The 57209-nt window shown below is 47.5% G+C and carries 57 protein-coding genes (2 of these 57 running past the window's edge); 35 read left to right on the top strand and 22 right to left on the bottom strand.

What is annotated here, in order from left to right; genetic code table 11:
• A protein-coding gene (locus KNP03_RS09615; protein ID WP_214828784.1) for a 2-hydroxyacid dehydrogenase crosses the window boundary here: on the top strand, nt 1–119 show its 3' end. 844 nt of this gene lie to the left of the window's left edge; 119 of the gene's 963 nt are visible here — the last part of the coding sequence; its start codon lies beyond the left edge, outside the window; it ends in the stop codon at nt 117–119.
• Between the two features lie 40 nt (nt 120–159).
• On the opposite strand, the gene KNP03_RS09610 is transcribed toward KNP03_RS09615, so the two are convergent.
• From KNP03_RS09610 to mgsA, 3 genes are all read right to left on the bottom strand, one after another.
• Nucleotides 160–927 carry a YflT domain-containing protein gene (locus KNP03_RS09610; protein WP_214828782.1) on the bottom strand — a complete coding sequence of 256 codons (768 nt, stop codon included), beginning with the start codon at nt 925–927 and terminating at the stop codon, nt 160–162.
• A gap of 212 nt (nt 928–1139) precedes the next feature.
• Nucleotides 1140–2000, bottom strand: coding sequence for a hypothetical protein (locus KNP03_RS09605; protein WP_214828780.1), 861 nt, complete (start codon nt 1998–2000; stop codon nt 1140–1142).
• Between the two features lie 44 nt (nt 2001–2044).
• Entirely contained in the window at nt 2045–2458 is a 414-nt protein-coding gene (mgsA, locus tag KNP03_RS09600; protein ID WP_214828778.1) for a methylglyoxal synthase, read from the bottom strand.
• 226 nt (nt 2459–2684) lie between these two features.
• Between mgsA and KNP03_RS09595 the strand changes: the two genes are divergently transcribed.
• From KNP03_RS09595 to KNP03_RS09585, 3 genes are all read left to right on the top strand, one after another.
• On the top strand, nt 2685–4427 hold the full coding sequence (locus KNP03_RS09595; RefSeq protein ID WP_214828776.1) for a mechanosensitive ion channel: 1743 nt from the start codon (nt 2685–2687) through the stop codon (nt 4425–4427).
• A 114-nt stretch (nt 4428–4541) separates the two neighbouring features.
• The gene (locus KNP03_RS09590) at nt 4542–6020 is read left to right on the top strand and encodes an HD-GYP domain-containing protein (RefSeq protein ID WP_214828774.1); all 1479 of its coding nucleotides are present in this window, start codon (nt 4542–4544) and stop codon (nt 6018–6020) included.
• A 73-nt stretch (nt 6021–6093) separates the two neighbouring features.
• On the top strand, nt 6094–6795 hold the full coding sequence (locus KNP03_RS09585) for a CBS domain-containing protein (protein WP_214828772.1): 702 nt from the start codon (nt 6094–6096) through the stop codon (nt 6793–6795).
• Here the strand turns inward: KNP03_RS09585 and KNP03_RS09580 are convergent.
• Both KNP03_RS09580 and KNP03_RS09575 read right to left on the bottom strand, forming a co-directional pair.
• Nucleotides 6778–7113 carry an antibiotic biosynthesis monooxygenase gene (locus KNP03_RS09580; RefSeq protein ID WP_214828770.1) on the bottom strand — a complete coding sequence of 112 codons (336 nt, stop codon included), beginning with the start codon at nt 7111–7113 and terminating at the stop codon, nt 6778–6780. The two genes, KNP03_RS09585 and KNP03_RS09580, sit on opposite strands and share 18 nt — an antisense overlap.
• 82 nt (nt 7114–7195) lie before the next feature.
• The gene (locus tag KNP03_RS09575; protein ID WP_214828767.1) at nt 7196–8035 is read right to left on the bottom strand and encodes a M15 family metallopeptidase; all 840 of its coding nucleotides are present in this window, start codon (nt 8033–8035) and stop codon (nt 7196–7198) included.
• Between the two features lie 174 nt (nt 8036–8209).
• Here KNP03_RS09575 and KNP03_RS09570 point away from each other — a divergent pair, with 174 nt between their 5' ends.
• The 7 genes from KNP03_RS09570 to KNP03_RS09540 all read left to right on the top strand — a co-directional run bounded on the left by KNP03_RS09570 (nt 8210) and on the right by KNP03_RS09540 (nt 13016).
• Nucleotides 8210–8428, top strand: a complete 219-nt coding sequence (locus KNP03_RS09570; RefSeq protein ID WP_214828764.1) for a hypothetical protein — start codon at nt 8210–8212, stop codon at nt 8426–8428.
• A gap of 55 nt (nt 8429–8483) precedes the next feature.
• On the top strand, nt 8484–8942 hold the full coding sequence (locus KNP03_RS09565) for a hypothetical protein (protein WP_214828761.1): 459 nt from the start codon (nt 8484–8486) through the stop codon (nt 8940–8942).
• A 292-nt stretch (nt 8943–9234) separates the two neighbouring features.
• On the top strand, nt 9235–9894 hold the full coding sequence (locus KNP03_RS09560; protein WP_214828758.1) for a type 1 glutamine amidotransferase domain-containing protein: 660 nt from the start codon (nt 9235–9237) through the stop codon (nt 9892–9894).
• A 110-nt stretch (nt 9895–10004) separates the two neighbouring features.
• Complete coding sequence (locus tag KNP03_RS09555; protein ID WP_214828754.1) at nt 10005–10430, top strand: DMT family transporter; 426 nt, start codon at nt 10005–10007, stop codon at nt 10428–10430.
• A gap of 11 nt (nt 10431–10441) precedes the next feature.
• Nucleotides 10442–11113, top strand: a complete 672-nt coding sequence (locus tag KNP03_RS09550; RefSeq protein WP_214828751.1) for a Crp/Fnr family transcriptional regulator — start codon at nt 10442–10444, stop codon at nt 11111–11113.
• Nucleotides 11114–11125: 12 nt separating this feature from the next.
• A complete protein-coding gene (locus KNP03_RS09545; protein ID WP_214828748.1) occupies nt 11126–11602 on the top strand; it encodes a DMT family transporter in 477 nt (158 codons plus the stop codon).
• An 88-nt stretch (nt 11603–11690) separates the two neighbouring features.
• The gene (locus tag KNP03_RS09540; RefSeq protein WP_214828966.1) at nt 11691–13016 is read left to right on the top strand and encodes a hemolysin family protein; all 1326 of its coding nucleotides are present in this window, start codon (nt 11691–11693) and stop codon (nt 13014–13016) included.
• A gap of 4 nt (nt 13017–13020) precedes the next feature.
• Here the strand turns inward: KNP03_RS09540 and KNP03_RS09535 are convergent, their stop codons facing one another.
• On the bottom strand, nt 13021–14205 hold the full coding sequence (locus KNP03_RS09535) for an amidohydrolase (protein WP_214828745.1): 1185 nt from the start codon (nt 14203–14205) through the stop codon (nt 13021–13023).
• Between the two features lie 179 nt (nt 14206–14384).
• Here KNP03_RS09535 and KNP03_RS09530 point away from each other — a divergent pair, with 179 nt between their 5' ends.
• Together KNP03_RS09530 and htpX are read left to right on the top strand one after the other, a co-directional pair.
• Entirely contained in the window at nt 14385–14933 is a 549-nt protein-coding gene (locus KNP03_RS09530) for a LemA family protein (RefSeq protein ID WP_214828742.1), read from the top strand.
• Between the two features lie 18 nt (nt 14934–14951).
• Nucleotides 14952–15836 carry a zinc metalloprotease HtpX gene (htpX, locus tag KNP03_RS09525; RefSeq protein WP_214828739.1) on the top strand — a complete coding sequence of 295 codons (885 nt, stop codon included), beginning with the start codon at nt 14952–14954 and terminating at the stop codon, nt 15834–15836.
• Nucleotides 15837–15948: 112 nt separating this feature from the next.
• On the opposite strand, the gene nagE is transcribed toward htpX, so the two are convergent.
• From nagE to KNP03_RS09510, 3 genes are read right to left on the bottom strand one after another with little or no spacing between them, the layout of a single operon-like run.
• The gene (gene nagE, locus KNP03_RS09520; protein WP_214828736.1) at nt 15949–17433 is read right to left on the bottom strand and encodes an N-acetylglucosamine-specific PTS transporter subunit IIBC; all 1485 of its coding nucleotides are present in this window, start codon (nt 17431–17433) and stop codon (nt 15949–15951) included.
• Nucleotides 17430–18278 carry a PRD domain-containing protein gene (locus KNP03_RS09515; protein WP_240544554.1) on the bottom strand — a complete coding sequence of 283 codons (849 nt, stop codon included), beginning with the start codon at nt 18276–18278 and terminating at the stop codon, nt 17430–17432. Before KNP03_RS09515 ends, nagE begins: the two co-directional genes overlap by 4 nt.
• 19 nt (nt 18279–18297) lie before the next feature.
• Complete coding sequence (locus tag KNP03_RS09510; protein WP_214828733.1) at nt 18298–18786, bottom strand: PTS sugar transporter subunit IIA; 489 nt, start codon at nt 18784–18786, stop codon at nt 18298–18300.
• Between the two features lie 457 nt (nt 18787–19243).
• Here KNP03_RS09510 and KNP03_RS09505 point away from each other — a divergent pair, with 457 nt between their 5' ends.
• From KNP03_RS09505 to KNP03_RS09495, 3 genes are read left to right on the top strand one after another with little or no spacing between them, the layout of a single operon-like run.
• Nucleotides 19244–21160, top strand: coding sequence for an endonuclease MutS2 (locus KNP03_RS09505; RefSeq protein ID WP_214828730.1), 1917 nt, complete (start codon nt 19244–19246; stop codon nt 21158–21160).
• Nucleotides 21157–21639: a GNAT family N-acetyltransferase gene (locus KNP03_RS09500; protein ID WP_214828727.1), complete on the top strand. Its 483-nt coding sequence runs from the start codon at nt 21157–21159 to the stop codon at nt 21637–21639. The genes KNP03_RS09505 and KNP03_RS09500 overlap by 4 nt, the downstream gene beginning before the upstream one ends.
• Nucleotides 21640–21663: 24 nt before the next feature.
• Complete coding sequence (locus tag KNP03_RS09495) at nt 21664–22371, top strand: hypothetical protein (RefSeq protein ID WP_214828724.1); 708 nt, start codon at nt 21664–21666, stop codon at nt 22369–22371.
• Between the two features lie 30 nt (nt 22372–22401).
• Here the strand turns inward: KNP03_RS09495 and KNP03_RS09490 are convergent, their stop codons facing one another.
• Nucleotides 22402–22989: a hypothetical protein gene (locus KNP03_RS09490; RefSeq protein WP_214828721.1), complete on the bottom strand. Its 588-nt coding sequence runs from the start codon at nt 22987–22989 to the stop codon at nt 22402–22404.
• A 144-nt stretch (nt 22990–23133) separates the two neighbouring features.
• Here KNP03_RS09490 and KNP03_RS09485 point away from each other — a divergent pair, with 144 nt between their 5' ends.
• The 8 genes from KNP03_RS09485 to KNP03_RS09450 all read left to right on the top strand — a co-directional run bounded on the left by KNP03_RS09485 (nt 23134) and on the right by KNP03_RS09450 (nt 32072).
• Nucleotides 23134–23784, top strand: a complete 651-nt coding sequence (locus tag KNP03_RS09485; RefSeq protein WP_214828718.1) for a response regulator transcription factor — start codon at nt 23134–23136, stop codon at nt 23782–23784.
• Nucleotides 23781–25049 (top strand): HAMP domain-containing sensor histidine kinase, encoded by a 1269-nt coding sequence (locus KNP03_RS09480; protein WP_214828715.1) that lies wholly within the window; start codon nt 23781–23783, stop codon nt 25047–25049. The genes KNP03_RS09485 and KNP03_RS09480 overlap by 4 nt, the downstream gene beginning before the upstream one ends.
• Nucleotides 25050–25339: 290 nt before the next feature.
• Complete coding sequence (licT, locus tag KNP03_RS09475) at nt 25340–26191, top strand: BglG family transcription antiterminator LicT (protein WP_214828712.1); 852 nt, start codon at nt 25340–25342, stop codon at nt 26189–26191.
• A 101-nt stretch (nt 26192–26292) separates the two neighbouring features.
• Nucleotides 26293–28143 carry a beta-glucoside-specific PTS transporter subunit IIABC gene (locus KNP03_RS09470; protein WP_214828709.1) on the top strand — a complete coding sequence of 617 codons (1851 nt, stop codon included), beginning with the start codon at nt 26293–26295 and terminating at the stop codon, nt 28141–28143.
• A 16-nt stretch (nt 28144–28159) separates the two neighbouring features.
• Nucleotides 28160–29605, top strand: a complete 1446-nt coding sequence (locus tag KNP03_RS09465; protein ID WP_214828707.1) for a glycoside hydrolase family 1 protein — start codon at nt 28160–28162, stop codon at nt 29603–29605.
• 361 nt (nt 29606–29966) lie between these two features.
• Entirely contained in the window at nt 29967–30686 is a 720-nt protein-coding gene (locus tag KNP03_RS09460; protein ID WP_214828704.1) for an ABC transporter permease, read from the top strand.
• Between the two features lie 95 nt (nt 30687–30781).
• Nucleotides 30782–31393 (top strand): class I SAM-dependent methyltransferase, encoded by a 612-nt coding sequence (locus KNP03_RS09455; protein ID WP_214828701.1) that lies wholly within the window; start codon nt 30782–30784, stop codon nt 31391–31393.
• A 16-nt stretch (nt 31394–31409) separates the two neighbouring features.
• Nucleotides 31410–32072, top strand: a complete 663-nt coding sequence (locus KNP03_RS09450; RefSeq protein WP_214828698.1) for an NAD(P)H-dependent oxidoreductase — start codon at nt 31410–31412, stop codon at nt 32070–32072.
• A 38-nt stretch (nt 32073–32110) separates the two neighbouring features.
• Here KNP03_RS09450 and KNP03_RS09445 read toward each other — a convergent pair whose 3' ends face one another.
• Together KNP03_RS09445 and KNP03_RS09440 are read right to left on the bottom strand one after the other, a co-directional pair.
• Nucleotides 32111–32746, bottom strand: a complete 636-nt coding sequence (locus KNP03_RS09445) for a nitroreductase family protein (RefSeq protein WP_214828695.1) — start codon at nt 32744–32746, stop codon at nt 32111–32113.
• A complete protein-coding gene (locus KNP03_RS09440; protein ID WP_214828692.1) occupies nt 32743–33189 on the bottom strand; it encodes a MarR family winged helix-turn-helix transcriptional regulator in 447 nt (148 codons plus the stop codon). The genes KNP03_RS09445 and KNP03_RS09440 overlap by 4 nt, the downstream gene beginning before the upstream one ends.
• Nucleotides 33190–33370: 181 nt before the next feature.
• Here KNP03_RS09440 and KNP03_RS09435 point away from each other — a divergent pair, with 181 nt between their 5' ends.
• The 3 genes from KNP03_RS09435 to aceA all read left to right on the top strand — a co-directional run bounded on the left by KNP03_RS09435 (nt 33371) and on the right by aceA (nt 37193).
• Nucleotides 33371–35560 carry a malate synthase G gene (locus tag KNP03_RS09435; protein WP_214828689.1) on the top strand — a complete coding sequence of 730 codons (2190 nt, stop codon included), beginning with the start codon at nt 33371–33373 and terminating at the stop codon, nt 35558–35560.
• A complete protein-coding gene (locus tag KNP03_RS09430; RefSeq protein ID WP_214828686.1) occupies nt 35557–35853 on the top strand; it encodes a hypothetical protein in 297 nt (98 codons plus the stop codon). Before KNP03_RS09435 ends, KNP03_RS09430 begins: the two co-directional genes overlap by 4 nt.
• A 68-nt stretch (nt 35854–35921) precedes the next feature.
• Complete coding sequence (gene aceA, locus KNP03_RS09425; RefSeq protein WP_214828683.1) at nt 35922–37193, top strand: isocitrate lyase; 1272 nt, start codon at nt 35922–35924, stop codon at nt 37191–37193.
• A gap of 42 nt (nt 37194–37235) precedes the next feature.
• On the opposite strand, the gene KNP03_RS09420 is transcribed toward aceA, so the two are convergent.
• Nucleotides 37236–38420 carry a LysM peptidoglycan-binding domain-containing protein gene (locus KNP03_RS09420; RefSeq protein ID WP_214828680.1) on the bottom strand — a complete coding sequence of 395 codons (1185 nt, stop codon included), beginning with the start codon at nt 38418–38420 and terminating at the stop codon, nt 37236–37238.
• Nucleotides 38421–38674: 254 nt separating this feature from the next.
• Here KNP03_RS09420 and KNP03_RS09415 point away from each other — a divergent pair, with 254 nt between their 5' ends.
• Nucleotides 38675–39412, top strand: coding sequence for a FixH family protein (locus tag KNP03_RS09415; RefSeq protein WP_214828677.1), 738 nt, complete (start codon nt 38675–38677; stop codon nt 39410–39412).
• A gap of 31 nt (nt 39413–39443) precedes the next feature.
• Here the strand turns inward: KNP03_RS09415 and KNP03_RS09410 are convergent, their stop codons facing one another.
• Entirely contained in the window at nt 39444–41069 is a 1626-nt protein-coding gene (locus KNP03_RS09410) for an ABC-F family ATP-binding cassette domain-containing protein (protein WP_214828673.1), read from the bottom strand.
• A gap of 198 nt (nt 41070–41267) precedes the next feature.
• Here KNP03_RS09410 and KNP03_RS09405 point away from each other — a divergent pair, with 198 nt between their 5' ends.
• Nucleotides 41268–41855, top strand: a complete 588-nt coding sequence (locus KNP03_RS09405; protein ID WP_214828670.1) for a hypothetical protein — start codon at nt 41268–41270, stop codon at nt 41853–41855.
• 42 nt (nt 41856–41897) lie between these two features.
• Here KNP03_RS09405 and KNP03_RS09400 read toward each other — a convergent pair whose 3' ends face one another.
• The 4 genes from KNP03_RS09400 to KNP03_RS09385 all read right to left on the bottom strand — a co-directional run bounded on the left by KNP03_RS09400 (nt 41898) and on the right by KNP03_RS09385 (nt 44775).
• Nucleotides 41898–42344, bottom strand: a complete 447-nt coding sequence (locus KNP03_RS09400) for an SACOL1771 family peroxiredoxin (RefSeq protein ID WP_214828667.1) — start codon at nt 42342–42344, stop codon at nt 41898–41900.
• Nucleotides 42345–42400: 56 nt separating this feature from the next.
• Entirely contained in the window at nt 42401–43639 is a 1239-nt protein-coding gene (gene pepT / locus KNP03_RS09395; RefSeq protein ID WP_214828664.1) for a peptidase T, read from the bottom strand.
• Between the two features lie 111 nt (nt 43640–43750).
• On the bottom strand, nt 43751–44425 hold the full coding sequence (locus tag KNP03_RS09390) for an LrgB family protein (RefSeq protein WP_214828661.1): 675 nt from the start codon (nt 44423–44425) through the stop codon (nt 43751–43753).
• Complete coding sequence (locus KNP03_RS09385; RefSeq protein WP_214828658.1) at nt 44422–44775, bottom strand: CidA/LrgA family protein; 354 nt, start codon at nt 44773–44775, stop codon at nt 44422–44424. The genes KNP03_RS09390 and KNP03_RS09385 overlap by 4 nt, the downstream gene beginning before the upstream one ends.
• 150 nt (nt 44776–44925) lie before the next feature.
• On the opposite strand from KNP03_RS09385, the gene KNP03_RS09380 reads away from it, so the two are divergent.
• Nucleotides 44926–45663 (top strand): YwqG family protein, encoded by a 738-nt coding sequence (locus tag KNP03_RS09380; RefSeq protein ID WP_214828656.1) that lies wholly within the window; start codon nt 44926–44928, stop codon nt 45661–45663.
• A 43-nt stretch (nt 45664–45706) separates the two neighbouring features.
• Here KNP03_RS09380 and KNP03_RS09375 read toward each other — a convergent pair whose 3' ends face one another.
• Complete coding sequence (locus KNP03_RS09375; protein WP_214828654.1) at nt 45707–48838, bottom strand: efflux RND transporter permease subunit; 3132 nt, start codon at nt 48836–48838, stop codon at nt 45707–45709.
• Between the two features lie 26 nt (nt 48839–48864).
• Entirely contained in the window at nt 48865–49431 is a 567-nt protein-coding gene (locus KNP03_RS09370) for a TetR/AcrR family transcriptional regulator (protein ID WP_214828652.1), read from the bottom strand.
• Between the two features lie 224 nt (nt 49432–49655).
• On the opposite strand from KNP03_RS09370, the gene KNP03_RS09365 reads away from it, so the two are divergent.
• The 3 genes from KNP03_RS09365 to KNP03_RS09355 all read left to right on the top strand — a co-directional run bounded on the left by KNP03_RS09365 (nt 49656) and on the right by KNP03_RS09355 (nt 53193).
• On the top strand, nt 49656–50717 hold the full coding sequence (locus KNP03_RS09365; RefSeq protein ID WP_214828650.1) for a Fe(3+) ABC transporter substrate-binding protein: 1062 nt from the start codon (nt 49656–49658) through the stop codon (nt 50715–50717).
• Between the two features lie 131 nt (nt 50718–50848).
• Entirely contained in the window at nt 50849–52486 is a 1638-nt protein-coding gene (locus KNP03_RS09360) for an ABC transporter permease (protein WP_214828648.1), read from the top strand.
• Nucleotides 52486–53193 (top strand): ABC transporter ATP-binding protein, encoded by a 708-nt coding sequence (locus KNP03_RS09355; protein ID WP_214828646.1) that lies wholly within the window; start codon nt 52486–52488, stop codon nt 53191–53193. The genes KNP03_RS09360 and KNP03_RS09355 overlap by 1 nt, the downstream gene beginning before the upstream one ends.
• A 40-nt stretch (nt 53194–53233) precedes the next feature.
• Here KNP03_RS09355 and KNP03_RS09350 read toward each other — a convergent pair whose 3' ends face one another.
• On the bottom strand, nt 53234–54010 hold the full coding sequence (locus KNP03_RS09350; protein WP_214828643.1) for an AraC family transcriptional regulator: 777 nt from the start codon (nt 54008–54010) through the stop codon (nt 53234–53236).
• A gap of 124 nt (nt 54011–54134) precedes the next feature.
• On the opposite strand from KNP03_RS09350, the gene KNP03_RS09345 reads away from it, so the two are divergent.
• Together KNP03_RS09345 and KNP03_RS09340 are read left to right on the top strand one after the other, a co-directional pair.
• Entirely contained in the window at nt 54135–55784 is a 1650-nt protein-coding gene (locus KNP03_RS09345; protein WP_214828640.1) for a glycoside hydrolase family 13 protein, read from the top strand.
• Between the two features lie 106 nt (nt 55785–55890).
• Nucleotides 55891–56403 carry a flavodoxin domain-containing protein gene (locus tag KNP03_RS09340; RefSeq protein ID WP_214828637.1) on the top strand — a complete coding sequence of 171 codons (513 nt, stop codon included), beginning with the start codon at nt 55891–55893 and terminating at the stop codon, nt 56401–56403.
• Here KNP03_RS09340 and KNP03_RS09335 read toward each other — a convergent pair.
• A protein-coding gene (locus KNP03_RS09335) for a glycoside hydrolase family 55 protein (protein ID WP_214828634.1) crosses the window boundary here: on the bottom strand, nt 56367–57209 show its 3' portion. It continues 756 nt past the right edge of the window; only the last 843 of its 1599 coding nucleotides appear in the window; the start codon falls outside the window, past its right edge; the stop codon is at nt 56367–56369. The two genes, KNP03_RS09340 and KNP03_RS09335, sit on opposite strands and share 37 nt — an antisense overlap.

Raw genomic sequence — 57209 nt, 5'->3', positions numbered from 1 at the left:
CGACGCTACCGCATATCGGCAGCGCGTCGATTCAAACACGTCTTGCGATGATGGCGATGAATCGAGAGGCGATTGCGAACGTGCTGGAAGGAAGAGAACCGAAAAATCGAGTTACCTAATAAAAATGCACCGGGTCAAGTTAGACCTGGTGCATCTTTATTAAAAGCGTCGTACGTTGTCCGGGTCCTCTACATCATTGCGGTAGGCTCTGTCATCCAACCCTCGAAGTTTCTTCTCTCGTTCATTCCGTGCTGTTTCTTCATCTAATTTTTCCTGCTCGGGGTCGACAGGACGATTCGGGTCAATCGGCTTCGACTCCTGATAGGGTTTTGAATCTACTTCCAACCCATCCGCTGTATGATGTCCCGGATGACTGGAGTCCTTGGACTTCGGTTCATTATTAGGTTCTCCATCAATTTCCACGTCACCTGTCGAATGACTTCCTGGATAGTCAGTACCCGTTGTTTTTGGCTTGTTAAAAGGTTCAGAATCAACCTCTAACCCGTCAGATGTTTGGGAGTCAACATAACTTCCGTCAGGATTGTAGTCTTGATAAGGTTTTGAATCGACAGCCAGGCCTTCATTATGACGATGTTCAAACTCTTCATCGACATAAATCAGGATTTTGCCGTTCTCGACATCTTCGTAATGTCGCTTGACCTCATCCTCGCTTAGTCCCATGCTTTTTAATCCGGCATGGACGTCCTCATGTCCACTCAAGAAGGCGCGAACTTTATCGAACCAATTCCCGTGGTAAGTGGCTTCGGTGTGCACATCGGTATCCCGTCGTAAAATAGAAACGTTGTCCTCGTGTTTGGTCACGACATAAATGTGTGAGTCGTGATAGCCTTTTGCCCGTAACTCTTCGATTTTCCCCATTGCGGCACTTTCTGTGTCATGCATACTAATAAATCGCTTCTCATTCATTACGAACATTCCTCCTTATATCGATCACGATGCTACGTTTTGAACCTTAAAGTTTCTCTAGTTGTGTAGCCTGTCCTCACTTGGATCCGTGTTCACACTCATTCCATTCCCCCTTTATCAAATGTGATGAAAACGAATCGTCACGCTATAAGTAATTTCCGTTATTGAATCGATTGAAACAAAAAACGCCATCTCCGAAAGGGAGAGGCGTCTTAATAATAGAGCTTGAGGGGTTCATCTCCGAGCGCACACCGTGTACTTTTCCATACGAATTCAATTAACGTCCACATTGCCATAAACCCACTGATTGCGAGCAGGATGAGCCCGTAAACCGGCGTCAATTGAATCACAAAGGACCATTGAAGTGCGTATAAAAGGGGATGAGTGCCCAGGACGAACAGCGTATAGACGGCAATGATGAGAAGTACAAATCCAATTCGCCGTCCGATTGTGTGGACGTGATGACGGAATCGACTCAGCCATCCGAAGACCGCACCTGTCAACAAGACGGGTAGCAGGAATCCTAAGTAGTCTACCGGGTATGTGGTCGTCGGGGCGCTGAACAATCGGCCACTGAATAAATCGTCCACCACGAGCAACAAATTTGCATAGGCGAACGCTAAAACCATACCAAGGAGCCAGCCGAATCGGTTCCAAATCGTGCGTGACGACTTCATCGCCTCAATCTTCGTATAGGCCAAAAATGCCACATCCCGAACTTCGATTTCCTGCAACGACAAATTGGCCTCATCGAGTTGATTGACCGCCCAATCGAATTCGCGATTCGCTTGCGTTTTCTCCTGTGCGTTCAAATCGTCTGATGCGTCGATGAGAACGTGATAACGGCGACGGTATTCTTCATTCGTTGTCGGTTGTTCGATTAAAAAACGCGCATATTCATTCGGGTCTTGGCTAAGAAGCCCCTCCAATGATTGTCCGCTCTTTTCAGCCTGTCTGATGTATCCGGCGAGTGCCAGTAGAAGGCGATCTGCTTCTGCCTCGTCATCGAGCAGTTCGATCAATCGTGTACGAACTTGGTTAAAAAACTGTTGTAAATGAGGGTCGTGAATCATTTTCGGTTCCAGAAGGAGTCCCCTCCTTTCGTTTTAGTTGTCATTCAAGCAGGAGGCTCGTCGTTATGAGATAGCTTGAGAGAATCAAAATCGCCTTGTTCAATACTACGGATTAAAATCTCGCTGCCTCCCATATTGGTCGAGAGCGGGATGGAGTAGACGTCACATAAGCGCATTAATGCACTCACATCAGGTTCATGGGGCTGAGCGGTCAATGGATCACGGAAAAAGATGATCATATCCATCTCGCCTCGAGCCACAGCCGCACCAATTTCCTGGTCGCCTCCTAAAGGACCGGAACGAAAACAATGGACGGGTAAACCGGTCGCATCCGCTATTTTTTTACCGGTCGTCCCGGTGGCGAACAATTGATGTTTCTCCAAAATGTGGACGTACGTCTTGATGAGAACAATCAAATCATCTTTCTTTTGGTCGTGCGCGATCAAAGCGATGTTCATTTCGATTCCTCCTAAAATGACGATTAGTGTATTCGTAACATATTTTAATCGGTTTGACACGATTTCTTTCTCTACTATCGTACCCGTTTCCTTGTAATCATAAAAATGAATTCGAACAATCGCGGACAAAAGGTGCCTTAGGTTTGATGGTTTTGAAATATAGGTATTTAACTTATAGACACTGTCACTGCATGATGCCAATAAAAAAATAAAGGAGGACAAGTGGATGAACAATACGACGTATAGTTGGGATGGTTTTATGTCGTGGTTGCCGGAACTTTTGCTAGCAATCGTTATTCTTGTAGTCGGTTATATTTTGGCAAAAGTTTTGGAGAACTTCACGCGAAAAGTAATGAAGAAAGCGCGACTGGATGAGCGCGCGGGGATTAAAAAGGAAGAAGGGAAAGGGACGAAGTGGACGCCTGAACGCATTATAGGAAAAGTCGTCTTCTTTGGCGTATTACTGCTCGCTTTCCTCATTATTTTTGAATTTATGAACGTTCCGGCAATCACGGAGCCGTTCAGTCAAATTTATGAAGGGTTCTCTGGTTTGATCATTGGTGTGATTAAAGCAGGTCTGATTTTGCTCGTAGCCTGGATTATCGCAACGTTACTGAAAAAAGGAATTCAGATGGCGGGTCACCGCTTGAATTTGAGCAAGTTAATGGAGAAGACGGGACAAGACTCAACAAGTGTGAATCAGACGAAATGGGTTGATACGGTCGCGAATATCGTCTTCTACCTCGTGTTATTGTTGGCACTTCCGGCTGTTTTGGATGCACTTGGACTTCGGGGCGTAAGTGGTCCTTTTGAGGACTTGTTGAACAGCTTCCTCGCATTTATTCCAAAACTTGTGGCGGCAGCCCTCATCTTTGCAATCGGGTATGTCGTAGCGAAAATCGTTCGGGATATTTTAACGAAATTCCTGGAAGCAGCCGGGCTGAATCAACTGGCTGAGAAGTTTCATTTAGCAGATTACGTGAAAGGGTCGAGCCTGGCAAAAGCGATTGGAACGATCGTCTTTATTTTGATCATGATTCCGGTCACCATTTCAGCGCTCGAAGCACTTGATATTCGAGGGATTTCAGAGCCGGCGATTGCGATGCTGAACGATGTCTTGGCGATGATACCAAACATTCTGGTCGCGATTGTCTTGATCTTAGTCGGGGTGTTTGTAGCGAAATGGCTAAAAGGTGTGGTCGTGTCGCTACTTGAAAACCTTGGTATCAATTCACTTGCACACAAAATGGGCTTCGGGGAGCGGGCTTCTTCGATGTCGATTGCACAAGTGATTGGTGTAATCGTTCAAGTCATCGTCATCCTGTTGTTCGTCTCAGAAGCGCTTCAAGTCGCGAATCTTGATTTCATGGCGTCACTTGCGACAGCCATCTTCGCGTACTTGCCGATGGTCATCGCGGCCATCCTCATCCTGGCGGTCGGCTTCTGGCTTGCCAACATGGCAGAACGCCTTGTCGGAAGCGTTCTCGTGGATGGTGCTGGACAACCGAGTATCCTCCGATACGTCGCAAAATATGCCATCCTAGGTCTCGCATTCTTCATGGCAATCAGCCAACTTGGTGTGGCACCGATGATTGTAAATACGGCGTTCCTTCTTATTCTTGGGGCTGTGGCGCTTGCCTTCGGTCTCGCCTTCGGACTCGGAGGTCGTGAAACAGCCGCTCGTTACTTGAAAAAAGCGGAGGAGCGGATCGATCAGACGGAAGTCTCGAAAGAGGGACTTGAGCAAGAGAAGCAACAAATGAATCGAGAAGCAGAAGCTGCGAAACGTCAGGCCAAACAAGGCGTTGAACAATCGAAGCAGGATGCTGAACAAGCAAAACAAGACATGAAACAGTCTGGACATGATTCGAATGTGGAAGGACCGGAGCCAAACCCGTTCCACGAAAACATTACACCGGATCCGGACAACCGTTCGATGGATGATTCAGACGATTCCTCACGACGATAAAAGGTTGAATAAAAACGGGTTTCCTATACGGAAATCCGTTTTTATTAAGGCTTGATCTGGAATGGTCGATATTAAAAGTAAGACGAAAGGTCATCGAAGGTCGGGAGTGAGTATATGTTTCAGCAATTCCAGCGTACGCTTGTTATCAATTATATTGTAGGATCCACACTTGCTGTATTTGGCGTAGGTGGTGTTTTTATTTTCCAGACGCTCAATTTATCGCAACGGGAAGTGATTTCGCTATTTGGAATCATGTTATGTTCAGGTATGGTGATGATTACTGCCGAATTAATCATGTATCGTCACCATGTACGTCCAATTCACCTTGCATTTCTTGAAAGCAAGCCATCAAATCAAACTTTACAAAGAGCATACGATCAAGCAAGTCGATTTCCGATTCTGACCGTGAGACGAATTCTTGGTCCCCACTTGTTAGGGTTGTCTGTTCCTGCTATCAGTTTGACAGTCCTGTTTATTCAAAACGGCTGGCTCGATCTTTCGTACCGTCTCATCGGACTCGCATCTATTGGTGCGGTTATGATTGCGATTTTACATGCGTTGATTGAATTCTTTTTGACGGTACGTTCAGTCGAACCGCTAATGATCCATTTACAAAAAATGAAGTCATCCTCACCCCAACAAACCATGCACCCCACTTATCAATCGCTAAGTGTCCGGACAAAGTTATTGATTAGCCTGTTAATTACAGGAGTCTTTCCCGTCATGCTTTTCATGTTGGCGTCCAGTGTACAACTTTCTTCGGTTAGTCAAACAGACGACTATTGGAAATGGGCACTTGTGATTTTAATCGTGATTGTCGGCATTGCGGTTTTTTGTAGCTTCTTGCTGTATGACAACATCAAACGTCCGATCGGGATATTGTCCGAGGGAGTATCCCGAATCGATTCCGGACAATTACAGACAATCGACAACCCTTATTCCGACGAGTTTTCTCAACTGATTCATGGGTTCAATCAAATGGTGCAGAATGTAAACGAGAGAGAGCGTGAGAACGAGGCGTTATTAAACAGTTTATTTATTCTCTTTGCCGCGACATTGGATGCACGTGATTCTTACACAGCAGGTCACTCTGAGCGGGTAGCGACATATTCTACTGAACTGGCTCGTGCATTAAATCTTCCTGAGGCTAGCATTGAGCTGTTAAACAAATCAGCACTTCTACATGACATTGGAAAGATTGGTGTTCGTGATGACGTATTGCTGAAAGAAGGAAAATTGACGGACGCCGAATTTTCGCAGATTCAAGAGCACCCAACGATTGGAGTAAATATCTTAAATCAAGTCACGCTCCCACAGTCCTTACAACCGATCTTAGAAGGGGTCCGATCACATCATGAACGAATTGACGGAAAAGGATACCCGGATGGTCTAATCAAAGAGGACATCCCCTTGTTCGGAAGAATTATGGCGATTGCGGATGCATACGATGCGATGACATCCGATCGACCGTATCGTAAAGGGATGCCGATGGAAAAAGCATTAGCGATTTTAGAAAGTGGTCGTGGTACACAGTGGGATGCAGATTTTGTTGATGTGTTTGTACAATTGCGCCGTGACGCAATCTCTGCATAGCGAATAATATAAGTTTAATGTGTCATCAGTCTCTTTAAATGGGTATAAAAATACCGTTAAGGAGGACATCTTTATGAGTAGAGCTGAAGAATTTATTGCATCTTATCATCGGATTGAGGATTATTTGAGCCGTGAAATGGGGGACGGTCAGCATTTTAGTTTTAGTAATATGGTGAATCGATTATCCAAACATAATCCGATCATTGAGCGGTACAAAGAAGATTTACATCAGATGAGTCAACTGCGAAATGCCATTGTGCATGAACGCCGGGAGCCGGACTTCATTATCGCAGAACCCCACGAATCGATTGTGAAATTGATTTTGGAGATTGAAAAGGAATTATTGCATCCTCGTCTCGTGATTCCCTTATTTCAAAAATCCGTAACGACATTTCAGTCGGAAGACTTTTTGACCGACGTCTTACGCGAAATCCGGGATAACAACTATTCTCAATTTCCTGTTTATCACGCAGATGGAACGTGGCGTGGACTGCTCACAAAAAAAGGAGTGACCAGTTGGCTCGCCGAAACGGTCGACGGCACCAACTTATCACTCAAAGGTGTGCGTGTGAAACACGTGTTGCATTACGACCCACATATTCATCGGTATCGCTTTATCCATAAGCAGGCAACGGTTATTGAGGCGCAGCATCATTTCACCCACATGAAAGAAGGGACACGCTATGATGCGATTCTCATCACCGAATCAGGCGACCCGAATGAACCGTTACTCGGCATCATCCGGCCACAGGATGTGTTATACGCGCTCGCTTGAAGCGGCGTGCTCGATGGCGACCTCATATTGAGTAACTGTATTTCCCAAGACGATGGGCTTCACTTCTGAAGTGCCGTCGTCTCTTTTTTTATGGGCATGCTTATAGGCATTACTCTCGCGCCAGTTTTCGAAACTCCCGGCATCGCGCCAAGTTGTCATGATGATGACGCGGTCAATCGCCTCGTTAGTGGTGTCCGTCAGTACTTGCATTCGAATGAAACCATCCATTGACTCAATGCCTTTTGTTGTCTCGAAGCGTGCCGTGACGGCGCTCGCTTTCCCTTTTTCAACATCTAATTGGTTCATTACAATCCACATGAAATTGATCCCCTTTCCCGCATGTAGTACGACACTATTATAACGTTGCTCGAAAGAAATTTAGAAAAGGGTGCTCGATCAACTAGCGTTTACGCCACCATTCTTCGAGTGTCCAGTTCTGTTGTTTCATCAATGTGGCTTCTTTCACCCCAACATAGCGAAGATGCCATGGTTCGTAATTGTAGCCCGTGATTCGTTCTTTTCCTTTTGGATAGCGGAGGATAAAGCCATAGCGATGAGCATTTTGAAGCATCCATTTCCCTTCGGGTGATTGGTCGAACGATTCATAAAGACCGAGACGCATCCGGCGACTCGTCATATCGACGGCTAGACCCGTCTGATGCTCGCTATGCCCCGGGATTGCGACATATTTTGAGGCGTAAGACGTTCCGCGGGCACTGACCCAGTAGTTATAGATTGATTTTTGCGTCGAATAGGACCGATAGGCACTCAGCGCATATAGAGTATGCCCTTGTTTCCGCCCGGCATAATACAGCTTGGCCAATGCGTATGCTGCCTCGGCGGTCATGAGTGTCTTTTCACTTCCTTTTTGATAGACCGTAGGAATGGTTAACGTCGTGAGCTGAGGGGAACGATAAGTAGACGGGAGGCCATGCTGTTTGTTGACGAGACGCAATCGTTCAGAAGAAGTCATTTTCGGAATGCCCGCTTTTAAATTGACAGAAGGTGTGAAATAACGCGTGCTCCCGATATACACATTCGACCAGCTTCGGTTGTAAGGCACATATCGGACGGGGACGTTCGTCCGCAATGTTTTGGCGACAGGAGATGATTGCATGGCGCGCCAGTACAATTTTGTGGTTTTTACGGTGTATCCGTTCTTGAGAGTGGGCGATGCGGCATCAGCAGGTACGGTACTGAGAACAAGCAAACAGACGAGCAGTATTCGTAGCATCTTCATGGACAGAACCCCCTGTTATAAATCAATTCATTACTCCTTCCCCGCTTTAAGGAAAACTTACACGAAAATCAACCTCTCGTTCTTAGGAGGATACGACCGGGGGCTGATGTATCGATTGCTGAGACGCGATAAAATAAACGTAAGGAATCATTGAACGTAGAGAGGAGTGAGCGTATGGAAGCCATTATCGGATTACCTCTGTTGTTGCTCGTCCTATTCCTGGCCTTTTTGTACTTTAACATCAAAGGTCTGTCGAATATGTGGAAGGATTATAATCGGACAAATTCCATGATTCCGCTTGGATTTTTCATTGTCGGGATCATCGGGATTTTTACGGGCGTTTGGACGTGGCTCGTCATTTTGATTTACTATGTGATTCGTCCTCGAGAATAAACACCAGGTGCTACGGCACATGGTGTTTTTGCTATACTAGGGACGAGGTGTTGATATGGAAAAGTTGATGAAAGCTTGGTTTATCGTCGCACTCATCACGTTTATTTTGTTTAAGCTAGGTGAGGTGATGACGACGACCTATGATGGAACGGCGAGTGAGGGGAATTTGTATTGGGTGGTGCTGATCCTCGGCTGGCCCTTCATCCTGCTGTTTATATGGATTACGATTCGTTTGACGAGAACGGTGGTGGCTTCTGTCCATCCGTTAGGGAAAATTGGACTTTTGCTCGGTCTCATCCTCATGGCAATGATATCCTGGACGACCAACTTGACGCAGGCGGAATCGTTACGCGCTGCAATTCGTTCTTCAGAACATGCTCGTTTTTCTGAAGGCTGGAACCAGTTCACGAACATCATCTACATGAATCAATTAACATTCTTCTTACTGACTGTGAGTTGCATGGTGATTGGGGTTATGTGGTCTTACTTACCGAAAAAAGAGCGAACAGAATAACGTTCGCTCTTTTTCTGTTCAGAGAGTGGGGATCAGCTCCCCAAAGTAAACGAGCAACAACAGAATCAACACAATAACGATAAATCCCCAGTCCATGATTCGTTTCCTCATTTTAGTCCCCCGGTTTCGCATAAGATGTGATTAGTATAGAATGGTTTATTCGCCAGACGGATAACAAAAATGAACCAGCTAATATAAAGGATTTCCCCTTCAAAAACGTGTTCACGTGTTTAAGTGATGCGGAAACGGGAACACTAGAGGCGTGAATGATTTACTGAAGGAGGAATTCAATATGGCGAAACATGTACTCATCGTCACGACATCAGCGAACCAGTTAGCGAATGGTCATGAAACGGGACTTTGGTTAGAAGAGTTTGCGGTGCCTTATCTCTTGTTTGAGAAAGAAGGATACAAAGTCACCGTCGCGAGTATCGAGGGTGGAGACGTGCCAATCGATGCGAACAGTTTGGAAGGCGACTTATCAGAAGAAGTATTGAACACCAAACATCTTCTAAAAGACACGGCTCGTCTCGAGCAGGTGGCGGATGGAGACTATGATGCGGTCTTCTTACCTGGCGGGCACGGAACAGTCGTCGATTTCCCGGGAAATGAGACGCTGCAGCAAGTGGTTCGAAACGTTTATGAGAAAGGGAACGTCGTCGGTGCCGTTTGCCATGGTCCGATCGGTCTTGTCAACGTGAAGTTGAGCAATGATGAGCCGCTTGTCAAAGACAAGCGTGTCACTGGATTCACGGACGCGGAGGAAAAAGAGATGCAACTCGATTCAGCCGTGCCATTCTTACTCGAAACCGCGCTCCGCAACCAAGGCGGACAGTTTAAAGAAGCGGATAACTGGTCTGTGAATGTGGCGGTCGACGGTCGTTTGGTGACAGGACAAAATCCACAATCATCTGAGGAAGTAGGGAAAGAACTAGTAAAACTACTCGGATAATGCTAAGAGACAACTTTGCCATGTGCGAAGTTGTCTCTTTTTGGACATATGTCCTTTTCAGTCTTTTCTACTTCTCGTACAGTCAGACGAAGAGAAGAGAGGGGATTTGAATGGGAATTATCTTTGCTGTGTTATCCGGAACGTTCATCGCGCTACAAGGAATCTTTAACGCAAAGCTCGGTTATGCAGTGGGTCCGTGGCTGTCTGTGACGATTGTTCACTTTGTCGGACTCATTTTGGCGCTGGCGATTTATTTCTTTAAACGAGATGCAGATTTAGGAGCCTTCCGTCGTGTACCTTGGTACTATAGTTTAGGTGGCTTGTTCGGCGTATTCGTTGTGTTTGGTGAATTGACCGCCATTCAACAGCTCGGCGTAACATGGGCGATCTGTATCTTACTTGTTGCGCAGTTGATTGGTGCCTTTTTGATTGATGTGAATGGGTGGTTGGGTGTGAAACGAAAACCGGTGAACGCAGGACAGGTCATGGGACTCGCCTTGATGGTCATCGGAATCGGAATTTATACATTTGCGTGAAGAATGAGGGGGTGGCCGGTATAGAAACATTGAAACGACTGAAGTGGGATCATTTATTTTCGAAGGAGACGCTTGAGGCCTCATCGGTTGTCACGTATACATCCGGAACGATGTTGTGCTCCAATGACCAGACAATCACCTCGCTGTTCGTTGTCTTGGAAGGCCGTGTGAAAATCTATACATTGAGCGAGGAAGGAAAACTTCGATTGCTTCGGTTGAAGGCGGCTCCGACATTGATTGGTGACATCGAGTACGCGAGTGGACGAAATGTGTTGCATACGGTGGAAGCGGTTGGGACGGTGACGTGTTTGAAGATTCCGTTTGAGGCGCTTCGCCGTTACAATCGTACCGTGGATTTTACGGAGCATCTGTTAAAAGGGGTCTCCGAAAAATTGTTTATCGAAGCGAATGCCTCCTCCAATCATTTGATGTCCACGCTTGAGGAAAGACTTGCCGGTTATTTGATTTCGCTCAGTGAGTCCGGGAATGAGCTGTTTCAAGCTGAAATGAGTCAGTTGAAACGGAAAGAAGTTGCCGAGTGGCTCGGTACGAGCTATCGTCATTTGAATCGAACGTTACAAGCGTTCGTCGAGGAAGGCTTAGTGCAGCGTACACGAAAAGAAGTCGTGATTATCGATAGCGAAAAATTAAAAGAACGTGCAAATGGCATGTTTTATGAATGAGAGGGATTGCGAATGATGTTTGGAATCATATGCTCTGCAGTTGCGGGGGCGTTTATTAGCGTGCAGGCGGCGGTCAATGCCAAAATGAATACGCATTTAGGTGCGTGGGCGACGACGGTTCTCGTCTTTATTGTCGGTTTGGCCGGTTCGCTTGTACCGCTCGCTTTATTTGGTGGAAACTTGAGTGGAGTAAGCGATCTTTCTCCAATTTATCTGTTCGGCGGACTGCTTGGTGTCGGCGTCGTGTACTGCGTCATGCGAAGTATTCAACTGTTGGGTCCGACGTTATCCGTTTCCATCATCCTGGTATCACAATTAGTGTGGGCTCTTCTTGTTGACTTGTACGGTGCGTTCGGGATGCCTCAGATTACATTATCTTCAGGACAGGTGATTGGCATGATTGTCTTGTTGACGGGTGTCGTGGTGTTCAAACAATCCCAAGGGACCGCTTTAAAAAATCAAGCCGCGACAGAAGCCACTTCGATTTGAGTGGCTATTTTTGTAGGGAAACGGGTACAGATGAGTAATGATTTTTTGGTAAAATGAAGTGATCTGGTTTTAAAAGTTAACTGAGGTGATGAAAAAAGTGGGTTCTTCCATAGTGATTGATTTGTTGATTGTTTTGTTATTGATTGTGTTGAACGGAATTTTTGCGATGACAGAAATTGCGCTCATCTCATCAAAACCGGCAAAACTTGAGGTCGAAGCGAATCGTGGCAAGCGAAGTGCGAAAATCGCCTTGCACTATTCAAAAGACCCGACAGATTTGTTATCGACCGTGCAAGTCGGGATCACGTTAATTGGGATTATTAACGGTGCTTACGGGGGTGCCCGTTTCTCGGCGCCGCTGGCAACTGGATTTGAACAACTCGGAATGAGTGCACAATATGCGGGGACTGTGGCGTATGTCGTGGTCGTCACCATCATCACTTATTTGTCGTTGATTATCGGGGAGTTGGTACCAAAGCGAATCGCACTCGTTGCACCGGAACGCATGACGATGGCCATCATTCCTGCGCTTGACGTCTTTAGTAAGGTGATGCGCCCGTTCATATGGATCTTATCGAAATCCACCCTGTTCCTGTTCAAACTGCTTGGGTTGAAAGCAGAACAGACAAGCGGTGAGACAGAACTGGAAATTAAGCAACTACTTTTTGAAGGGGCGCAACAAGGTCAGTTTGCTCACGAGGAAGTGCAGCAAGTCGAACGCGTTTTTGCCTTCCATGATCAATTGATTTATGAGCTCATGCAACCGCGGACGACGTTGGAGTGGGTTGATTTAGAAGATGACATGGATGAAATCAAAAAAGCGATTTATGAAAGCAAACATAACAAGCTTCCGGTCGGGCGTGATTCGCTCGATGACTTCGTCGGGTATATCGATGTTCGCGACATCTTAACGCTATCTGCGTTGCGTGAACCGTCGCAAATATTAAAGCGAATCAAACAACCGCTCATCGTCCCGAAACAACGCGAGGCGAGTCAAGTGCTTCAAATGATGCAAAAAAACGGTGTTGAAATCGCGTTTGTGCTCGATGAGTACGGTGGTTTCCTTGGGATGGTCACATTGTTCGATATTCTAGAGGAAATCGTCGGAGAGGTCATGATTGAGGAAGATACACCTGAGGTCGTCCGTCGGGAGGACGGATCGTATCTGGCCGATGGCTTACTCGGCATTGAGGATTTGAAGCGAACGTTTGGGATTCGGGACGACCGATTTGAAGAAGGACGTAATTCTTATCATACGTTAGCCGGACTTGTCATCTACGCGCTCGGCGATTTCCCGAAACGAGGAGATATCATCGAGGCATACGGATTGCGTTTTGAAGTTGTGGATATGGATGGAAAGCGCGTCGACCAGGTTCTGATCTCAAAATTGAATGAACCGGAAGAAGAGGACTGATTTGTCAGTCCTCTTTTTCATGCGCCGTCCAAGTCGACCGGAGGGCACCGAGTAAAATTTGAGCGGTGTGGAGCATGGAACGTTCATCGATGTCGAAGCGGGGATGATGATGAGGAAAGACGGCTGCACATTCCGGATTTCCTGCACCGGTGAAAAAGAAGCAACCCGGTACGTGTTGTAAGTAATACGCGAAATCTTCGCCGACCATGAGCGGCGCCAAATCAACCACGCCGTCTGCCCCGATCACGTTACTGGCGACCCGGCGAATCAGTTCGGTTTCAGTCGGGTGATTGACGACAGCCGGGTATCCTCGTATATATTCGAGTTCATACGTGGCATCACTCGCATCACAAGTGGCTGCGATGACGCGCTCCATTTCTTTGATGATGCGCTCCTGTGTATGGGTCGTGAAGGTACGTACGGTACCAGACAGTCTGGCTTCCTCGGCAATGACGTTGAATGCTTGTCCGGAAGAGAACGTTCCAATTGTTAAGACGGCTGGTTCAAGAGGGTCGGTCCGGCGACTGATGATTTGTTGGAGTTGCCCGGCTACATTGACTGCGACCATGAGCGCGTCGACCGTATGTTGAGGTATCGCACCGTGTCCGCCCTTTCCGCGAATGATTAGCTCGAACCGATCTGAGGCCGCCATGATGGGGCCATGTTTCACACCAACTGTACCGAAAGGAAGAGGCGTCCATAAATGGGCACCGAACACATAATCCACCCCATCAAGACAGCCATCCTCAATCATCGGTTTGGCACCCCCGGGGGCTAATTCTTCGGCGAATTGATGAATGAGCACGACATCTCCCGGCAAGTCGGTTTCGGTCAGTACTTTGGCGAGGACGAGCAACATGGCGGTATGTCCATCATGCCCACACGCATGCATGACCCCATTTACTTTTGAGCGATACGGGACATCCTTCACGTCTTGGATGGGAAGCGCATCAAAATCAGCACGTAATGCGATGGTCGGCCCGTCTCCACCGCGAATTCTCCCTACGACACCATTTCCGCCTACCTTCTCACGGACCTCAATCCCGAGTTCGCGCAAATAGCGGGCAATCATTTTTGGGGTCTCCACTTCCTGAAACGACACTTCCGGATATTGATGAAAATGCCGTCTCAGCGAAACCATCTCACTGTATAGCTCGGTCAGTCTGGATTCAAGATGTGTGGTGAACATAAAGTACACTCCAATCGACATGTGATGTATAACTGCAATCTTCTCCCTAACCGTCCTTCTATTCCTTTCCCGTAAATTCCCGGGGAAGCATGTTTTTTCATGTATTTTCAAAAGTTAAGCTTATCGTATACGAGGAACGGGAATTAATACAGGAGAAAATCATGAAATGAGGTGTCACCATGGGGTGGATTATTGCAATTGTGGTCGTTGTGGTTCTTGTACTCATTTATTTCTCGATGTACAACGGACTCGTCAAGTATCGGAATTGGGTGGATGAAGCGTGGGCGCAAATCGATGTACAATTGAAGCGTCGTTACGATTTGATTCCGAACTTGGTCGAAACGGTGAAAGGATATGCCAAACACGAACAAGAGACGTTGGCGAAAGTGGTCGAGCTCCGGAATCAACTCGGAGAAAAATCAAACCGTCAGGAACAGATGGCGGTCAACGACCAGCTGAGTGGCGCGCTTAAAAACTTATTCGCCCTGCGGGAAGCCTACCCGGATTTGAAGGCGAACGAAAACTTTAAAATGCTGCAAGAAGAATTGACGCAAACCGAGAATAAAGTGGCCTACTCGCGTCAGCTCTATAATAATACCGTCATGAAATACAATACAAAAATCGAGTCGGTGCCAACGAATATCATCGCATCGATGCATCATTTTGAGAAACGCGACATGCTTGAGGCGCGTGCGGAAGAGCGCGAGAACGTTCGCGTATCGTTTTGATGAAACGAGGTGGCGCCAATGCTCCTCTATGAACAAATTCGAAAGAATAAAGTGAAGACGGTGTTCATCGTCACCGGATTCGTTTTATTCGTCCTGCTAGTCGGGGCGGCAATTTCTTATGTGAACTATGGGGATGCTATACCAGGGCTTATTTTCACGCCGGTTTTTTCCTTGTTCTATGTTGGAATCGTCATCATGTCGAGCACGAATATCGTTATGAAGATGAATCGGGCCCAAGAAATTACGTCGGTCGACCAGCAACGGTTCCTCTGGCATACCGTTGAGAACATGGCAATGGTCGCACGTGTACCGATGCCTCGTATTTTTATCATCAACGATCCGTCCCCGAATGCCTTTGCGACGGGATTGAAACCCGAAAAGGCAGCCGTGGCCGTGACGACCGGTTTACTGGAACGGTTGTCGCGTGAAGAAATCGAAGGTGTGATTGCCCACGAGGTCTCCCATATTAAAAATTATGATGTTCGACTCTCTACCGTCACACTTGCACTCGTATCGGTTATCGCCATCATGAGTGATATCGGATCGAGGATGTTATTTTTCAGAAGCATCGGCGGAAAGCGTGATCAAAATCAAAATCCTATTTTTATGATTGTCGGTTTGGTGCTGCTCATCCTGGCTCCTTTGATTGCCATGCTCATCAACATGGCGATTTCACGGAATCGTGAATTTTTAGCGGATGCGAGTGGGGCGGAGTTGACGCGGAATCCGGACGCGCTCGCTTCGGCGCTTGAGAAAATCGCAAACGTCGAGACGCCGGTCAAACAAGCATCTGGAGCATCGGCTCCGCTATATTTCTCCGATCCGTTAAAGAAAAAAGTGAGCGGACTGTTCTCGACGCACCCTGATCCTGTCGAACGAATTTCAAGACTACGCCAAATGTAAAAGAGCTGACCACGGGATGGTCAGCTTTTTCTTTACTACTTCATTCGATTTTACAAACACTATGCGTCCAAATGAAAAGCCGCCTCATAGGATATGGGGCGGCTATTGACGTTTATCCGGCACGGTGACTCCGGATTTTTTCAATCTCATCGAGAACGAATTGAACGTTCGTTCCGACAATCACTTGAATGTGGTTTGGACTGACTACTTTCACGCCAGGAACACCGGATTGTTTGATCCGGTCCTGGTTGACCGTGTCCATGTCTTTTACATCGACTCGAAGACGCGTGATGCATGATTCGATGCCCGTGACGTTTTGGTCACCGCCGAGTCCTTCGTAAATCATGGCGGCCATCGCAGAATATTCTCCGCCTGAAGCGACCGGTGCTGTTGGCGTACGTCCTTCGGTCGGCTCACTTGATACCGCATCGACAACTTCTTCCGGCTCACGACCTGGTGTTGCCAAGTTGAGTTTTACAATCATGAAGCGGAAGATTGCGTAATAAATTGCTCCGAAGACGAGGCCTTGAACGAGTAACATATACGGTTGATTCGCAAGTGGTAAGCGCGAGCTGAGAACAAAGTCGACGAGGCCGGCACTGAATCCGAATCCGGCCGTCCATTGAAACGTCGCTGCAATAAAGAGTGAAATCCCTGTGAGTGCAGCGTGAACCAAGTAAAGGACTGGTGCGAGGAACATGAACGAGAACTCAAGCGGCTCGGTTACCCCAGTGAAGAATGAGGCAAATGCTGCAGCGAGAAGAAGTGAGGCAGCCTGTTTTTTACGTTTTGTTTTAGCCGTGTGATACATCGCAAGTGCGGCTGCCGGGAGACCGAACATCATGATTGGGAAGAATCCGGCCTGATACATACCTGTAACACCTTTTTCACCTTCACCGGACCAGAAGTTCCCGATATCATTGATTCCCGCCACATCAAACCAAAATACAGAGTTGAGGGCGTGATGAAGACCGGTTGGAATTAAAAGTCGGTTAAAGAATCCGTACAATCCTGCACCGAATGCCCCGAGTTTAGAAATCGATTCTCCGAATCCGACGAGTCCGGTATAAACGACCGGCCAGATGAAGTAGAGTGCGACGGAAACGAGGATCATCGAGAATGCAGTCATGATTGGGACGAGTCGTTTTCCGCTAAAGAAGGCAAGCGCGTCCGGAAGTTTGACATGACTGAATCGATTGTACATTTGTGCGGCGACGAGCCCGGAAATAATCCCGACGAACGCATTGGCGATTTTCCCGAAGGCTGGGTTCACGGCTTCCACGTCGACCCCTTGGAATAGAGCGACCGTGCCCGCTGAAAGTAACGTCGTGACCGTTAAGAAGGCGACGAGCCCGCTGAGAGCGGCTGAGCCGTCGCGGTTTTTTGCCATTCCAAGAGCGACCCCGACTGCGAAGAGAATCGGAATGTTGTCGATAATCGCGGCCCCTGCTTTAATCAAAAATGCGGCGGCGATGTTTTCGGATCCCCAACCGACCGGGTCAATCCAGTACCCGATTCCCATGAGAATCGCAGCAGCAGGAAGTACCGCAACCGGTAACATGAGCGAGCGTCCGAGGCGTTGTAAGAAATTCATCATGATTGATTTCCTCCTTTTCGATGGTGCTGATCTTGTAAACGTTGAATATGAAGTGTGATATACCCGAGTTCTGACTCCGGTAGTATGATGTGATAAGTCTCTTCCATTTCTTTTGCGACACGATACGCACAAGCATAGGCTGACGAAAACTTCGTTTGAATCATCTCCAGCATGTCTTCGTCAATCGTATGATGGTCATAATGATTGACCCGATCCATGACGAACCGTAAATGTGTCAATAAACGCTGGTAGGATAAGTCATCTTCTTCAATCGACACTTGAAGTTGTCTTGAAATGGATTGGATCATGTCGCGTACGATTGTTGTCTGTTTGACGGTCTTTCGTAAATCACCCCCTTTCACTTTCATCGTATGGATGTGCAGCGCGATGAACGCCGCCTCATCTTTTGGCATGTGTACGTTTAATTTCTCGCCAATCTGTTCAATCGCCCATAACCCAATTTCATACTCGTTCCGGTATAAAATTTTAATCTCACTCAATAACTTGTTGCGTAACGAGATGCCTTCCATTTCCCGCTCGATTGCAAATGAAATATGATCGGTGAGTACAAGGTGGATGTGTTCATTGAACGTCGTCTCGAGCCGTTTCTCCGCATACGAGATAATTTCCTCAGAAATGGTGAAATGTTCGACTGGGATCCGGCTCAACAATTGTTGGAATTTGTCATTCTCCGGCATGATGAACAGTTTTTCGATTTTGAGCGGATTGACGATGTCATTTTTAGACTTCTTAAATGCGACTCCAGGTCCCATCGCAATCTTTTCTTCTCCGTCGTCTGAGACGATGACGGCGTTGTTATTTAAAATTTTTTTGATTTTAATCATACGTCCTCCTTATTTGGAGTCATTCTTCCGCTCGGGCGATTAAGGTGTCTCCTGGTATGGCTGCTTTACTCGTGTGGAAAGTGTAATGATGAGAGAGTGTCTTCTCATTGGTGACGACCATTGGCGTGACCGAGTCTTTCCCAGCCTGATGAATAGATTCTAAATCTGCTGTCATCAAGGCTTGACCGGTTGAGACCTCATCGCCCGCTTTCACATGTAATGTGAACGGACGACCTTCGAGTTCGACCGTGTCTAAACCGATGTGAATCAAGATTTCAGCTCCTGCCTCAGAACGAATGCCAATCGCATGTTTTGAAGGGGCGATTTGAATGACCGTTCCATTGCATGGAGCCACCACCCGACCGTTTGTCGGCAAAATGGCGATTCCGTTTCCCATCATCTTTTCATTGAAGACGGGATCGGGTACGTCTTCGAGCGGAATGACGTCTCCTTCCATAGGTGAGTGTAGTGTCAGAGATGGCTGTTTCAACAACTTATTCCATAACATGATTCGTTCATCCTTTCGGCAAAAATATGATTGTGGGAAAACAAAAACAGGCATGGAGTATAGACCGGTGCTCGCACCTGTGGTCTTACCCCATGCCTGATCGAATCAGTCACATGTGATCAATATTCGCTTCTACTTCAACATATCATGAGGGCATAGGAGATACAAGACTTTTTTTGAAAGCGCTATCCATTCGTTTTACAGAATGAAGGATTTGATGTATAGTGGAGTCGAATCTAAGTGAGAAAGGTGTTGCATGTTGATGAGTGAGGTTGTATCTGCCTAACGAACTGAAAAATGTCGGATGACATGTCTTTTTGTCATGCCGTCATGTTCTGTTACAGATACCGCCCATCAAAAACTGCCAGACACCGGTCTGTCTTTTTGCGTTGGTCGTCATCGGCCGACGCTTTTTGTTTGCGCGGTATCTCGATTCTAATTTTGAGGAGAGACACATATGAACGAACAAACATTTGAAAAATTACAATACAACGAACTCATGTCACACGTCGAACGCTTTTGCATCAGTGGTTTTGGAAGAAGATTGTTACGCCAGCAGCGACCGACAAGTCATCTAAGCACCGTCAACAAGCGTCAACAGGAGACGACAGAAGCCCGAACGATACTGGATGCGACGTCGCACGTTCCCTTCATTGGGGTATCGGACATGGAACCGATTATCGGGAAGCTACAGCGGGGGATGCAACTGGAAGCAGACGAACTGGAGGCGGTGGCCGAGTTCTTTCGAGGAACCCGTAAATTGAAACGTTTCATGATGGAACAAGCATTTTTCGCCCCGCTTTTATCGACCTATGCCAATGAAATCGGAGAGTGGCGCTCGCTCGAAGAGGACATCACACAAGCGATTCGCGCGGGTCGGGTCGTCGACGAGGCATCAAAAGAACTCAAGCGAATTCGTAAACAGATTGATATTCTGGAAGGTCGAATCGAAGAACGTTTGAACAAGTTTTTGAAAAGTGCCGCCAACCGTGAAATGATTCAGGATGGATTTGTGACGAAAAAACAGGATCGCTTTACCATTCCGATTAAAGCCTCATACAAACACAAAGTCGCAGGCACAATCGTCGATACATCGAGCCGGGGGACGACGGTTTTTGTTGAACCGGAAGCCATCTCAAAGCTGAACGCCGAGCTCGTTATTAAACGGACCGAGGAAGCGGTGGAAGTCTATCAGGTGCTCGCGACATTGACGGGGGCTGTGACGGAAACCCTCTCTGATTTGGAATCGACGCTTGACGTGATTGCCCAATATGACATGGTGTTCGCGAAAGCAAAATATAGTCAAACGATCGACGGAATTTCTCCGAAAGTGAATACAGTCGGTCGCATTCATTTGAAACAAGTGCGACACCCTCTCTTGCAGTCGGCTGTACCGCTCGACTTCACCATCGGCGAATCGTATCGAGGATTGATTATCACCGGACCTAACGCAGGCGGGAAGACGGTCGTTTTGAAAACGATTGGACTGCTCAGCCTGATGACGATGAGCGGCCTTCACATTCCCGGGCATCCGGATACGGTTATTTCAACATTTGAAGAAGTGTTCGTCGATATCGGTGACAATCAAGATATGGAATCGGCGCTCAGCACATTCTCTGCGCATATGCATAACGTGGCCGCGATCATGCAAAAAGCAGGGAAGCGCTCATTACTGATTTTTGATGAAATCGGGAGTGGTACAGAACCGAATGAAGGCGCAGCACTCGCCATCGCCATTTTAGAGGCGGCTTATCAGAACGGTTCGATTGTCATTGCCTCGACGCACTACGGTGAAATCAAAGCTTACTCGGAATCGCATCCGGACTTCATGAATGCAGCGATGCAGTTTGACCCGGAGACACTGGAGCCTAGATACCGGTTGTTGATGGGACAATCAGGAGATAGTAACGCCTTATTCATCGCGAAAAAGATGAAGTTACCGGAAGCCATACTCAAGCAGGCATCCCGGTATATGCGAGAAAAAGAATATGATTTGACGCGTCTCGATTCATCGAAGGTGATGAAAGAGGCGACGAGTACGCCACTTGAACCGGAGCAACAGTTCCACAAAGGAGACCGGGTCAGATTATTAGAAACCGATCAGATTGGATTAGTGTATTCATTTGATGCATCACGTCGCCATGTTACCGTCTTTGTTGAGAAGCAGTTGGTCGAAGTCCCGTCTCGGCGTGTCCGTCTAGAAGCGCGCGCCACCGAATTGTATCCGGCTGATTATGATTTGGAGACGTTATTCACGACGTACCAGGAACGAAAAGAAGCACACGATTTTGCTCGCGGTTCGAAAAAAGCGCTTCGTCGCGTTGAAAAAGAGATCCGTCAACGGCAAAATCGGGAGAAAGGTGGGCAATCATGAAGATTCGTTTAGAGAAAGTAGAAGATCACGAAGCAATCGATGTGTTACTGCGTCAGGCGTTCACAGGAAATGAGAACGAGCTGGTCATGAAAATCCGTGCTTCTTCGGATTGGATCCCAGAGTTGACCTTTGTGGCAGAAACGGAGGGCAAAGTGGTCGGTCATATCATGGCATCCCGATGTGTGCTTGATGATATCCCGATGATTGCGCTCGCGCCACTCGCCGTCTTACCTGCCTATCAGTCGCAGGGAATCGGGCATCTTCTTGTGGATGAGATGATTGAACAGGCAAAGCACCGTGTGGAACCGGGAATTATTGTATTGGGTCATCCAGCCTACTATGCGAAATTCGGTTTTGAAGTAGCAAGTCAATATGGGGTTGCTGCCCCTTTTGACTGTCCGGAAGAAGCTTATCGTGTCAAATGGACGGGTAAAACAAGATTATCTGGAGTAGTAAGCTATAACTCGGCTTTTGATTGAGCCGCTCGTTGAGGAGGATGGTGGATGGTTGACCTAAGTTTTTGGTTTGCAGTCGGTTTTGCGATGATTCATTTCTTTTCGGGAAAGCTGATTCACGTGCGTGAAATTCCACGGAGTCGATTTTTATCGGTAGCCGGAGGGATTGCGGTCGCATATGTCTTTTTACACTTGTTACCGGAATTGAATGAATATCAACGTGAACTGGAGGGTCAGATTGAGAACGGGGTTTTTGCTTCCGTCGAGAATCACATCCTCATCATCAGTATGCTTGGACTCGCTGTATTTTACGGACTGGAACGTTTTGCGACGGCGAACAAGCGAAAGGAAAAACCATACGTCTTTTGGATTCACATCTTCTCGTTCACGATTTATTCGTTTAGTATCGGCTATGTATTGGCCGAGAGTACGTTTCAATCCAATGCCACAATGGCGTTATATTTTTTGGCGCTAGGCATTCATTTTGTTACAGTGGACCAGGGATTGCGTCATCATCATCAAGCGCTGTACGATCAACGCGGCCGTATATTATTATCGCTTGCTGTCTTAGTCGGATGGGGAGTCGGGACGTATGCGGAAGTGGATGACTTGGGACTTTCGATTGTAGTCGCCTTTTTAGCGGGAGGCGTCATCTTAAACGTCATGAAAGAGGAGTTGCCGGAAGAACGGGAAAGCAGTTTCGGCGCCTTCATGATGGGGTTACTCGGTTACGCATTCCTGTTATTAATCATATAAAGAGGCAACCGTGACCGGTTGCCTCTTTGCTTACAAGGAATTCGTGCTTTGGTTTTCGACTGTGCTGTCACTTTCGCTTGAAGCATCGTCATCTGAAGAATCGAACTGTCCACCATGGTGAGGACCGTGTCCACGACCGTGGCCGTGACGTCCACCTTCGGGACCTCCACGTAATCCTTCTAAATCATCGTAGCTTGTCACATCAGCGAAGCGATCTTCGTGCTCGGCAAGAATCGCGTCCGCCTGTTCTTGTGTCAAGTTGCCGTCTTCTACTGCTGTCGCGAGTTTCTCTTCATGTGAACTCATGATCGCTGCGATAAAGTCTTCAACAGAAATGCCTTTTTCTTCAGCAAGTTCTGGAAGGGACTGACCATTTTCACGAGCTGTCTCAACTTCTTCTTCGGTTAAACCGAGTGCTTCGATCAGAGCAGTGTGCCCCGCTTCACGATCCCCAAACATTCCGTGACCACCACGTTCTCCACGATCGCACTGTGTTGATTCTGTTGATTCTGTCGTTGTCGATTCATCTGTCGTCGTGTCGTTCGTTGCGGCATATACGCCAGTACCTGAGACGGCTAAAAGACCGGCCAAGGCAAGTGCAAGTTTTGTTGATTTCATGATTATCTCCTCCTTTGATACTTCAAGTTTAGAACGTAGGCCAATTGAAGTTGTGAAGGAGTTGCAAGGTTTTTGCAAATTGTCTTTGGGAAACGATGGGATGCGAATTTCATGCGATATAATGGAAGATGGAGGCGATGAGAGATGAACGTGCTTGTGGTAGAGGATGAAATGAAATTAGCGGACGGCATGTCGCGCTTTTTGACATATGCAGGATTCGACGTAACGGTTGCGACGACGTTGTCGGAAGCGAAAACCTTTCTACAGGAACCGTTTGACGCCGTTCTGTTGGATGTGCGATTACCTGACGGTGAAGGATGGACGTTGATCCCGAAATTAAAATCTCTACAACCTAAACCCGCTATCATTTTAACGACCGCGCGAGGTGAGGCGGACGACCGGATATTTGGATTGGAGCTTGGAGCAGACGATTATCTAGTTAAGCCGATCGTGTTAAAAGAACTGGAGATTCGGTTGAAGCGACTGGTAAAGCATACGGAAGGCATCACGTTTGGCAATCTTGTCATCGACGAGAAATCTCGTACCGTGAAAGAAAACGGAAACCCGCTTCGTCTGACAAATAAAGAATATGAATTGCTGCTGTTCATGTGGAAGCATCTTGGGGAGGCGCTCGACCGAAATCGTTTGTTGGACGAAGTGTGGGATTACGAGTTCGTCGGAGACACCCGTACGGTGGATACCCATGTAAAGCAACTCCGAGACAAATCCCCTACACTTAAACAACAATTAAAAACTGTTCACCGTGTCGGGTATCGGCTTGAGGAAATCCTATGAACCGATTAATGAAGAAGTTACTGTGGACCGCGATTCTGCCACTTGCCGCGATGGCGGTATTGACCTTCGGCCTGACGTCCTTATTAATCGGCCGTTTTGCAGAAGGGGAAAGTTACACACAGCTTGAGCAAGAAGCAGCCATTGTTTATGATGCCATTCAAGAAGGACGGGGTATACCGGGACAAATTGATGTCCTCCTTTTTCAAAATGGGCGTCAAATCGAATTGGAACGCGGTGGCCGGATGCATCGCATGATGCCACTCTCCCTCGACCCGGACGCATTATCTGAACGGGATGAAGTCAGTGCGAATGGGACGCGTTTACTGACGTACTTGCGTGAAGAGGGAAGCTTGCAAATCGTGACGTATACACCGGTCCCGTTATCGAATCCGCAATTTCAACAGATTTACGTGATTTTAGCAGGAGGATTCCTTTTCGCACTGTTCGTCGCGGTTGCCGTCACGTTTTGGATGAGTCGTCGTTTGACGAAGCCGTTAGTCGATTTAAGACAAGCGACGACTTCTATTATGAATGGGGAGCATGATATTGCCCTGCCGACGGTCACGAATGATGAAATCGGTGATCTGACGGAGGCGGTCGAACAAATGAATCACTCGCTTCAAGAAAAAGAAGCGCTCCAAAAATCATTCATCTCCGGAATCACACATGACGTCCGTACGCCACTCGCAATCGTTCGAAACGAGGCAGAAATGCTCGAACTCGGTGTTGTTCATAAAGAAGCGGTCTCTGAATCTGGGCGAAGCATCACCGAAGAGGTAGACCGAATTGACCGTCTTGTCAATCAAATGCTTGAGTACTCAAAGTTGTCGACAGGCAGAATCCCGCTTGAAATGGAATCGATACAACTCGACGAGATGGTCCGGAACATCGTGACGCGAATGGAAGAGTGGTTCCAACAAAAACAAGTATCGGTTCAACTCGATATCGAACCTGGTACCGTCCAGGCGGATCATCTGGCAATGGAGCGGATTCTGACCAATTTCTTAAAGAACGCCTATGATGCCAGTCCGGTTGGCGGAGTGATTACGGTGACGTTGTCGCAGCGGCGCTTAGCGATTTCAGATCAAGGTCCAGGGATTGAAAAAGAGATGCGGGAATCGATTTGGGATATGTACGTGAAAGGGGACCGTTCAAACGGGCACGGTCTCGGTCTAGCAATCACGAAACTATTACTGGAGGCACAAGGGTTATCCTATGGAGTCGATTCAGACAATGGGGCGACATTTTGGATTGAATGGGACTGAGTTTTCTTCATCGAGAAGTTAGAGCAGGTCATCCGGGATGGATGAATCAAAAACGGATCGTTTGTAAGAAGTGAGAAAAACAGTCACGTTGTAAGCGTTTTATTTTTATATTGACGTCAAGATTTCAAGAGAGTATGCTAATAACGAAAAGAAGAAAATCCGTTTTGGGATTGTTACTGGTGATGCAGGCAAAACCTAAATTGATACCACGGTTCCATGTTGGAGCTTGGTATGAGTTTAGGTTTTTTTCTTTTCAGTCCAGTTGAATGAGAGTAGAGGTGATGGAATCCATGGAAATTTCAAAAGTGTTCAACAATAACGTCGTTGCCATCGATGCGAACGGTCAAGAACAGGTTGTGATGGGACGCGGAATCGCGTTTCAAAAGCGACCCGGCGATCTCGTTGACCAAACACGTGTCGAAAAAATCTTTACGCTCGAGAGTAAAGAAAGCTATGAACGTTTTGTCCACTTTTTAAATGAAATGCCGACTGTAGAGATGGAGACAGTGAAGCAAATCGTCAAGTTGGCGGAAAAAAGATTGAATCAATCGATTCATGATTCATTGTATGTGACGCTAGCAGACCACCTCCATTTCGCACTCAGCCGTTACCATGATGGGATTCTAATCCGAAATCCTCTCGTTTGGGAGGTCAAACGATTTTATGCTCCGGAGTTTGCAGTTGGAAAAGAAGCAGTTGAACTAATCAATGAACGACACCATGTCAAGCTAGATGAGGATGAGGCCGTGGCGATTGCGCTTCACCTCGTCAATGCCACCATGTCAGGGGTCAAAGGGGAGAATCTACATCTTGTAACGGAGATGACGAGAGCGACACAGGCCATTCTGACAATCATCACGTACCATTTTCAAATTGAGTTGGATGAGGAGTCGTACGCCTATTCAAGATTTTTAACGCACCTGAAATATTTTGTGCAACGCCTTGCTTCCGGCGAAGTAATGAAGTCAGCCGGAGATGAAACCTTGTTTATGATGGTGAAGCAACGGTATCCGGAGGCATTTGAGTGTGTGGAGAAAATCGCCGGGTTGATTGCAAACAAGTATCACTACCAAGTCACAACGGATGAGCGATTGTATATGATGATTCACATCGAAAATTTAATGAAAGAGCGTCGATCCTAAGGATGGTTACTGATGATGCAGGCCAAACCTAAATGACTACACCTTTTGTGTGTAGTGATTTAGGTTTTTCTTTTTACAAAAAAGATTAAGGAGTGAGGACAATGGAGCAATACCAACAGCTAGCAGAAACGATTATTCGGCATGTTGGCGGAAAAGATAACGTGAAGAGTGTATTTCACTGCGCGACGCGATTGCGTTTTAAATTGAAAGATGAAAAGAAAGCCAATGCGAGTACTTTAAAACAACAAGATGGCATCATTACCGTTGTTCAAAGTGGCGGTCAATTTCAAGTCGTGATTGGAAATAACGTCCCGTATGTCTACAAAGAAGTCGTCGAATTAGGCGGTTTTCAAGCCGCAGCGACAGATGACGATGAAAAAACAGGTGTTTTCAATCGCCTGATCGATGTGATTGCCGGAATTTTCACGCCAATTCTTGGGCCGATGGCCGGAAGCGGATTATTGAAAGGACTACTAGCGATTCTGGTTGCTCTTGGGTTGCTTACCCCGGAGATGGGCACATACGTCGTCTTAAATGCTGCGGCAGACGCCCTGTTTTATTTCTTACCTGTGATTCTCGGGCATTCTGCAGCGAAGAAGTTTGGCGGAAATCCGTATATTGGCATGATTATCGGTGGGGCGCTCGTCTATCCATCGATTGTCGCGATACAAGGAGCAGGTGAGTCGTTGACGTTCCTTCACATCCCGGTTGTTTTGATGAGTTATGCGTCTTCGGTCATTCCGATTATTTTGGCGGCATATGTGTCATCAAAAATTGAAACGTTTTTTAACCGTCACACACATGAATCGGTGCGGAATTTCACGACACCGATGATGGCGTTGTTACTCGTCGTTCCGCTGACGTTTTTAGCAATCGGCCCAGTTGCCACTTATGCGAGTCAAGGGCTGGCGAACGGATATTCATTCCTGTATGACTTAAGTCCGACGATTGCGATCGCATTCATTGGTGCCTTCTGGCAAGTACTCGTTATGTTCGGTCTACACTGGGGTCTTGTCCCGATTATTATCAATAACTTAACAGTTGCCGGTGTCGATACGATCGTCGTAGGGGTATTAATGGCCACATTTGGTCAGGTTGGGGCAGCGCTTGCCATCACGTGGAAAACGAAAAATCCAAAAGTGAAAGGGCTTGGCACCTCTTCTGCAATTGCGGGTGTTTTTGGAATTACAGAGCCGGCGATGTACGGACTCACGTTACCGCGCAAAAAGCCATTCGTTTTCGGAATGATTGGCGGAGCAGCGGGTGGTGTCATCGGTGGTCTATTCGGGACAGCAGCTTATGCGATGGGAGGACTTGGTGTATTCAGTATCCCGGTGATGATTGCTCCTACAGGGATTGATGTAGCATTTTACGGTGCATTCCTTGGGATGGCGGTCGCAACGGTAGTAGCACTCGTGTTGACCATGATGTTGCATAAGGAAGAGGCAACGGTCGAATCAACTGAACAAGAGGTTGCCATGTCTGTATCAGCTCAAGTCGGCTTCCCGGTCACCGCTCCAATAAAAGGAGAAGTCGTGACGTTAAATCATGTGCGAGACGAAGTGTTCTCAAGCGGAGCAATGGGAAAAGGAGTCGCAATCTTACCTACAGAAGGCGTGGTCTATGCACCGTTTGACGGGGAAGTCGTTACACTCTATCCATCTAAACATGCGATTGGTCTTCGGTCAGACACAGGAGTGGAAGTCTTAATCCATATCGGTTTGGATACCGTCAAACTCGATGGAAAGTATTTTGAGGCGTTTGTAAGAGACGGACAGAAGATTAAAGAAGGAGACGTCCTCGTTCAATTTGAGTTAGATTCGCTCGTACAAGAAGGGTATGACACGATCACCCCGATCATCGTCACGAATACCGAATTTTTCTTAGATGTACTACCAACTTTTACAGGTTCAGTCGACGTGAATCATGATGTGTTACGCGTGATCGTTTAAAAGGGAGGAAGAACAAATGAAACAAGTGAACAAAGACTTTTTATGGGGTGGAGCGACGGCAGCGAATCAGTTGGAAGGCGGTTACCGTGAAGGCGGGAAAGGTCTCTCGATTGCAGATGTCATGCCAGGTGGCAAGGAACGGATGAACATCATCCATGACCCGACCTTTGACTTTGAACTGCATGAGAACTATTCATACCCGAACCATGAAGGCATTGATTTTTATCATCGCTACAAGGAAGACATTGCACTGTTTAAAGAGATGGGGTTTAAGACGTTCAGAATGTCGATCGCTTGGTCTCGTATTTTTCCGAACGGGGATGAGTTGGAACCAAACGAAGAAGGACTGCAATTTTATGATGGGGTCATCGATGAGCTCATAGCGCAGGGAATTGAGCCACTTGTCACGCTCTCCCACTATGAAATGCCGCTTCATTTAGCGAAAACTTATGGAGGCTGGCGTGATCGGCGTCTTGTGACATACTTTGAACGCTATAGCCGCGTGCTGTTTGAACGGTATAAAGGAAAAGTGAACTATTGGTTGACATTTAACGAAATCAACGGCGCCCAATTCATGCCGATGCTTAGCCTTGGGGTTGCCATTCGAGAAGAAGAACATACTTTGCAACTCACCTATCAAGGGTTGCATCATCAATTTGTTGCGAGCGCACTGGCCACAAAAGCAGCGCGTGAAATCGACCCGACGATGCAAATTGGGTGCATGCTCATTGCAGCTCCGGTATATCCGTATAGTTCGAACCCGGATGACGTCTGGTATGCGCATGATGCGGAACGGATGATGAACTTCTTCTGCGGAGATGTACATGTTCGCGGGAAATACCCTACTTTTGCGAAACGATTTTTCCGAGAACACGGAATCGAACTCGAAATCGAAGAGAACGACCTCGATATCCTTCAAGAAAACACGGTTGATTTCTTTTCATTAAGCTACTACATGTCCCGTACAGAAAAAGCTGAAAAAAATCAGGATGAAGCAGCCGGAAATATTATGAGCGGTGTCAAAAACCCTTATCTGAAAGCGAGCGACTGGGGATGGGAAATTGATCCGACAGGACTTCGGATCATTTTGAACAAATTGTATGAACGATATGAGATTCCGCTTTTCATTGTTGAAAACGGATTAGGAGCCTACGATCAACCGGAAGCGGATGGGGCGATTCATGATGACTACCGGATTGACTACCTGAGAGATCATCTGAAAGGGATGATGGAGGCGATCGAAGATGGGGTCGAGGTCATGGGATATACAAGTTGGGGATGTATTGATTTGGTCAGTGCGTCAACCGGCGAGTATCGTAAACGTTACGGATTCATTTACGTGGATAAGCATGATGATGGGTCAGGGACGTTGGAGCGAATGCGGAAAGATTCATTTTTCTGGTACCAAGATGTGATTCGTTCTCAGGGAGCCAGCCTGTATGAAAATGAGACTGTAAAGTAAAAGAACGGCCATACTGAACTGCCCCATAAAAGGTGGACATGAAAATCCAACTTTTATGGGGTGTTTTTTATGCTTTTGTGATTTTACGCAACACGATAATGGCGAGACTGACGCCTGCTGCGATGAGCATGTACATAATGATTTCCATCCAAGCACTCATCCTGCTTCCTCCTCGATGAATCGGATACTTTGATTTCAATTACCTGATAGATGTATCATTTCATCTTCCATTGGCAAAGTAAATGATGAACTGCCTCCTGTCGACATCCCGTATAAAAAATCAACGAAGGGGAACTTGTTTTATAATAAGAGAAATACGAAATCATTTGAGAAGAATCAACCTGTGAGGATGTGAGGTCTGATGACGGCGAGAAGTCTATTCCAAGAACGGGTCGTCATGGATGCGCGAAAGAATTGGCAGACGATTCGATTGTTGATTGACTGGACCGTGATGGTATATATCCTAGTTCCGTTTTTGATGTATATGGGATTTGTCTATGTCTTCCTTTGGCAAGGAAAATTCGAGTGGATTGGTCACTTCAAGGTCGTATGGGTGTTCATTTTCTTTCTGCTCTTTCTTCGCGATCGATTTGTTGTGTGGCTCGAACAAGGAGATGTCCTGCTGCTTTCGACGAAGCGGTTGATTCGTCAAATCAAGCATTACTCACTTCAATATCGCACACTTCTCCTCGTTCTGAAGTATGGATGCTGCCTCCTTTTATTTGTACCCATTTTTCATGCACAAGGGTGGAGTGCATTGGATACCTTAACGCTTTGGCTGAATCTGACACTCATCGCCTGGCTCCACATGTGGATTCGATACCAACAAGTGATTCGTGGTCATCATTGGGTGAAACAGCTGCTGATGGAACTGTTTGTATTCGGTTGTTTGTACAGTCTATTTGCCGACATGGCGTTCCTCCGTGTGGTAATGGGGAGCGGACTCGTCGCATATGCCATGTGGATCGGGGAAGGGTGGCTATCCCGGCAATCTTACCTCGAACGTGAAGTGGCATGGAGCGAGCGTGTCCGTAGTTCGCTTCAGCGGACCGTATTGAAGGGAGCAGGCGGATTTCGCTAAAAACATTTCATGCACGTTTAGTCTCTTTGGACCTCACAAACAGATGCAAATGACTTCTTTCTCATCACTTGATTCGTTATAGAAAGGACAGTTAGATGAACGAACAACAATATGAACAACTTCTCCACATTCAGACAGCCAAGCCGCAACAAGGATTTCCGGCTACTGCCGAATACCACCGTTACGAGCCGACTCCATATGAAGCACTTGATTTACTGCGGGATGCGTATCCGTTAGTTCCGACCGACACCGTCATGGACTTCGGTTCGGGGAAAGGACGACTCCCATTCTATCTGGCCTATACTTTTCGCGTACGCGCCATCGGTGTGGAGATGGACGGCGGGTTTCATGAGGACGCCATGCAAAATTGGATGAACTATGCAAAAAAACACCGGAATCGCGGAAGTGTTCAGTTCGAGCATGCCTATGCCGAACAGATCCCTATTCCAACAGATGCCAATCGTTTTTACTTTTTTAACCCGTTTTCTGTGAATGTATTTCGTCAAGTAGTGTCGAACATCATGGAATCTGTGGAAGGGAACCCGCGTCAGGTGGACATCATCCTGTATTATCCGGAGGACGGTTATCTACACTTTTTGAATGACGAAACACCGTTTCGGTTCGTACAGGAAGTCCGGTTACCTTTAAAGAATCTTCACGAGCGATTTTTGATTTATCGTTTTGATATGATGGAGTCATCTTGGTAACGGAGGAGTGAGTACGATGAAGAAGAAAGACATATTGGAAGCATACCGTTGGCGCCAAGCGACAAAGGTGTTTGATGCGGACAAAAAAGTGAAAGAAGAAGATTTTGAATTCATTCTTGAGACAGGGCGTCTGTCCCCGAGTTCGTTCGGGTTTGAGCCTTGGCAATTCGTTGTCGTTCGTCGCGAGGACTTGCTCCAAAAAATCAAAGATCACGCATGGGGGGCACAAGGGCAGGCGCTCACGGCTAGTCATTTTGTACTGATTTTAGCGAGAACACCGAAAGCGATGCGCTACGACGCAGATTATATTCGGCATATTGTGACGGAAGTGCAGGGTAGAACGAAAGAAGAGTACGATCAACGAATCAAACGTGTGCACGATTTCCAGGAGAACGACTATCGTCTATTGGACAATGAACGCGTCTTCCAGGAATGGGTGAAACGTCAAACTTACATTCCTCTCGGAAATATGATGACGGCAGCCGCACAAATCGGTGTGGATTCATGTCCGATTGAAGGGTTCAATCAGGAAGAGATGGATGAACTGTTGATTTCAGAAGGTGTCATGGAACGTGGTGAGTGGTCACTGTCGGTCATGGTTGCTTTTGGTTACCGGGCGAAAGATTTCGCACCGAAGACGCGTCGTGATTTTAATGAGGTCGTCAAATATATTGGATGAAAAAAGGCTCAATCGCACTTAAGCGATTGAGCCTTTGTTTATTTCCATTCTGTGATGCGATCGACTGGGAATCGAACAGATGGATATCCCTCTTCTGCGGCTTTCCCGATTGAAAGAAGCATGACTGGGAGATAACGCTCTTTGTCGAGTCCGAATGTTTCAGCGATGTTCGCTTTATCATATCCACCGATTGGGTTTGTATCGTATCCGTGGGCGCGTGCGACGAGCATGAGTTGCATGGAGACGAGTCCTGAGTCGAGCATGATGCTGTCTTTGACCATTTCTTTTGGCGCATCCTTGAAGATGCCTTTGATCATGTCAACTTGACGGTCACGGACTTCCGTTGGCATCAAGCCACGTTCGACGGCTGTATCGAAAATTTCTTCTGTGTAGTCAGCCATTTGATAATCGGCGAAAACGGCAATGACTGCAGACGATGTCTCGACTTGTCGTTTATTAAAGCTCGCGAGCGGGAGAAGCTTTTCTTTTCCTTCTTCGCTATCGATGACGACGAAGCGCCACGGTTGAAGGTTCAGAGAAGATGGAGCCGTTGTCGCTTCTTCTAAAATCTGTGTCATTTCTTCTTTCGAAATTTTAACACTTTCATCATATACGCGGATTGAGCGGCGGCCTTTCACAATCTCCATAAAATCTTTCTGAATAGCAGTATTCATATTAAAGTCTTCCTTTCGTGTTCAATGTTATTCTGTAACGACGTCAAAGACGTCAAAAGTTGTTGTTGTTCCTCTACCTTCATGTTGACAAAAAGTCGGTCGGATAAGCATTTTTTTTGCTCAGTCCAATGTGCAATTTGTTCACGACCACGATCGGTCAAATCGACATAAATGACACGGTTATCCTTCTCACAGCGTTTGCGTACGATTAAGCCCTGTGTCTCCAGTTGTTTTAAGTGACGCGTAATGGCGGCGTGATCGACGTCGACACGCTGTTGTAAATCGCGTTGCCGCAATGCTCCGACATGATACAAATTGCTCAAAATGTCATAGCGGGTCAAACTCAATCCATCCATTTCCGAATCAAATAACTGCCCGAGTTCTTTTTGTACAGTGATGATGTGATAGAGAATCTGGTCGCTTAGCGAGCAAGAATCTCGCATGCACATCCCTCCTCTATATCATTGACGAATCAATCATTGATAGGTCACATAAATTATCCTAACGCCTTCTTCTCAAAATTTCAAATAAAAAGTTTTAGAAAATGGGTTGTCAAACTGTTATATAATAGTCTATATTGTAATCAACTGATATATAACAACATCAAAGGAAGGATGTGAGCGCTTGGAACATTATGAACGACGGGGTACTTATCTGGTTCATCAGGAACTGTTGCGATTTATTAATGAGCGAGTACTGACAAACGGCGATACCACGAACTTTTGGGATGGGGTAGAAACGATTTTGGATACGTTCATTCCAAAAAACCGTGAACTGTTACAACGCCGAAAACAGTTTGAAGAGTTGTTACAGGATTGGTATAGCACACACAACCTTCCATTCAATCCTGCTGAGTATGAGCGTTTTCTGGAAGCAATCGGGTATATCGAGCCGATCGTTGAAGACTTTCAAATCGAAGTGGATCGAGTGGACTCCGAAATCTCACATCAAGCAGGCCCACAACTTGTCGTTCCATTGGACAACGCCCGCTATGCACTGAACGCAGCGAACGCGCGTTGGGGGAGTCTATACGATGCTCTCTATGGCACGGACGTCATCGATGAGATGGACGGCAAAGAGAAAGGTCGGGGATATAATCCGATTCGTGGAGATGAAGTCATTCGGACAGCTAAACAATTTTTAGACGAGACGTTCCCACTTCAATCAGGATCTCATCAGGATGCAGATGGATACGTGATTATTGACGGGGCCGCCTATGCAAAAATTGATGGGCGACAGGTTGCATTCGTTCGGGATGACCTCATTGGCTATGTCGGGGAGCCGGAAGAACTTGACAGTTTATTCCTCGTTCACCATGGTCTACACGTAGAACTGAAATTTGACCGGACGCATCCGATCGGTAAACTCGACCGGGCGGGACTGATGGATATTGAACTCGAGGCAGCCTTATCCGCCATTGTCGATTGCGAAGATTCGGTCGCAGCAGTGAATGCTGAAGACAAGGTACACCTGTACGAGAATTGGCTCGGTCTCATGGATGGGACGCTCGAAGCCTCCTTCATGAAGAATGGGAAGCTGTTGCGCCGTCAGTTGAATCAGGACAAGCAGTTGATCGGGAAAAATGGGGAAGACGTCGTCTTGCCAGGACGCTCACTCTTATTTATTCGAAACGTCGGTCACTTGATGACGACTGACTTGATTCTCGATGAGACAGGGCGCGAAGTACCCGAGGGAATCCTCGATGCAATCTTCACCTCCCTGATTGCGGGGCGGCATCTGGACAATCGGCTCAACTCCAGGGAGCAATCGATTTATATCGTGAAACCGAAGATGCACGGTTCAGATGAAGTGGCGTTCACAAATGAGTTGTTCAATGCAGTGGAAGATTTACTCAACCTGTCTCGTTATACCTTGAAAGTTGGCGTGATGGATGAGGAACGGCGAACTTCATTGAACTTAAAAAATTGTATCGAGAAAGTGAAAGACCGGGTCGTCTTTATCAACACAGGCTTTCTGGACCGTACCGGTGACGAGATTCATTCCTCTCTGACGTTTGGTCCAATGAGACGAAAAGGAGAAATGAAGACATCGAACTGGCTTGATGCCTATGAAAAACTCAATGTGCAGACCGGTCTTCACGCAGGGTTCCATCAACAGGCGCAAATCGGAAAAGGGATGTGGCCGATGCCGGACCGGATGAATGACATGATGGTCGAAAAGATCAAACATGTGCAGTCCGGTGCGACGACGGCATGGGTACCTTCTCCAACCGCGGCGACGCTGCATGCGATGCATTATCATCAAGTCGATGCGTTCACCGTTCAAAAAGCGCTCATGCAACAAACCTTCTCCTCCCAAGAGGCGAGAAAACGACTACTCGATATTCCACTGGCGACAATGGAGTACTCGGACGAGGAGGTTCGGGAGGAACTTGAAAACAACTTACAAGGGTTACTCGGTTATGTGGTCCGTTGGATTGAGCAAGGGGTCGGCTGCTCGAAAGTCCCCGACATTCATCACATCGGACTGATGGAAGACCGGGCGACGCTCCGGATCTCGAGTCAGCACGTGGCGAACTGGCTCTACCACGGGGTCTGTACTTCGGATCAAATTGAAGAAACATTGTACCGGATGGCCGAAATTGTCGATGCACAGAACGGGGATGACCCGAACTATCGTCCGATGACACCAGACGTAGATCAATCCATCGCCTATCAAGCGGCGCGTGATTTGATTTTCAAAGGGTTGGCACAACCAAATGGATACACGGAGCCGATTTTACATGAACGTCGGCGGGAGTTTATTAAACGGCAAACACTTGAGTTGAATCTAAAAGGAGGATCATCATTATGACTACGAAAAAAATCGAAAGTGAACAGTTGATTGAACGTTGGGTCGTCCGTCGGATCGTTTCTGGAGAATCGACGGCTACACTTGCGAATACGGCTTTCGTTTATGGGAACGATTTGATGCGTCTCGTTTTAGACCGGACGGATGGTTCGCTTCAAATCATGAAAGAACCGGTCGATGAAGTGGTCGTTTTCCGCAAACCGGAAGATCGTGACGAAGAGAACGTGTGTCGCTGCTGCGGAATGGAGCATTCGACGTTTAAAGCGGCGCTCGAATGCTGTGCTTATCTCGATTAATTATGCTCTATCTGTTATATAACAAAAACCAAAAAATGCATTTAATATAATACAGGAGGGAATGCGATATGAATCAACGTATGGAATTGGAGAACAGCTGGCAATCAGATCGGTTTGAAGGAGTGGAACGTCCGTATAGTGTGGAAGACGTGATGAAGCTACGTGGCTCAATCATGATTGAACACACGTTAGCGACAAAAGGGGCGGAGCGTCTTTGGAATCTCCTTCACGAACGGGATTATGTTCATGCGTTGGGGGCGCTGACGGGTAACCAGGCGATCCAACAAGTGAAGGCGGGGCTTGAGGCAATTTACTTGAGCGGTTGGCAAGTGGCTGCTGACGCTAACCTTTCCGGTCATATGTATCCGGACCAAAGCTTGTATCCGGCGAACTCTGTGCCGAGCGTCGTCAAACGGATCAACCAAGCGCTTCAACGTGCCGATCAAATTCAAACCGCTGAAGGAAAGGGCGATACGCATTGGTTCGCACCAATCGTGGCGGATATGGAAGCCGGATTCGGTGGGGTGCTGAACGTATTTGAATTAACGAAAGCGATGATTGAGGCAGGAGCAGCCGGTGTTCACCTCGAGGACCAGTTATCTTCTGAGAAGAAATGCGGACACCTCGGTGGAAAAGTGCTACTTCCAACACAGACAGCGGTCAAAAATCTGATTGCGGCACGTCTTGCGGCAGACGTGATGGGAGTTTCGACGATTATTGTCGCACGAACCGATGCACACGCGGCGAATCTGATCACAAGTGACATCGATCCAGTCGATCATCCGTTCATTGTCGGCGAACGAACACCGGAAGGATTCTACCGCACGGAAGCGGGGATCGATCAGGCAATCGCACGTGGATTGGCGTATGCCCCTTATGCGGATCTCGTTTGGTGTGAAACATCAGAACCTGATCTAGAGGAAGCGCGACAGTTCGCAGAAGCGATTCATGCGAAATATCCAGGAAAACTTCTTGCTTATAACTGCTCGCCATCATTCAACTGGAAAAAGAAACTGACCGACGAAGAAATCGCGACGTTCCAACAAGAAATCGGAGCGATGGGTTACAAGTTCCAATTCGTCACGCTCGCTGGATTCCATGCCCTCAACTTTGGCATGTTCGAGTTGGCTCGTGGCTACAAAGACCGTGGGATGGCAGCTTATTCTGAATTGCAACAAGCCGAATTTGATGCTGAACAACATGGATACACGGCGACACGTCACCAGCGTGAAGTCGGAACCGGCTACTTCGATGAAGTCTCACTCGTCATCTCGGGTGGCCAATCTTCTACGACGGCACTTGCAGGATCGACAGAAGCAGAACAGTTTGAAGTGAAATAAGGGAAGAAAAAGATGATGCGTCTGCCGCATCATCTTTTTTGTTTAGCGTGGAATGGTGAGGGTTTGTCCGACATAAATCAAATTAACATTGGTGATGTTGTTTGCGGAAGCGATTTTCGAGACGGTCGTATTATACGATGCCGCAATCTTATAGAGCGTATCCCCTGATTTGACAGTGTAGGTAGTCGTGGAGGCTGGAGGTGTTGTCGTTCCGGGGATGGTGAGAACTTGTCCTACATAAATCAAATTGACATTGGTGATGTTGTTTGCGGAAGCGATTTTCGAGACGGTCGTATTATACGATGCCGCAATCTTATAGAGCGTATCCCCTGATTTGACAGTGTAGGTAGTCGTGGAGGCTGGAGGTGTTGTCGTTCCGGGGATAACGAGCACTTGTCCGACATAAATCAAGTTCGTGTTCGTGATGTTGTTCGCAGAAGCGAGGGCTGAAACGCTCACGCCGTACGTCCGGGCAATGCCGTAAAGCGTATCTCCCGATTTGACCGTATACGTTTTTGCGGTGGAATTCGATTGATACGCGAGAAGTTGGGAAATCGTCACGAATTGATACCCTTTTGCTTTGAGTTGTGAAATCATCGTCGGTAGAGCGAGCGGGGTTCCGGGTGCACCAGCCCCCGTATGCATCAACACGATTGACCCGGGTTTGATATTCGATTGAACTTTCGTGTTGATTTGACTTGCCGAGACGCCTTTCCAATCGACCGTATCAATGTTCCATTGGATGGTGTAGCTGTATCCTGCCGCGCCGACACCGCTCAAGACGGTATTGTTTACTGCGCCATATGGGGCTCTAAATATCGGTTTGGTTGTTTTTCCGGTGAGGGACTTGATTAAAGACTCAGTGCGGTCGAGTTCGGACTTCATTTGTGTTGTGCTCAACTGAGTGAAATAAGGGTGACTGTAGGAATGGTTCCCTAACTGATGACCTTTTGCAGCAATGTTTTTAATGTACTGCGGATGATGATTTGCGCCTGATCCTGTCAAAAAGAACGTGGCTTTTACGTTATATTTTGTGAGAATGTCCAAGATTTTGTTCGTGTTTGCCCCGTCCGCTCCGTCATCAAATGTAAGAGCCACTATTTTGCTTGTCGTATTGACACTGGTGATGAATGTGGAAGAAGCTGCAGCGACAGATCTCGGTGCGACAACGAACGTTCCGAGTAAAATCAACAAAGCCATGAACACGCGAACAACCCTGCTTGTCATGTTATTTCGCCTCCCATCATGAAGCTTAGACCTGCTGTGACCATGTCGTTCCTTGTAGTTTTTATATACCCGATTTTCGTTATGGAACGTTCATTGACTGAAAGAAGCGTCACGTTACTCCTTCAGAGGATATGTGTGAAATTTGTGAGAACGCGACGTGCTATTACTCACAGAATGCTCACACACTTTCAGTGGAAGGGTGGTATCATGAAAAATGTGTGAAGGATGTAAGCGATTTATTAGGAGGAACGATGATGAAAAAAGCAATGACACGATTCGGGGCAACAATCGGTCTCGTTGGAATGCTCATTTTAGGAGCATGTGGTACGGAGCAAGAAACAGAGAATGTGACGGCCCATCAATCTATGGAACCGGTTGAAGCGAACTTACAAGTGGTCGAAACGGCAGATGTGGGTGCGCCGGTGACACTGACAGTGAACGTCACGCAAGACGGGGAAGCGGTGGACGATGCGGACGAAATCAAGTTCGAAGTATGGAAAAATGATGCGAAAGAAGATAGTGAGATGCTAGAATCATCATTCGATCAAAACGGTACGTATACAGCCGAAACGACGTTTGAAGAAGATGGGGTCTATACCGTTCAAGTTCACGTAACTGCTCGGCAAATGCATACGATGCCGACGACCGAAGTGACAGTTGGAAATCCAGCTGAAGCGATGGATGAATCCGAACATCATCATACAATGTCGGAGATTACATTGGATTCGAAAGAAGCCACGGCAGGACAGGCCAAGATGTTCATGACGCATGTCATGGTGGAGGAAGAGATGCTGTCGGATGCAGAAGTACAGCTTGAAATCTTCCAAGATGGAGCGGACAAGCACGAATGGGTCAAACTTGAGGAAATCGAAGCCGGTATGTACAAAGGGGAGTACACGTTTGATCAGACCGGTACGTACAATGTCCAAATCCATGTCACAAAAGGTGATGACATTCATGAACATGTGATGGAGACAGTAAACGTCCAATAAAAAATCGGCTCGCGTTGAGCCGATTTTTTATTTATGCGTTTTGGTAAAGTGATTCAACTTGTTGTTGAAGCGCCTCATTTTCGAGGTACTCATCGTAAGTCGCTTCCTTGTCCACAATGCCGTTCGGTGTCACTTCGATGATGCGCGTTGCGATCGTCGAGATGAGCTGATGGTCATGTGAGCTGAAGAGAAGCACGCCTTTGAACGACTCAAGACCGTTGTTGAGTGCCGTAATTGATTCGAGGTCCAAGTGGTTCGTCGGATCGTCGAGGACGAGCACGTTCGAATTCGAGAGCATCATCTTCGAGAGCATGCAACGAACTTTTTCTCCCCCAGAGAGGACAGACGCTTTCTTCATAACTTCTTCACCTGAGAAGAGCATGCGACCAAGGAAGCCACGAAGGAACGTGTCTGACTCATCGGCTGGTGAGAACTGGCGCAACCAGTCGAGGATGCTCTTTTCCGAGCCCTCGAAGTATTCCGAGTTGTCTTTCGGGAAGTACGACTGAGTCGTCGTCACGCCCCATTTGACCGAACCTGTATCTGGTTCCATCTCACCCATGAGAATTTTGAATAGTGTCGTGATTGCAACGTCAGAACGACCGACGAATGCGACTTTGTCCGTCTTGTTGAGTGAGAACGTGACGTTGTCGAGCACTTTTACGCCATCAATCGTCTTCGAAACGTTGTCGACATAGAGAACATCGTTTCCGATTTCGCGTTCCATTGTGAAGCCGACAAACGGATAACGACGTGATGACGGACGAATGTCGTCAAGCGTGATCTTATCGAGCAACTTCTTACGTGACGTCGCTTGACGCGCTTTCGATGCGTTCGAGCTGAAGCGGGCGATGAAGTTTTGAAGCTCTTTGATCTTCTCTTCTTTTTTCTTGTTCTGGTCAGCTGCCATACGTGTCGCAAGCTGGCTTGACTCGTACCAGAAGTCGTAGTTCCCGACATAAAGCTGGATTTTACCGAAGTCGAGGTCTGCCATGTGCGTACAGACTTTGTTCAAGAAGTGACGGTCGTGGGAAACGACGATGACCGTGTTTTCAAAGTTAATCAAGAACTCTTCCAACCATTGGATCGCTTTAAGATCGAGTCCGTTGGTCGGCTCGTCCAAGAGCAGGATGTCCGGCTTACCGAAGAGTGCCTGGGCGAGAAGTACTTTGACTTTCTCCCCACCTGTGAGCTCGCTCATTTGTTTCTGGTGAAGCGCTTCAGTGATCCCGAGACCTTGAAGGACCATCGAGGCTTCCGACTCTGCTTCCCAACCGTTCAACTCGGCGAATTCGCCTTCGAGTTCAGCTGCGCGCATTCCGTCTTCATCTGAGAAATCTTCTTTCATATAGATGGCATCTTTTTCTTTCATGACGTTGTAGAGACGCTCATGCCCCATGATGACGGTTTCGAGTACCGCTTTGTCTTCATAAGCATAGTGGTCCTGCTTGAGGACGGCGAGACGCTCACCCGGTGTGATGCTGACATCACCTGTCGTCGTGTCTTGTTCACCTGATAAAATCTTTAAGAATGTCGATTTCCCGGCACCGTTCGCACCGATCAATCCATAACAGTTGCCTGGTGTGAACTTGATGTTCACGTCTTCGAACAACTTGCGGCCACCGAATTGGAGGCTGACGTTATTTACTGTAATCATGTATGATATCCCTCGTTTTTCTGATTAGTTTACGACGTGTATTGTATCACGTTTTCTAAAAATGCGCAGTGTCCCATAATGAGGAGATGTTTTGAGGGAGAGGAGTAGGGTGGGAAAGGGATGAAAAAGAAGGGGTTTTACATCATGAACTGGAAATAAGTAGACGAGGACAACATGTAAAATAATGAGGAGCATACGATGAAGCGTAATAAAATTTGGATCGTTACCTTGCTTGCAGCAATGACTCTTGTTCTTTCGATTTCGATATGGGCGGACGAACTTCGAAAGTTTGAATTTGGCAAGTATGATGACTTTGAAGAGGCGCTTGACAAGGGACTTGCCTATGAAATGAATGAACTCATCTACAAAACAAGTCATAATGGCGTGACAATCGTCATGTATACGACGACTCCGAGCCCGGAAGATTTTCTGAATGCGAACTTCGAAGCGGTGTCCGTTCGGTACTTTGAAGGAAATGATGAGGAGGGATGGGTCGGAATTGGGCATGAAGGATGGGAGCATCATGAAAATGATCATTTCACCCTCTATAACAATTATTTAAGGGAATATGAGGACGATGGATCCGAGAGGCACGTGTTCAATGTGAGATTCGGTGAAATTCATAATCCGGAGATTGTAAAAGTCGAAACGAAATCCTCAGAGGAAGAGTCGTTTTCAGAAGCCACCATCATCCGACCGTACCGCTATTACTTCCACATCGGAGAAGATTCCATCGTTCAAGGGTTATCGTCAGATGGAGAAGTCATCGACCGTCAGGGAGGATGAGGGTTGGGCTGAAACGAAAAGCCATCCGTAGACGGATGGCTTTTAATCGATTTTAACGATGGTTGTTTGGAGATCAAACGCTACATTTCCTTCTAATGCACGCGAAATCATACAACTGTCTTTCGCTTTCTTTGCGATGCGTTCGACGAGTGTGACTTCGCGATCCGACATCATCGAGGAAACATGGATGGTTGTGTTGTAACGAATCATTTCATATGTGAAAACCCCGTTCGTCACGTCGACAATCCCTTCCGCGTCAATTGAGATTCCGCGGTGTGTGAGCTCGCTTCGTCCGAGCATAGCGGCCAACGTGATGATGTAGCACGTCGCCGCAGCGCCAAGGAGCATCTCATCCGGGTTTGTCCCAATGCCGGGACCGTCCATTTCCGGAGGAATTGAAATTTGAGTCTTTAACCGCTCGGCCTCAAGGGTGCCGACGTCGTTTCGTCCACCGTCCCACCCGAGGTTCATTTGAAAAGAATGCTTCATAAAAAAATCGCCTCCAATGTCTCTAGTGTAGAAGAGAATCGTTGGAGGCGCATTTGTTATGCTCGGGCACGTTCTGCAAATGTGCGAAGTGTCTCGATGATGACCGTCGTTGCTTTTTCCATATTGTTTACAGAGATATACTCGAACTTCCCGTGATAGTTCTCACCACCAGTGAAGATGTTTGGTGTCGGGAGTCCCATGTAAGACAACTGCGATCCGTCTGTCCCGCCACGGATCGGTTCAATTTTCGGCTCGATGTCGAGGCCGCGCATGACGTCAGCTACCGTATCGACGATATGTTTGACCGGTTCGATTTTTTCCGCCATGTTGTAGTACTGGTCTTCCATCTTCAGCTCAATCCGCTCTTCCCCGTACTTTTGCTTCCATTCGAGAACGAGTTTCTCCATCAACGCTTTGCGCGCTTCGAACTTCTCTTTATCATGATCGCGGATGATGTATTGAAGCGTCGTCTTCTCCACATCTCCTGAGAATCCGTTCAAATGGAAGAATCCTTCGTAGTCACTCGTCCGCTCCGGTGTTTCGTCGGCAGGCAGGCGATTTTGGAATGCCATTGCGAGCTTCATCGAGTTGACCATCTTGTTTTTGGCGCTACCCGGATGCACGTTCGTGCCGTGGAACGTGACGGTTGCACCAGCCGCGTTGAAGCTTTCATACTGCAATTCTCCAAGAGGACCGCCATCCATTGTATAGGCGAAGTCGGCGTTGAAGCGTGCGACGTCGAATTTATGCGGACCTCGTCCGATTTCTTCGTCCGGTGTAAAGGCGATGCGAACCGGTCCGTGTGGAATCTCAGGGTGGGACAATAAGTATTCGACGGCTGTGACGATTTCAGCGATTCCAGCCTTATCGTCCGCACCGAGGAGTGTCGTCCCGTCCGTTGTCATGAGCGTGTGACCGACGTATCCGTCTAGCTCAGGAAAATCCTTCGGAGACAGAACGACACCGAGTGCCTCGTTCAAGACGATGTCGCCACCTTCATAATGCTCAACGAGTTGAGGTGAGACATTCGTTCCTGTGAAATCGGTCGCCGTATCGACATGGGCGAGGAAGCCGATCGTCGGTACATCATGATCGACGTTACTTGGAAGTGTAGCGAATAGATAGCCGTATTCGTCCGTCTCGACGTCTGTCAGTCCAAGTTCCTTCAGTTCCTTTTCCAAGTGACGAATCAAATCCCACTGTTTTGCGGTTGAAGGGGTTGTTTCACTCGTGAAATCGGATTGTGTGTCTATTTTTGCGTATGTCATCAAGCGTTGAATCAATTTCTCTTGCATGCAGGTATCCTCCTCGAAAAAGTTTCATCCACTTTAGTTTATCACGCGCGTCGGGAAGCGAAACAAAAAAGTCGCTCCGCACAATTCGCTAGAACTGTGTGAAACGACGATTTAAAAGAGGATGGGATAAAGAAAAGGCAATACGAATGAGGTGAAGATTGCTGTCAGTCCCATCGCAGCACCACCGGTTGCTCCTGACAGAGGGTGTTCGGTTGCCGCCTGGGCGGTACCGATTCCATGGCTGATCGTGCCGAGCGCGAGTCCGCGTGTGAATGGGTCAGTTACGCGGAACGCAGTTAAGATAACAGGTCCGAGCATGGCCCCGAGAATCCCACACGCGACAGCAATCGAGGCGGCGAGCGTCGCATCGCCTTCTAACTGCCGGGCGAGTTCAAGTGCAATCGGCGAAGTCGCTGACTTTACAGATAAGGCAATCAATACGTGATTGGTCAGTTCAAATAATTTTCCGAACAGTACCGCGACGAAAATGGTCGATAACGAACCGAGGACAATCGCTCCTAGCGCGCGTTTTGCACGTGCAAGCAAGGTCGGTAAATTCCGATATAACGGCAAGCCGAGGGCGACGGTCGCCGGACCGAGTAATGTCGTGATGACATCTCTCGCCGGTTCGTAAGTGTCATATGACTGACCGGATAACAGTAAAATCAGGATTAAGAGCGCCGTGCTTAAAAAGACGACATTCGTAAACGGTGATGCCCACTTCACAGATAAACGACGGCTCAATGCATAGATAAGGACGGTGAGCCCGATCCAAAAGAACGTCATGAGGCTTCCCCTTCCTTTCCGGAGACGAGGGCCGTCACGAGGAGGCCGACCGTCAAACTAACGAGCAATGTGATCAGTAGCGGAACGCCTGCTACTTTCAATAAAGTCCCATATGCCATCAAGCCGACAGCGATAGGGATGAAAAAGAAAGCGAGGTGTTTCGTCAGAAAGCCAGCACTGTCTTCAATCCACTCGACACGAATCACTTTTGTCATCAAGAGGACGAGAAGGGAGACCATTCCGATGACACTGCCGGGTACTTTCCAGGAGAATGTGTGCACGATCCAGTTTCCGAACGTGCTGAGGCCAAATAAAAGGGAAAGCCCGATCACCCATTTCAATAATTTCATGTTACAAGACATCCTTTCACATCTTTCAAAACGTATGAATTTTCTCAGATTCTCCAATGATGGTCAAGATAAAGGTAGAACAAAAAAGAAAAGGGGTACATACGTTTGGTATGCTACACTACATTCATCATAAACAAACGGGGTGTCGAGATGGAACTAAAAACGATTGAACGGTTTATTCAACAACGCGGACTAAAGAACGGGGAAGACATTTTAAATGCGTTCACGAAGCGAGTTAATTTGAATCTCGTGCCACGGACAACGAGGGAAGAGGTACCAATCGGTCATTCAAAATTCGGTGGATATCCGGATTTACCAAACGCAGAGAATCATCCAGGCGATCACCTGACGCTTCTTGCCCAGTTTCGGCTGAGTGATTTTGCTGAATGTGAATCCGTAGGAGAACTCCCAAAAGAAGGTTTGCTCTCCTTCTTCTATGATTTAGAGGAACAACCTTGGGGCGGTGTGGACGAACGTCATTTTTGGCGAGTTCTGTATACGGAAGAAACACAACTTGAACGAGTTCGAGTTGGGGAAGCATTGAATGAACGTGCTGTTACATTTGAAGAAGGTTACGCGGAGAATGGATATGATTTGTATGAACTCATGGATGAAGAAGTGTACGAATCATTTGAAGAGTTGTTTAATTATGGGGAACTTCATGCAATCGGCGGCCATCCGAACGAAGTACAAGGTGATGTTTTTGAAGAAGCACAATATACATATGGAGAACGCTTTGAAAATCCGTTTCTCCTGTTCCAAATGGACACTTCTGAAGAATTAGACGTCATGTTCGGGGACGCTGGAATCCTTTATTTTCTTATTCCGACAGATGCACTCCTTAACAAACGATTTGAAGAGACAGAAATCATCATGCAATGTTATTGAACGCAAAAGAGAGTTGACCATTCATCGGTCAACTCTCTTTTATTTAAGCTTGTTTTTTCTTACGGAATCGTGCGAAGAACTCATACACGATTGGGACGATGAGGAGCGTGAGGAGCGTCGAACTTGTGAGTCCGCCGATCACGGTCACACCGAGACCTTTCGAGATGAGGGCACCGCCTTCGAGACCGAGTGCGAGTGGTGAAAGGGCACCGATAGTTGCAAGAGCAGTCATCAAGATTGGACGGAGACGCGTACCCGCTGCCTCTAACAAGGCTTCACGTGTCGAAAGACCGGCTTCTTCTTTATGAATGACACGGTCGATCAAGACGATCGCGTTCGTCACAACAATCCCGATCAACATGAGTGCCCCGATCAATGCGGAGACGGAAATCGTTTCTCCTGTGATCAAGAGAGCAAGGAGTCCACCGATAATCGCGTAAGGAAGCGAGAAGAGAACGACGAACGGTGTGACGGCACCGCCGAACGTGATGACAAGTACCAAGTAAACGATGGCAACGGCCGCAAGCATGGCGAGACCGAGCTGTGTGAACGATTCTTGGATTTGTTCCGTTACACCTCCGACATCATAAGAGACGCCTGATGGAAGGTCGAGGTCAGATACACGTTCTTCAATCGCTGCGGAAGCTTCCGTGGCTTTATCTGTTTTTAAGTCAACACTGATTCGAGCTAGCAGCTTTCCGTTTTTCTCAACCAACGTATCCGGTGTCGTCCCTTCTTCGACTTCGATGAAGTCTGAGATTGGACGTGGTCCGAACGGCGTTGTGATTTCACGTGCCTGTAAGTCGTCAATGCTGTCATATGTGACTTGTTCTGTCGGAATGATGACATCGAGCTGTTTGTCGTCAACCGTCACACTGGCGAGCGGACTCTCAGGAGCCTGGAACTGACTGATGGCTTGAGCGATTTGACCGGCAGAAACGCCAGCTTCTGCAGCGGCTTGTTGATCGACGTTAAACGTGTATTGCACATACGATTCACGTAAATCGGAAGTTGCTTGGCGAACGTAATCTGTTTCTTGTTCAATCGTCTCTACAAATGTCGGGACGATTTCTTCTAAATCTTCGAGGGAGTTCGCATAGACGTTGTAGGTGACACCGCTTGTCGCTCCGCCGCCTGAGAAGTCTTGCTCTTTCCATTCACCACTTGAAGCCAGTTCATTCAACTTCTCGATATCGGCCAATTTCACATCAGCGAAATCTTCCGTATCTTGATCGTATTGAACAATGAAGATTCCTTGCTTGTTGTTACCCGGGTTTAATGGATTTTCGCCGCCGACCGTAAACTGAACATCTGTGACGTCCGGCTGATCTTCCATGAAGTATTTTTCTGCGATTTCTGCTGCTGCAATGGAGTCATCGAGCGTTTGACCTGGTTCAGGATCAAACGTGACATAGAGCGTTTTTTCCGATTCCTGGTTCAAGAAGTTGACCCCGATTGCCGGCACGAGTGCGAAACTGCCGAAAAGAAGGAGCGTCGCCAGACCGAACACGACCAACTTATGATTGAGTGACCAGTTTAAAACGCCGCGATACCATTCCGCCAGCTTACCCGGACCTTCTTCAGGCTTGAGCTTGTCACGGTTTTGGAAGAATGAATCGGCCATCATCGGCACGACCGTGATCGCTACGAGTAAAGAAGCGAGAAGTGCAAAGACGACAGTCAAAGCAAACGGTAAGAACAGTTCACCGACGAAACCGGTGACGAAACCGAGTGGCAAGAAGACCGCAATCGTCACGATGGTTGATGAGGCGATTGGGATAAATACTTCTTTTGTCGCCGCGATAATCAACGCTTTACCGCGCAATGGCTCATTTGTGCGTGTGAGACGCCGGTAAATATTTTCAATTACGACGATGGAGTCATCGACGACGCGACCGATAGCGACGGTCATCGCACCGAGTGTCATGATGTTCAATGTGATATCCAGTTGCTTCAACACGATGAGTGCCATGAGGAGCGACAATGGAATCGAGATGACCGCGATGATTGTCGAACGGAAGTTACGCAGGAAGACCAAGATGATCAAGATTGCGAACAGGCCACCGAGTAATGCCTTCGAAAGCATCGTGTTGACCGACTCTTCAATCGGTTCGCCCTGGTCAAGCGTGACGGAAATGTTCGCCGTATCATAGTCGGCCTTAAAATCATCTAAAATGTCTTTCACTTCATTGACGACGTCCACTGTATTGGCGTCTTGTGTTTTAGTGACTTGCACTCCAATCGAGCGTTCGCCGTTCGAGCGCGAGATCGATTCCTCAATCCCTTTATCTTCGATTGTCGCGAGTTCACTTAACGCAACCGTCGGAACGGTCAGCTGTGCATTCGCCGGAAGATCTGTTGGAGCATCCGTTGCCGGTGTTTCTCCTGTTGGAAATTCTGACGGCGCAGAAGGCGTCGGGGCTGTTTGTGCGGGTGAATATGGGATTTGAAGGTCGCGGAATGCCTCTAACGTTTCTGATTTCCCATCAATGACAACAGCTTGTTCCGAGTCGCCGAGTTCATATAAACCGAGGGCGATTCGGGCATCATTGGCTTGAATCAACTGTTTGACCGTGTCCTCAGTCAAGTTGTATTCCGCGAGTGCCTCTTGGTCAAACTGAAGTTCGACGCGGCGAATCTCCTGACCGGCGATTTGAACGGTTTGAGCACCTTCCACCCCTTCTAAAGCAGGTTGAAGCTCCTCTTCGACACGTTTCGTCAATTCAGACAAATCAATACTCTCATCTGAAATAGCAGCCCCGATGACAGGGAAGGCATCAAAGCTGAGTCGTGATACTTGTGGTTCCTGTGCGGACTCAGGCAAGTCGACGTTGCTGAGGGCATCCTTTACTTGTTGTTCGGCTTCATCCATATCGGTACTGAAATCATAGTCGATTTGAATGTTTGATGCGTTTTGGAAGGAGGACGAACGGACTTGTTCGACTCCGTTCAGACTTTGCAGACGTTCCTCAAGAACGGTACTGACTTCCTCGAGTACCTGTTCAGGCGAAGCGCCAGGATAGATCGTGGTGACGGAGACGGTCGGTGTGGTGATGTCCGGTAACGTCTCAAGTTTCATGGTGAGACCGGCATAAAGACCTGCGGCCGTCAAAATAATCGTCATCAACCAGACAGCGAACTTGTTGTTGACGGAGAACGAAGTAATTTTTTGCATGGTGTTGGATTCCCCTCTATCTCATTTTATGGTTTCGTATCGATGTGTTTCGCGCGTTCAATCAAACGTGTGATGATTGCTTGTTTTAATTCAGCGGGTGGGACGCCGACCCCGAAATGTTCGGACATCATCATTCCTTCTAAGGCATAGCGAATGATCATCGTCTCAGCAGGGTCACTTGTTTTTTGGAACGTTTCGAAAAACGCGTCGAGATCTCGTTTCCAACGGGCAGCATATTCCTGATCGACTGCAAATAATGTAATAAAGGAAATCATTTTTTCGGCATCGATTTGGATGGGTGACCGTTCGGGATGAAGCTTGGTTTCATCGAACAGGCGGACAAATGCCTCGACGGGACCAAATCCTTCACGCTGGAGTGACTCGTACAATTCGTTTTCTTCCTGTTGAAGGCGTTCGACGATGGCTGTTAAAAGGGCTTCTTTTGAAGGATAATGGTACAGCAATCCACCTTTGGAGACACCTGCTGTTTTCGCGACTTCATCCAACGTAAGTTGGTGCACCCCATTGTCCATAATGATGGTGGTCGCCGCATCAAGCAGCTTTTGTTTTGTGACATTCGATCGGTTGGACATTGGACTCACCTCGTTTCTGTACCGACCAGACGGTTTGTTTGATTTCACTATAGACTTCTGATTGTTTTGAAGTCAAGAAAGAGGAGGGAGAAAACCTGCAATCCAACAGATTGAAGGAAGCGATTACGAGAAAAAGGTTGACTTGAGAATGATTATCATTGAATATAGTCATTGAGAGTAATTATCATTACCGGTGAAAACAAAAGAACGTGGGGGAATGACCGATGAACAAAAAATATGCAGCCTTGGGCCTTTCAGCGGCCATGACAACATCATTGCTTGCAGCATGCGCGAGTACAGAAGACGCGACGCCTGAGAATGGATCCGACTCGACTGAAGTCGTCAACGTTTACTCAAGCCGTCATTATGACGTCGATCAAGAGTTATATAAGCAGTTCGAAGAAGAAACGGGCATTCAAGTCAATGTCGTAGAGGGGAAAAGCGATGAACTGTTGGAGCGTCTAAATACAGAAGGCGACAACACAGAAGCGGACCTTTTCATCACATCTGATGCGGGGAACCTGTATCAGGCGAAGGAAGCGGGACACCTTCAAGCGGTCGATAGCGATGTGCTTGCGTCAAACATCCCGGAAAAATATCGTGACGTTGATAACGAATGGTTCGGATTGACGAAACGTGCACGTGTCATCGTCTATTCTAAAGACCGTGTGAATCCAGAAGACCTGTCAACGTATGAGGCGTTAACAGAAGATCAGTGGAATGGCAAAGTGCTTGTCCGCCCGTCTGAGAACATGTATAACATTTCCCTGCTCGCTTCATTCATCGAAGTGAATGGTGCCGAAGAGGCGAAGGAATGGGCGAAAGGCTTGGTGAACAACATGGCACGTGACCCGAAAGGGAACGACCGGGACCAAGCGAAGGCCGTCGTAGCAGGTGAAGGTGATGTGGCCATCATGAACACGTATTACTTGGGTCTCATGCTCAACTCTGAAGATTCGGAAGAGAAAAAAGTTGCCGAGCAACTTGGCGTCTTCTTCCCGAACCAGGAAACGACTGGGACGCATGTGAATATCTCTGGGATCGCTATGACGAAAGCGTCGAAGCATACAGACAATGCGAAGAAGTTGATGGAGTTCATGTCCAACCCGTCTGCTCAGGAAAAATTCGCAGGCGTGAACTATGAATACCCGGTAAATGAAGCGGTTGAACCGAACGAATTGCTTCAATCGTGGGGTGAGTTCAAAGAGCAAGACATCAACTTATCGACACTCGGTGAGAATCAACAAGAAGCAATCCGCATCTTTAATGAAGCGGGCTGGAAGTAAGATGACTTCGGCTTGAACGAACGTTCAGGCCGGAGGTTTTTGCGTTTCTTAACTTCTCTACGCTACACAGAACGAAAAGAAGTTGGTATGATGGGACAGAAATTGATTCGATAGAACGGGAGCGGTACGACATGAACTGGCACGTGGTGAAACGACAACTGAATGGATGGGCAGTGCTCAGTTTCCTTGCGATTCTGTTCATCGTATTACCCGGGGTCGTTGTACTCGTAGAATTATTCGCCCCCGTCAACGAAAATTGGCAACACATCCAGGAGTATTTACTGCCACGATATGTCCGCAATACCTTGTTTATCATGATCGCGACCGGTGCGCTGACGACAATCATCGGGACAAGCCTTGCCTGGTTCGTGACCGTCTATGATTTCCCGTTACGTCGCTTTTTCAAATGGGCACTTATCTTGCCTCTCGCGATTCCCCCGTATATCGGGGCATACACGTATCACGGAATCCTGAACTATACCGGCGTCATCCAAACGACGTTACGAAACGAATTTGGGATCACGGTGGACCAGGCCTATTTCAATATCATGTCGATTCAAGGCACCGTGTTCATTTTCACCTTGTTCTTATATCCTTATATCTATACAATCACACGGGCATTTTTGCATAATCAATCTTCATCGATGATTGAAAACGCCCGTATCCTCGGACGGGGCTCTTGGGATATTTTCTTCACCGTTGTCATCCCGATCTCACGTGTCGCCGTCATCGGCGGAGTGAGTCTCGTGTTGATGGAGGTCTTGAACGACTATGGGGTCGTCAAATATTTCGGCATTCAGACATTCAGCACCGCGATCTTTAGTACGTGGTTCGGAATGAAGGATACGTCGTCGGCTTTGAAGTTGGCCGGAACGCTAATGATTCTCGTCATCGCCATTTTGACGATGGAACGGCTGGTGCGGGGACGGAAACAGTTCAGTTATGCCTCGACGAAAGTGAAGCCGCTCAAACCGAGACCGCTGCATGGCTGGCAACGGTATGTCGTCTTCGCCTATGTCGCACTCGTGTTTGCCGTCGCCTTCATCATCCCGTTTACGCAACTGGCTGCCTGGACGTTCCTGACGTTTGATACGGTATTTACGGCAGCGTTTTGGCAGCTCGTCTGGAATACAGTACGTGTGGCATTGATCGCCACGATTATCATCTTGTTATTCGCACTCATCATCGCGAATTATACGCGTCTCTTCCCTTCAAATATGACGCGCGTCATCTCGAAAGTGACGACGCTCGGTTATTCGATTCCGGGAGCGGCCATCGCGATTGCGGTCATCACGCTGTTTCTATGGCTCGATGCCAAAGTGCTGGATGTGGCGCTCGCGCTCGATCTTGGTCAGACATTTGTATTCCGTACGACACTCATCATGCTCATTTTTGCTTACGTTATCCGCTTCCTCGCCATCGGCTTCAACTCGATTGAGAGTGGCTTTGAGAAAGTCGGGAAATCGTTCACCGAAGCATCCCGAATGCTTGGATGGAACACGGTCCAGACGTTCTTCCGCGTGGACATCCCGATGATCAAGGGGGCCATTATGAGTGCGTTCATCCTCGTTTTTATTGATATTATGAAAGAGCTACCGCTTACGCTCTTTTTACAACCGTTTAACTTCTCAACGCTTGCGACACAAGCGTTCAAATATGTGAGTGACGAGAAGATACACGAAGCAGCACTCGCTTCGATTGTCATCGTCCTCATGAGTGGTTTGTTAATTTTTGTTTTCCACAAGGTGCTGGATAAGGAGGCCGACTAATGTTCGTTCAAATCAATGACTTACATTTTAGCTATAAAGGTGCGCACGAAGAAACGATTAAGGGATTCTCAATCTCGATTACAAAAGGCGAAATCGTATCCCTGCTAGGAGATAGTGGATCGGGGAAAAGTACGATTCTTCGCTTGATTGCAGGACTCGAGATGCCGAATCAAGGGGTCGTCGTCGTGAACGACTGTGTTTGTTGTGACGACTGTCAGTTCATGCCACCCGAGCAACGCGGTGTCGGGATGGTGTTCCAGGACTATGCGCTCTTCCCGCATATGACCGTTGAAAAGAACATTCGGTTCGGACTTCATAAGTTGAGTCGTAAAGAACGGAATGAACGGGTCGAGGAGATGCTCGCTCTTGTCAATTTGACGGAGTTCCGCCATCGTTATCCGTATGAGCTGAGCGGTGGACAACAGCAACGCGTCGCGCTCGCTCGTGCGCTCGCACCAAAGCCGTCGCTATTGATTTTAGACGAACCGTTCAGTAATTTGGACACGTCCCTCCAGCATCGAATTCGGGACGACCTTCGTCGCCTCTTGAAACAGACCGGTACTACAACAATCTTTGTGACGCACGACGAGGAAGATGCTGAGGCACTCGCTGACCGCATCGTCTACCTCGGGGAAGGCAAAATTAAAAAGCAAGTCATGACGGAGAACAACAAGACGTTCAACCCGCAGATTCCTTGCTTCGTATAAGAGAAAGAGAGCCGTTCTGCAATCGCAGACGGCTCTCTTTTTAGTCGTCTTCATTTTGTTGAAGCTTCCGATACATCCCGGGGGCGACGCCGTATTTCCGCTTGAAGATTCGATGAAAATACGGGTAAGTCCGAAATCCGGATAACTCGGCGATGGTCTCGAGGGAATGCTTGGTGTATCGCATTTGTTCCTCCGCGAGCCGTAATCGGATTGATTGTACATATTCGATGATTGTCATATCGGTTGTTTCTTTAAAAAGATGAACCGTACGAGACACGCTCAATCCGACAGCTTCTGCGACATCGGCGACTTTGAGATCTTCGGTTGCATGCCCTTCGATGTACCGCATCATCCGAGACACGACGGGGGGGCGCGATGCCGTGCGTACTTCCTTTGCAGCCCGGTCGAGGAGGAGGAGGAGGGCTTGAATGAGTGTCTCGATGATTGCCTCTTCTTGTTCGGGGAATGGACGCCGCGCTTCTTCGGTTATGTGTTGCCAAAGCGATAACATGCGGGAATCGATTGAAATCGTGCACAAGTGGGGACGGGGCGTCGCTTGCCACCAACTGTCGATCTGCTCCCCTTTACAAAATAAGTGATAATCTCCGCTTGCAGGGGTATCGACATGTAATTCATACGCATCGCCGGGACGGACGAGCAGAAGATCACCGGGGTGTGCAATCATCGTCTCGCCATTGACGACCACGCGAGCGGTCCCTTCAGTTTGTAAGCGGATCAAGTACGTATCCAACACGTTCGGAAACGGAAAAGTATATGTCGTTGTGTGATAGGAATAGCCACAAAAGCCAATCTCCATAGTAACTTCCTTTCTTTTTAGCCAGATTGTGCATACGTTAATCATATCATGAATGGTCATAACTAGTTGCAGGCAGTACGATGAAAGCGTTGAAACAGAAAATGAGCTTTAAGGAGGATGTAGCATGAAACAATGGTGGAAAGAAGCAGTCGTGTATCAAATTTATCCACGTAGCTTTAATGACTCAAACGGAGATGGAATCGGCGATATTCAAGGAATCACAGAAAAGATGTCTTATTTGGCAGAGCTCGGAATCGATGTCATCTGGCTGTCGCCGGTATACGATTCGCCGAACGACGACAACGGATACGACATTCGTGATTACCGCGCCATCATGGACGAGTTTGGTACGATGGAAGACTTTGATGCGATGCTTGAAGAAGCGCACCGTCATGGTATTAAAATCATGATGGACCTCGTCGTCAACCACTCTTCTGACGAACACCAGTGGTTCATGGAGTCACGCTCTTCAAAAGAGAGTCCATATCGTGACTACTATATTTGGAAAAAAGGGAAGAACGGTCAGCCACCGACGAACTGGGGCGCTTTCTTCGGCGGCAGTGCTTGGCAGTATGATGAGGCGAGCGATGAGTACTACCTTCACCTTTTCAGTAAGAAACAACCGGATTTGAACTGGGAAAGTGAGACGCTTCGTCGTGAAGTGTATGACCTCATGACGTATTGGCTCGATAAAGGAGTCGATGGGTTCCGGATGGACGTCATCAATATGATTTCAAAAGATCCGAGCTATCCGGATGGGAAGACGCAGGGAACCGGGTATGGTGACGGGACACCATTCTTCTTTAACGGGCCACGTATCCATGAATTCATGCAGGAGATGAATCAAGAAGTCTTATCGAAATATGACACAATCACGGTCGGTGAGATGCCAGGGGTCAGTGTGGAAGAAGCGAAGCTTTATACAGGGGAAGACCGTCACGAATTGAACATGGTCTTTCATTTTGAACATGTGGACGTCGGGAACGGAAGCTTCGGAAAATGGAATCCAACGGACTGGAAGCTCACCGAGTTGAAGACAATCTTCTCACGTTGGCAAGAAGGGCTCGAGGAGGAAGGATGGAACAGTTTGTATTGGAGTAACCATGACCAGCCTCGTGCCATCTCGCGTTTTGGAAACGACTCGCCTGAATATCGTGTTCGCTCCGGGAAGATGCTGGCAACGCTGTTGCACATGCTGAAAGGAACGCCATACATTTATCAGGGAGAAGAGTTCGGGATGACGAACGTCGCGTTTGATTCAATCGATCAGTATCGCGACATCGAGACGTTGAATGCTTATCGGGATTATACGTCGAAGGGGCTCTTGACACACGAAGAGATTTTCCGCGGAATCCACGAGCGGGGGCGTGATAATTCACGTACGCCGGTGCAATGGTCGAGTGAGGCACACGGCGGTTTCACGACAGGGACACCTTGGATTGATGTCAATCCAAACTATGTCGACATCAATGCGGAAGCGGCACGAAAAGACCCGGATTCGCTCTTCCATTACTATCGCCAATTGATTGCACTGCGTAAAGCCAATCCGCTTGTTGTGTACGGAAAGTATGAGCTCTTGTTACCAGAAGACGAGGCGGTTTATGCGTTTACCCGTACGTATGAAGGTGAGACGTGGCTCGTCCTCTGTAACTTCTCGAGTGAGACGCAGGAACGCAGCTTCCCGTACGAGTTAAAGGAACATGTTATCGGAAACATGGAGACAAAAGACCCATCCGTTCTACGTCCATACGAAGCACAAGTCTTTAAAATCTAATTGCGAAGGTCCGCCAACATCGTGGCGGACTTTTTGTATGTACAGCTATAAAATCCCATTATTTCGGGAATAAGATAAGAAAGTCTGGTGAAAAGGGGGAAGCGAGATGGATACGTTAATTGTCTTTTCCTCAAGATACGGTACGAGTGAAAAAGTCGCGGCTTTGTTATCGGAACGTCTGAAGGGAGACGGAGCGATTCGTGTTCAAAACATCGTCGAACAACCGGACATTGACTGGGAAACCGTGGATCATGTCATTGTCGGAAGTTCGATTCGGATGGGGGCGATTCAACAGGAGATGAAGGAATGGCTAAAGGAGCATGAAGCAAACTTGTTGGCGAGACCGCTCGGTTTGTATTTATGTGCCGGAACCCCGACTGAATCGGAACGTCGTCGTGAGCTTGAGGAAGCGTACAATGAACAGTTGCGTACGCATGCTTACTTTGTGGAAGTGGTAGGACACGGATACGATTTCGAGCGTATGGGATTCCTTGATAAGGCCATTGTCCGGATGATGGCCAAACAGTCCGGGAGCTCCCTTGATTTGGATGAAGAAAAATTGGAGCGGTTAGTAAAAACCGCTCAAACGTCTTCCCGGACCCGCTCTGAAAATCCATAGGCGAACAAATCGTGAGCTTCAATCGGACTGCTCGTGGAGATGAGTGCATCTCCACTTTTTTGTTGGGCTTCAATATTTTGAAGACGAATCCGTTCAAGGTTCCTTCCGATTCTTAAGGCGATTGGAGCGGAATCATGGCATTGAATCTCTTCAATCACGATGTCATCGGTTCGATTTTTTCCTCCGAATATTTCGATATCGGCTCTTCCGGAAGTGAACCCCGTCACCTTGACGCGCGTTAAGTTCACGTTTCGCGACTTGTATTGAATGGCGAGCGCAGGATAATTTTGATAGTCGTAATGAGGATTTCCTATGGCCGTGAAGCCGTTTATGAATACGTCACGATACGCAGAGACGACAAGACTTCGAGGAGATGATTTTTTGTACAAGTCAGTGCGGATGGGTTCGATCGAAACGAGATTCGTTCCGGATATAAACCTTGCTGTTTGGGACTCCGGATCGTCTGCTAAATGATGGCCGATATGACGGAAATTAAAGGAGCGGTTGTCATGGTACGACAAATGACCGAAGATATGCACATCACTTGCGGCTGAAGAGGTGCCGTGCGCTTTGATTTCTACTCCGCCGAAGCAGCCTTCGCTCATGTTGTTGACGAGCGTGACATGTCGTGACCCGTCATCGACTTCAATCCCGTTTGAATTCGAGAATCCTTTCGTATGCGTTCGTCCGTGAGGATGATGGCAATAGCAGTTCGTGATATAAACGGCGTCGCTATGGTGCGTCGTGATTCCATCATCGCCATAGTTTGTTGCTTCGCAGTGGTCGAGGTGAATGAATCGACTACC

The sequence above is a fragment of the Exiguobacterium algae genome (assembly GCF_018617875.1).
Taxonomy (GTDB): domain Bacteria; phylum Bacillota; class Bacilli; order Exiguobacteriales; family Exiguobacteriaceae; genus Exiguobacterium; species Exiguobacterium algae.
This window is presented reverse-complemented; position numbering and strand designations above follow the sequence as displayed.

Coding starts and splice junctions, on each gene's coding strand:
- KNP03_RS09580 (WP_214828770.1), bottom strand. CDS start 7,113: ATGTGGATTGTAATGAACCAATTAGATGTTGAAAAAGGGAAAGCGAGC.
- KNP03_RS09565 (WP_214828761.1), top strand. CDS start 8,484: ATGGAAAAGTTGATGAAAGCTTGGTTTATCGTCGCACTCATCACGTTT.
- KNP03_RS09560 (WP_214828758.1), top strand. CDS start 9,235: ATGGCGAAACATGTACTCATCGTCACGACATCAGCGAACCAGTTAGCG.
- KNP03_RS09345 (WP_214828640.1), top strand. CDS start 54,135: ATGAAACAATGGTGGAAAGAAGCAGTCGTGTATCAAATTTATCCACGT.
- KNP03_RS09430 (WP_214828686.1), top strand. CDS start 35,557: ATGACTACGAAAAAAATCGAAAGTGAACAGTTGATTGAACGTTGGGTC.
- KNP03_RS09595 (WP_214828776.1), top strand. CDS start 2,685: ATGAACAATACGACGTATAGTTGGGATGGTTTTATGTCGTGGTTGCCG.
- KNP03_RS09360 (WP_214828648.1), top strand. CDS start 50,849: ATGAACTGGCACGTGGTGAAACGACAACTGAATGGATGGGCAGTGCTC.
- KNP03_RS09340 (WP_214828637.1), top strand. CDS start 55,891: ATGGATACGTTAATTGTCTTTTCCTCAAGATACGGTACGAGTGAAAAA.
- KNP03_RS09405 (WP_214828670.1), top strand. CDS start 41,268: ATGAAGCGTAATAAAATTTGGATCGTTACCTTGCTTGCAGCAATGACT.
- KNP03_RS09440 (WP_214828692.1), bottom strand. CDS start 33,189: ATGCGAGATTCTTGCTCGCTAAGCGACCAGATTCTCTATCACATCATC.
- KNP03_RS09350 (WP_214828643.1), bottom strand. CDS start 54,010: ATGGAGATTGGCTTTTGTGGCTATTCCTATCACACAACGACATATACT.
- aceA (WP_214828683.1), top strand. CDS start 35,922: ATGAATCAACGTATGGAATTGGAGAACAGCTGGCAATCAGATCGGTTT.
- KNP03_RS09485 (WP_214828718.1), top strand. CDS start 23,134: ATGAACGTGCTTGTGGTAGAGGATGAAATGAAATTAGCGGACGGCATG.
- KNP03_RS09570 (WP_214828764.1), top strand. CDS start 8,210: ATGGAAGCCATTATCGGATTACCTCTGTTGTTGCTCGTCCTATTCCTG.
- licT (WP_214828712.1), top strand. CDS start 25,340: ATGGAAATTTCAAAAGTGTTCAACAATAACGTCGTTGCCATCGATGCG.
- KNP03_RS09535 (WP_214828745.1), bottom strand. CDS start 14,205: ATGTTCACCACACATCTTGAATCCAGACTGACCGAGCTATACAGTGAG.
- KNP03_RS09585 (WP_214828772.1), top strand. CDS start 6,094: ATGAGTAGAGCTGAAGAATTTATTGCATCTTATCATCGGATTGAGGAT.
- KNP03_RS09545 (WP_214828748.1), top strand. CDS start 11,126: ATGATGTTTGGAATCATATGCTCTGCAGTTGCGGGGGCGTTTATTAGC.
- KNP03_RS09590 (WP_214828774.1), top strand. CDS start 4,542: ATGTTTCAGCAATTCCAGCGTACGCTTGTTATCAATTATATTGTAGGA.
- KNP03_RS09390 (WP_214828661.1), bottom strand. CDS start 44,425: ATGACGTTCTTTTGGATCGGGCTCACCGTCCTTATCTATGCATTGAGC.
- KNP03_RS09410 (WP_214828673.1), bottom strand. CDS start 41,069: ATGATTACAGTAAATAACGTCAGCCTCCAATTCGGTGGCCGCAAGTTG.
- KNP03_RS09490 (WP_214828721.1), bottom strand. CDS start 22,989: ATGAAATCAACAAAACTTGCACTTGCCTTGGCCGGTCTTTTAGCCGTC.
- KNP03_RS09610 (WP_214828782.1), bottom strand. CDS start 927: ATGAATGAGAAGCGATTTATTAGTATGCATGACACAGAAAGTGCCGCA.
- KNP03_RS09465 (WP_214828707.1), top strand. CDS start 28,160: ATGAAACAAGTGAACAAAGACTTTTTATGGGGTGGAGCGACGGCAGCG.
- KNP03_RS09480 (WP_214828715.1), top strand. CDS start 23,781: ATGAACCGATTAATGAAGAAGTTACTGTGGACCGCGATTCTGCCACTT.
- KNP03_RS09400 (WP_214828667.1), bottom strand. CDS start 42,344: ATGAAGCATTCTTTTCAAATGAACCTCGGGTGGGACGGTGGACGAAAC.
- KNP03_RS09420 (WP_214828680.1), bottom strand. CDS start 38,420: ATGACAAGCAGGGTTGTTCGCGTGTTCATGGCTTTGTTGATTTTACTC.
- mgsA (WP_214828778.1), bottom strand. CDS start 2,458: ATGAACATCGCTTTGATCGCGCACGACCAAAAGAAAGATGATTTGATT.
- KNP03_RS09370 (WP_214828652.1), bottom strand. CDS start 49,431: ATGTCCAACCGATCGAATGTCACAAAACAAAAGCTGCTTGATGCGGCG.
- pepT (WP_214828664.1), bottom strand. CDS start 43,639: ATGCAAGAGAAATTGATTCAACGCTTGATGACATACGCAAAAATAGAC.
- KNP03_RS09445 (WP_214828695.1), bottom strand. CDS start 32,746: ATGAATACTGCTATTCAGAAAGATTTTATGGAGATTGTGAAAGGCCGC.
- nagE (WP_214828736.1), bottom strand. CDS start 17,433: ATGATGAATTTCTTACAACGCCTCGGACGCTCGCTCATGTTACCGGTT.
- KNP03_RS09355 (WP_214828646.1), top strand. CDS start 52,486: ATGTTCGTTCAAATCAATGACTTACATTTTAGCTATAAAGGTGCGCAC.
- KNP03_RS09455 (WP_214828701.1), top strand. CDS start 30,782: ATGAACGAACAACAATATGAACAACTTCTCCACATTCAGACAGCCAAG.
- KNP03_RS09380 (WP_214828656.1), top strand. CDS start 44,926: ATGGAACTAAAAACGATTGAACGGTTTATTCAACAACGCGGACTAAAG.
- KNP03_RS09375 (WP_214828654.1), bottom strand. CDS start 48,838: ATGCAAAAAATTACTTCGTTCTCCGTCAACAACAAGTTCGCTGTCTGG.
- KNP03_RS09605 (WP_214828780.1), bottom strand. CDS start 2,000: ATGATTCACGACCCTCATTTACAACAGTTTTTTAACCAAGTTCGTACA.
- KNP03_RS09385 (WP_214828658.1), bottom strand. CDS start 44,775: ATGAAATTATTGAAATGGGTGATCGGGCTTTCCCTTTTATTTGGCCTC.
- KNP03_RS09415 (WP_214828677.1), top strand. CDS start 38,675: ATGAAAAAAGCAATGACACGATTCGGGGCAACAATCGGTCTCGTTGGA.
- KNP03_RS09365 (WP_214828650.1), top strand. CDS start 49,656: ATGAACAAAAAATATGCAGCCTTGGGCCTTTCAGCGGCCATGACAACA.
- KNP03_RS09555 (WP_214828754.1), top strand. CDS start 10,005: ATGGGAATTATCTTTGCTGTGTTATCCGGAACGTTCATCGCGCTACAA.
- KNP03_RS09470 (WP_214828709.1), top strand. CDS start 26,293: ATGGAGCAATACCAACAGCTAGCAGAAACGATTATTCGGCATGTTGGC.
- KNP03_RS09515 (WP_240544554.1), bottom strand. CDS start 18,278: ATGATTAAAATCAAAAAAATTTTAAATAACAACGCCGTCATCGTCTCA.
- KNP03_RS09540 (WP_214828966.1), top strand. CDS start 11,691: ATGAAAAAAGTGGGTTCTTCCATAGTGATTGATTTGTTGATTGTTTTG.
- KNP03_RS09505 (WP_214828730.1), top strand. CDS start 19,244: ATGAACGAACAAACATTTGAAAAATTACAATACAACGAACTCATGTCA.
- KNP03_RS09575 (WP_214828767.1), bottom strand. CDS start 8,035: ATGAAGATGCTACGAATACTGCTCGTCTGTTTGCTTGTTCTCAGTACC.
- htpX (WP_214828739.1), top strand. CDS start 14,952: ATGCTCCTCTATGAACAAATTCGAAAGAATAAAGTGAAGACGGTGTTC.
- KNP03_RS09450 (WP_214828698.1), top strand. CDS start 31,410: ATGAAGAAGAAAGACATATTGGAAGCATACCGTTGGCGCCAAGCGACA.
- KNP03_RS09510 (WP_214828733.1), bottom strand. CDS start 18,786: ATGTTATGGAATAAGTTGTTGAAACAGCCATCTCTGACACTACACTCA.
- KNP03_RS09500 (WP_214828727.1), top strand. CDS start 21,157: ATGAAGATTCGTTTAGAGAAAGTAGAAGATCACGAAGCAATCGATGTG.
- KNP03_RS09530 (WP_214828742.1), top strand. CDS start 14,385: ATGGGGTGGATTATTGCAATTGTGGTCGTTGTGGTTCTTGTACTCATT.
- KNP03_RS09460 (WP_214828704.1), top strand. CDS start 29,967: ATGACGGCGAGAAGTCTATTCCAAGAACGGGTCGTCATGGATGCGCGA.
- KNP03_RS09495 (WP_214828724.1), top strand. CDS start 21,664: ATGGTTGACCTAAGTTTTTGGTTTGCAGTCGGTTTTGCGATGATTCAT.